Annotated in this window: 40 protein-coding genes and 1 pseudogene (2 of these 41 cut by a window edge); 1 reads left to right on the top strand and 40 read right to left on the bottom strand. The window is 45.4% G+C overall.

Annotated features, from left to right (window positions below; genetic code table 11):
* The 16 genes from AC58VC_RS19470 to AC58VC_RS19395 form a co-directional block, all read right to left on the bottom strand.
* A protein-coding gene (locus AC58VC_RS19470) for a S66 peptidase family protein (RefSeq protein ID WP_497370479.1) crosses the window boundary here: on the bottom strand, nt 1–821 show its 5' portion. It extends 112 nt beyond the left edge of the window; the window shows 821 of its 933 coding nt (coding positions 1–821); the start codon lies at nt 819–821; its stop codon lies off the left edge, out of view.
* 74 nt (nt 822–895) lie between these two features.
* A complete protein-coding gene (locus AC58VC_RS19465; RefSeq protein ID WP_497370478.1) occupies nt 896–2,539 on the bottom strand; it encodes a peptide ABC transporter substrate-binding protein in 1,644 nt (547 codons plus the stop codon).
* A gap of 31 nt (nt 2,540–2,570) precedes the next feature.
* Nucleotides 2,571–3,617 carry an ABC transporter ATP-binding protein gene (locus AC58VC_RS19460; protein WP_497370477.1) on the bottom strand — a complete coding sequence of 349 codons (1,047 nt, stop codon included), beginning with the start codon at nt 3,615–3,617 and terminating at the stop codon, nt 2,571–2,573.
* 5 nt (nt 3,618–3,622) lie between these two features.
* Entirely contained in the window at nt 3,623–4,540 is a 918-nt protein-coding gene (locus AC58VC_RS19455) for an ABC transporter permease (protein ID WP_497370476.1), read from the bottom strand.
* Between the two features lie 3 nt (nt 4,541–4,543).
* Complete coding sequence (locus AC58VC_RS19450) at nt 4,544–5,476, bottom strand: ABC transporter permease (protein ID WP_497370475.1); 933 nt, start codon at nt 5,474–5,476, stop codon at nt 4,544–4,546.
* 21 nt (nt 5,477–5,497) lie between these two features.
* On the bottom strand, nt 5,498–6,322 hold the full coding sequence (gene dppA, locus AC58VC_RS19445) for a D-aminopeptidase DppA (protein WP_497370474.1): 825 nt from the start codon (nt 6,320–6,322) through the stop codon (nt 5,498–5,500).
* Nucleotides 6,323–6,446: 124 nt separating this feature from the next.
* Nucleotides 6,447–6,803, bottom strand: a complete 357-nt coding sequence (locus AC58VC_RS19440) for a DUF3870 domain-containing protein (protein ID WP_145660233.1) — start codon at nt 6,801–6,803, stop codon at nt 6,447–6,449.
* A 164-nt stretch (nt 6,804–6,967) separates the two neighbouring features.
* The gene (locus tag AC58VC_RS19435; RefSeq protein WP_497370473.1) at nt 6,968–8,125 is read right to left on the bottom strand and encodes a serine hydrolase domain-containing protein; all 1,158 of its coding nucleotides are present in this window, start codon (nt 8,123–8,125) and stop codon (nt 6,968–6,970) included.
* Between the two features lie 51 nt (nt 8,126–8,176).
* Complete coding sequence (locus tag AC58VC_RS19430) at nt 8,177–9,409, bottom strand: MFS transporter (RefSeq protein ID WP_497370472.1); 1,233 nt, start codon at nt 9,407–9,409, stop codon at nt 8,177–8,179.
* 27 nt (nt 9,410–9,436) lie between these two features.
* A complete protein-coding gene (locus AC58VC_RS19425; protein ID WP_497370471.1) occupies nt 9,437–11,011 on the bottom strand; it encodes a response regulator transcription factor in 1,575 nt (524 codons plus the stop codon).
* Nucleotides 11,008–12,801, bottom strand: a complete 1,794-nt coding sequence (locus AC58VC_RS19420) for a sensor histidine kinase (protein ID WP_497370470.1) — start codon at nt 12,799–12,801, stop codon at nt 11,008–11,010. The genes AC58VC_RS19425 and AC58VC_RS19420 overlap by 4 nt, the downstream gene beginning before the upstream one ends.
* Nucleotides 12,802–12,926: 125 nt before the next feature.
* Nucleotides 12,927–13,754, bottom strand: coding sequence for a carbohydrate ABC transporter permease (locus tag AC58VC_RS19415; RefSeq protein WP_497370469.1), 828 nt, complete (start codon nt 13,752–13,754; stop codon nt 12,927–12,929).
* A gap of 27 nt (nt 13,755–13,781) precedes the next feature.
* On the bottom strand, nt 13,782–14,654 hold the full coding sequence (locus tag AC58VC_RS19410) for a carbohydrate ABC transporter permease (protein WP_497370468.1): 873 nt from the start codon (nt 14,652–14,654) through the stop codon (nt 13,782–13,784).
* Nucleotides 14,655–14,760: 106 nt separating this feature from the next.
* On the bottom strand, nt 14,761–15,894 hold the full coding sequence (locus tag AC58VC_RS19405) for a Gfo/Idh/MocA family protein (RefSeq protein ID WP_497370467.1): 1,134 nt from the start codon (nt 15,892–15,894) through the stop codon (nt 14,761–14,763).
* A gap of 20 nt (nt 15,895–15,914) precedes the next feature.
* The gene (locus AC58VC_RS19400; protein WP_497370466.1) at nt 15,915–16,712 is read right to left on the bottom strand and encodes a sugar phosphate isomerase/epimerase family protein; all 798 of its coding nucleotides are present in this window, start codon (nt 16,710–16,712) and stop codon (nt 15,915–15,917) included.
* A gap of 51 nt (nt 16,713–16,763) precedes the next feature.
* Nucleotides 16,764–18,095 carry an extracellular solute-binding protein gene (locus AC58VC_RS19395; protein WP_497370465.1) on the bottom strand — a complete coding sequence of 444 codons (1,332 nt, stop codon included), beginning with the start codon at nt 18,093–18,095 and terminating at the stop codon, nt 16,764–16,766.
* Nucleotides 18,096–18,364: 269 nt separating this feature from the next.
* Here AC58VC_RS19395 and AC58VC_RS19390 point away from each other — a divergent pair, with 269 nt between their 5' ends.
* On the top strand, nt 18,365–19,084 hold the full coding sequence (locus AC58VC_RS19390) for a 3-ketoacyl-ACP reductase (RefSeq protein WP_497370464.1): 720 nt from the start codon (nt 18,365–18,367) through the stop codon (nt 19,082–19,084).
* Nucleotides 19,085–19,424: 340 nt separating this feature from the next.
* Here the strand turns inward: AC58VC_RS19390 and AC58VC_RS19385 are convergent, their stop codons facing one another.
* From AC58VC_RS19385 to AC58VC_RS19270, 24 genes and pseudogenes are all read right to left on the bottom strand, one after another.
* Nucleotides 19,425–22,562 (bottom strand): glycosyl hydrolase family 95 catalytic domain-containing protein, encoded by a 3,138-nt coding sequence (locus AC58VC_RS19385; RefSeq protein WP_497370463.1) that lies wholly within the window; start codon nt 22,560–22,562, stop codon nt 19,425–19,427.
* 46 nt (nt 22,563–22,608) lie between these two features.
* Nucleotides 22,609–23,481, bottom strand: coding sequence for a carbohydrate ABC transporter permease (locus tag AC58VC_RS19380; RefSeq protein WP_497370462.1), 873 nt, complete (start codon nt 23,479–23,481; stop codon nt 22,609–22,611).
* A 12-nt stretch (nt 23,482–23,493) separates the two neighbouring features.
* Nucleotides 23,494–24,471, bottom strand: coding sequence for an ABC transporter permease (locus AC58VC_RS19375; protein WP_497370461.1), 978 nt, complete (start codon nt 24,469–24,471; stop codon nt 23,494–23,496).
* A gap of 82 nt (nt 24,472–24,553) precedes the next feature.
* A complete protein-coding gene (locus AC58VC_RS19370) occupies nt 24,554–26,194 on the bottom strand; it encodes a type 2 periplasmic-binding domain-containing protein (RefSeq protein ID WP_497370460.1) in 1,641 nt (546 codons plus the stop codon).
* Between the two features lie 237 nt (nt 26,195–26,431).
* The gene (locus tag AC58VC_RS19365; protein ID WP_497370459.1) at nt 26,432–28,804 is read right to left on the bottom strand and encodes a helix-turn-helix domain-containing protein; all 2,373 of its coding nucleotides are present in this window, start codon (nt 28,802–28,804) and stop codon (nt 26,432–26,434) included.
* 370 nt (nt 28,805–29,174) lie between these two features.
* Nucleotides 29,175–29,663 (bottom strand): DUF2798 domain-containing protein, encoded by a 489-nt coding sequence (locus AC58VC_RS19360; RefSeq protein ID WP_497370458.1) that lies wholly within the window; start codon nt 29,661–29,663, stop codon nt 29,175–29,177.
* A 131-nt stretch (nt 29,664–29,794) separates the two neighbouring features.
* Nucleotides 29,795–30,652, bottom strand: coding sequence for a tryptophan 2,3-dioxygenase (gene kynA, locus AC58VC_RS19355; RefSeq protein WP_497370457.1), 858 nt, complete (start codon nt 30,650–30,652; stop codon nt 29,795–29,797).
* Between the two features lie 34 nt (nt 30,653–30,686).
* Nucleotides 30,687–31,316 (bottom strand): arylformamidase, encoded by a 630-nt coding sequence (kynB, locus tag AC58VC_RS19350; RefSeq protein ID WP_497370456.1) that lies wholly within the window; start codon nt 31,314–31,316, stop codon nt 30,687–30,689.
* Between the two features lie 27 nt (nt 31,317–31,343).
* Nucleotides 31,344–32,630 carry a kynureninase gene (kynU, locus tag AC58VC_RS19345; RefSeq protein ID WP_497370455.1) on the bottom strand — a complete coding sequence of 429 codons (1,287 nt, stop codon included), beginning with the start codon at nt 32,628–32,630 and terminating at the stop codon, nt 31,344–31,346.
* A gap of 741 nt (nt 32,631–33,371) precedes the next feature.
* A complete protein-coding gene (locus AC58VC_RS19340) occupies nt 33,372–34,199 on the bottom strand; it encodes a carbohydrate ABC transporter permease (protein WP_497370600.1) in 828 nt (275 codons plus the stop codon).
* A gap of 74 nt (nt 34,200–34,273) precedes the next feature.
* Nucleotides 34,274–35,230: an ABC transporter permease gene (locus AC58VC_RS19335; protein WP_497370454.1), complete on the bottom strand. Its 957-nt coding sequence runs from the start codon at nt 35,228–35,230 to the stop codon at nt 34,274–34,276.
* A gap of 187 nt (nt 35,231–35,417) precedes the next feature.
* Complete coding sequence (locus AC58VC_RS19330) at nt 35,418–37,226, bottom strand: cache domain-containing sensor histidine kinase (RefSeq protein ID WP_497370453.1); 1,809 nt, start codon at nt 37,224–37,226, stop codon at nt 35,418–35,420.
* The gene (locus AC58VC_RS19325; protein WP_497370599.1) at nt 37,223–37,423 is read right to left on the bottom strand and encodes a helix-turn-helix transcriptional regulator; all 201 of its coding nucleotides are present in this window, start codon (nt 37,421–37,423) and stop codon (nt 37,223–37,225) included. The genes AC58VC_RS19330 and AC58VC_RS19325 overlap by 4 nt, the downstream gene beginning before the upstream one ends.
* A 534-nt stretch (nt 37,424–37,957) precedes the next feature.
* Nucleotides 37,958–38,184 (bottom strand): annotated as a pseudogene (locus AC58VC_RS19320) (response regulator); the annotation flags it as partial.
* Between the two features lie 161 nt (nt 38,185–38,345).
* The gene (locus AC58VC_RS19315; protein ID WP_497370452.1) at nt 38,346–39,908 is read right to left on the bottom strand and encodes an extracellular solute-binding protein; all 1,563 of its coding nucleotides are present in this window, start codon (nt 39,906–39,908) and stop codon (nt 38,346–38,348) included.
* 120 nt (nt 39,909–40,028) lie between these two features.
* A complete protein-coding gene (locus AC58VC_RS19310) occupies nt 40,029–42,338 on the bottom strand; it encodes a glycoside hydrolase family 95 protein (RefSeq protein WP_497370451.1) in 2,310 nt (769 codons plus the stop codon).
* Nucleotides 42,339–42,765: 427 nt separating this feature from the next.
* Nucleotides 42,766–44,391 (bottom strand): S-layer homology domain-containing protein, encoded by a 1,626-nt coding sequence (locus AC58VC_RS19305; RefSeq protein WP_497370450.1) that lies wholly within the window; start codon nt 44,389–44,391, stop codon nt 42,766–42,768.
* 95 nt (nt 44,392–44,486) lie between these two features.
* Nucleotides 44,487–49,256: a pectinesterase family protein gene (locus tag AC58VC_RS19300; RefSeq protein ID WP_497370449.1), complete on the bottom strand. Its 4,770-nt coding sequence runs from the start codon at nt 49,254–49,256 to the stop codon at nt 44,487–44,489.
* A gap of 22 nt (nt 49,257–49,278) precedes the next feature.
* The gene (locus AC58VC_RS19295; protein ID WP_497370448.1) at nt 49,279–51,756 is read right to left on the bottom strand and encodes a hypothetical protein; all 2,478 of its coding nucleotides are present in this window, start codon (nt 51,754–51,756) and stop codon (nt 49,279–49,281) included.
* A gap of 835 nt (nt 51,757–52,591) precedes the next feature.
* The gene (locus tag AC58VC_RS19290) at nt 52,592–53,374 is read right to left on the bottom strand and encodes a carbohydrate ABC transporter permease (RefSeq protein WP_497370598.1); all 783 of its coding nucleotides are present in this window, start codon (nt 53,372–53,374) and stop codon (nt 52,592–52,594) included.
* 129 nt (nt 53,375–53,503) lie between these two features.
* Nucleotides 53,504–54,376 (bottom strand): carbohydrate ABC transporter permease, encoded by an 873-nt coding sequence (locus tag AC58VC_RS19285; RefSeq protein ID WP_497370447.1) that lies wholly within the window; start codon nt 54,374–54,376, stop codon nt 53,504–53,506.
* A 1-nt stretch (nt 54,377) separates the two neighbouring features.
* Entirely contained in the window at nt 54,378–55,457 is a 1,080-nt protein-coding gene (locus AC58VC_RS19280) for an ABC transporter ATP-binding protein (protein ID WP_497370446.1), read from the bottom strand.
* 20 nt (nt 55,458–55,477) lie between these two features.
* The gene (locus tag AC58VC_RS19275) at nt 55,478–56,404 is read right to left on the bottom strand and encodes an HAD family hydrolase (RefSeq protein WP_497370445.1); all 927 of its coding nucleotides are present in this window, start codon (nt 56,402–56,404) and stop codon (nt 55,478–55,480) included.
* Nucleotides 56,405–56,462: 58 nt separating this feature from the next.
* A protein-coding gene (locus tag AC58VC_RS19270; protein WP_497370444.1) for an ABC transporter substrate-binding protein crosses the window boundary here: on the bottom strand, nt 56,463–57,671 show its 3' portion. The gene runs 105 nt beyond the window's last position; the window shows 1,209 of its 1,314 coding nt (coding positions 106–1,314); its start codon lies off the right edge, out of view; it ends in the stop codon at nt 56,463–56,465.

Genomic DNA, 57,671 nt, shown 5'->3' with positions numbered 1-57,671 from the left:
CCGGATAGTGTCGGCTTCCCAGCAGGAACGATGTGATGGTCAAAAATCTCCTCTAAAGTAAACGACACTTTCCGTTTATTTGGTTCACAATTATGAAAATCACAAATCAGAATACCAGCCGCATCGGCAAACTTCCCAGCATGCTTGAGCTGATTTAACATACGATCCACCCTGTAAGGCTCTTCGTCAATATCTTCGATAAAGAGAAGTTTCCCCTTTGTATCCAGCTCATATGGCGTCCCTAGCGTACTCACAATTAAAGAGAGGTTGCCTCCAACAATTGGTCCAGCAGCTTCTCCTTCCACTAACGTTTGTAGCGGGGAAATCTCCTCCGTGTAACGAAGAACCGAAGGACGAAGGAGCGTTTCATAATTCTGAACCGTAAGCGGGTGCACATCATCTTTCCCAAAATCAATCAACATGGGGCCGTGAAAAGTAACCAAACCTGCAAACCTGCTAATAGCCGCATGCAAAAAGGTAATATCGCTATACCCCCAGAATATCTTCGGATTAGCGCGAATAAGGTCATAGTTCAGCAAGTCCGCGATCCTTCCGGTACCGTACCCACCACGCGCACAAATGATAGCTTTGATGGCCGGATCAGCAAACATAGCATTCAGCTCCCCAGCCCGCTCTTCATCCGTTCCCGCCAAGTAGCCATGCTTCTTGAACAGGGTATCCCCCAACCGAACTCGCAGCCCCATTTGTTCTAAAATGGTTGATGCCGCCTTCACCTGCTCCGTGTCTACCCAACATGCCGGCGCCATAATGCCTACTGTATCACCAGGGCTTAGCCGCCTTGGTTTTATAAGCTCAGCCATGACTACAAGCCTCCTTTCTCGCATGAAAAAAGGGAGAAGCACCCCTTAAAGGTGCATCCCTCCATCTTCCAAATTTATTTCAAATCTGCCCATTTAAAGTCTAAGAACCCGAAAGCATGTCTAACGACACCTTCCAATTTATCGCTTTGCAGATAAGTAGAGTTATAGAAGTAAAGCGGTAGAACTGGAGCTTCGTCCATCAAAATCTTCTCCGCATCATGCATCATTTTGTATCGTTTAGTCTCATCTGTTTCTACATAGGCATCTTTGATCAATTTATCATACGCAGGATTTACCCACCCTGTACGGCTGAACGGATTCGTCGATTGGAAGCCATCCAGGAAGTTGATCGGATCTGCAAAATCCGGAAGGAAAGAAGAACGAGACAATTGCAGCTGTAGATCCTTTTGCTCCGTAGTCAGCACTTTACCTTCTTTGTTTGCCAGTTTCACATCAATACCTAGGTTATCTTTGAGCATGGCTTGCAGCGTTTGAGCAATTCGTTGACTAACATCATTGGTGTTATACGTCAAAGTTACGTCAGGCAGCTTCGAGTATCCCTTTTCCTGCATCCCTTTTTCCAAAAGCTTCTTCGCTTCACCCGCATCAAACTTGATCAGGCTGCCGCCAACTTTACGGAAATCTCCGCCCGCAGGATCGTTAAGTCCTGGAGACACATAACCGTCAGCCGGTTTCTGCTTTTGCTTCAAAACCAAATCCACAAGTTTCTGTCTGTCTACTGCCGCAACAAATGCCTTACGAATGTTGGCGTTATCGAATGGTGCCATCTTCACATTAAAACGGTAGAAAGCCGTACCTGCGGCATCTTCAACCTTCACTTTGTTGTCTGCGAACAATTTATCGCTCATGTCAGCCGGAATGGAACCCGTTGTATGAAGCTCCCCGGTAGTGAAGAGTTGATAAGCCGTGTTCGTGTCATTGATCATTTTGAAAGTAACGCCTGACAATTTTACGTTGGCAGCATCCCAGTATTGATCGTTTTTTACCATTTTAAGCTCGCTATCGTGTTTCCATTCCGTAATTTTGAAGGGTCCGTTACTTACAATCGTAGCCGCCTCACCTGCCCATTTGGCATTGCCTTCCACAGTAGCCTTATGTACCGGGAAAAACGCAGGACTGGATACCATACCCACTAACCATGAAGCAGGCTGCGACAAAGTAACCTCCAACGTCTTGTCATCCAGCGCCTTGATTTTCACATCATCCGCCGACCCCTTGCCGGAGTTAAATGCTTCAGCACCTTCAATTGGGTAGGCAAGGAATGCCGCATCAGAAGCTGTTTTCGGATCCAGCAGACGTTTCCAGGCGTACTCAAAATCAGCAGCTTTCACCGGATCTCCGTTGGACCATTTGATACCGTCGCGCAGCGTAAAGGTAACCTTCTTCCCGTCCGGCGTGATTTTCCATTCTTTCGCCATTGCTGGCTCAGGCGTCTGGTTTTTGCCAAGACGCGTCAACCCCTCGAACGCGTTATTAACAACGTCGTAGGAGACTTGGTCAAATCCTTTCGGCGGATCGAGAGATGTTGGTTCTTTTAAATTGTTGTAGAGGAGGACCTTGGACTTCGCTTCTGTGGCCGCTTCCGTCTGTTTGGCTCCAGACTCTTGCGTTCCGGAACCAGGATCTTTGCTGCACCCAGCTAGTAGCGTACTAATTACCAATACGGAGCTGATTAGCAATGCTGACACTTTTTTCATGTGCACTTCTCCCCTTCATTCATCGTCTTATTTATCCTAGAGCCGTCAGGCTATTTCTCTTGATCGACGGCTGGAATACAACTTGAGAGCGCGGATCCTGAAGCCAACAGGCGACGGAATGGCCGCTCGAAACATCAGTCTGCTCCGGCTGGTAGACACCGCATACTTCCATTGCATAACTGCAGCGCGCCGCAAAAGCGCAGCCTTGGGGCGGAGCAAACAGATCCGGCGGCGTTCCCGCAATTGGCGTAAGCGGAAGCGACTTATCTGTGTCCAGACGCGGCATGGAAGCCAGCAGCCCTTTGGTATAAGGATGTTGGGGGTTGCGGAACAGCTCATCCACGGTCCCTGATTCAACAACCTTGCCGGCATACATCACATTGACCCGGTCAGCCATATTCGCAACAACACCTAGGTCATGTGTAATGATAATGATAGACACCCCTGTTTTCTTCTGAAGCATCTTGAAAAGCTCAATGATTTGCGCTTGAATGGTGACATCAAGCGCGGTAGTTGGCTCATCCGCAATAAGCACCGAAGGTTTGCAAACCGCTGCGATTGCAATCATAATCCGCTGTCTCATACCACCGCTAAATTCATGCAAATATTGCTTCAAACGCATCTCAGGATTGGAAATGCCAACGAGCCCCAGCATTTCTGTTGCTTGCTTCCGCGCTTCCGAACGTGATATTTTCTGATGGCGAATAATCCCTTCCATGATCTGTTCACCAATGGAAATCGTAGGATTTAGCGCCGTCATAGCATCTTGGAAAATCATCGAAATTTCAGAGCCTCTCAGCTCTCGCAGCTGCTTTTCGCTCAGCTCGGTCAACTCTCTTCCTTTATACCGAACACTGCCTTGGCTGATCTTCGAGCTTTGCTCAGGAAGAAGGCGCGTCACGCTGCGTGCTGTTACACTTTTGCCGCAGCCGGATTCGCCTACGATAGCCAAAGTTTCTCCCTTTTCTAACGAAAAGCTGACTCCGCGAACCGCCTTCACTTCTCCACCATGCGTGGTGAACGAGACATGAAGATTGTCCACTTCCAATATAACGTCGGGCGAGTTCGTTGTTTTCACCTCGGCTACCTCCTCCTTCTCGGATTAAAAGCGTCCTGCAAACCATCACCAACCAAGTTAAAAGCAAGCATCGTGATCGATATGAAAAATGCCGGATAAAATAACCGCCACCATTGCCCTGACAAAATGGTCGAAAGACCATCATTAGCCATTACGCCCCAGCTTGCAAGCGGAGGCTGAATGCCTAAGCCCAGAAAGCTCAGGAACGCTTCCGCGAATATGGCGGAAGGCACCGAGAACGTCACCTGCACGATAATGACGCCTATGGCATTAGGCAGCAAATGCTTGCGGATAATGTAACCCGCGCCACCACCCAATGTTCTTGCCGCCAGCACGTATTCCGATGACTTCAGGCTAAGCACCTGCCCGCGTACAATTCGCGCCATGCCAATCCAGCCCGTTGCACTCAAAGCCACTATGATCGTTAGCAGCCCCGGTCCCATGACAACCATCAACAAGATGACTACGAGTAGATAAGGAATCCCGTATAGAAGATCAACGAATCGCATCATGATGTTATCGATTCGTCCTCCCAAGTAACCGGCGATGCCGCCATAAATAATGCCGATAACGAAATCGATTAAGGCCGCCATGAGTCCGATAAACAGCGAGATGCGCGCTCCATACAGGATACGGGCGTATACATCGCGTCCAAGCTCATCCGTCCCGAACCAGTGAGCGGCCGAAGGCTTCTGGTTGGCATCCAGCAGCACCTGCTTTGAATAACTCTGGTCGGTAAGGATGGGTCCAAGTATCGCGAGCAGCGCCATCAAAATAATAATGATCAGCCCCGCCATGGCGAGTTTATTGGCACGCAGTCTAATCCAAGCTTCCTGCCAAAACGACAGCCGCATACGAACTATAGCTTCTGATGTCCCTTTATTCTTGGCCATAGGGACAAACAAGGAATCTGGAACGTTCATCGCTTACCCCTCCTTCCTGTGCAGCTTGATGCGGGGGTCAACTAGCCCGTAGGCGATATCCACCAGAAACATCATAATCACGAGCAGCGCGCTATAAAATACAGTCGTTCCCATAATGAGCGAGTAATCGCGATTATTAATGCCATCGACGAAATATTTGCCCATTCCTGGAATAGCAAAAATCTTTTCAATAACAAAACTCCCTGTCAGAACATTGGCTACCAAAGCCCCCAGCAGAGTAATGACCGGAAGCACCGCATTTCGAAGTGCGTGCTTGATGACGATCGTAGCTGGCGATAGACCTTTGGCCCTTGCCGTTTCGATGTAGTCGGCAGTAAGCACTTCCAACATGCTCGCTCTCGTCAACCTAGCTATAATCGCAAGCGGGCCCGTTGATAAGGCAAGCGCTGGAAGAATGACATGCTTCCACGTCCCCCAAGTGGCTACCGGAAGGAGCTTCCACTCGACCGCTACATATTTAATCAACAAGGTAGCTACGATGAAGTTAGGTACTGCTATGCCGATAACCGCGAAGATCATGGCGAGGTAGTCGATTATACGGTTTTGCCGGAGTGCAGCGACCGTGCCAAGCGCGATTCCTGTGACGATCGAAATCAGGATCGATACGATGCCCAGCTTAAACGAAACTGGAAATCCCCTGCTGATCATGGAATTGACAGTATCGGGAAAGTGGCCGATGGACGGTCCAAGATCCAATGAAAGCAATGATTTTAAATAAAGTACGTACTGCGTCGTTATCGGCTCATCTAAGTGGTAGAATTCCATCAAATTCTGAACCGCCGTCGGATTCGAACTCTTGCCCTCTTTCTCAAACGGCGACCCTGGAACAGCGTGCATCAGTGCAAATGTAACCGTAATAATTAGCCACAGTGTGACAATCATGGAGATAAATCTACGAAGAATATATTGTGTCACGCTATCACCCACTCTCGCTTTTTAACAAAATGCCGTTCTCATCGCTAGTTCCGTCATAACCAACATGGCTCGGTAAGCCTCAAGAATGTCTATCGCCTGAAAGGTCACTGTAGGACCGTTATCATCTAGGGTCGTACCCGGCATCAGGTGAGCCCATTCCGCTTGACCATAGTTGGCGAATTCAATCTTCAGCACGGGATGGTCCGGCGGCACCAGCGGCTTCACTCTACCCGCGTTAGCCAGCGCTTCCTTTGTTTTTTCCTGAAGCAGCAGTCCACTTTTCTCGGGGGTTAAGCACATTGCCGAAGTTCGCGATATCCGCTTTTTCACAATCGCTGTCGTAATCCCTGGAATTAGCTCCTCCGCTTCAATCGCGGTTTCATCATCCCCAGCAACTAGTAGAACCGGCACACCATAATGACCAGCAACATAAGCATTGAAACCCAACTCGCCAATGACCCTATCATTGATATACATATTACGAACGCCGAAAATCATCGTATGGCTTAGAACACCTTTGGTCGCCGCTCTCGTGTGATAGCCTAGAAATGCCGCACCCGAGAAGGAAGCATCTAATCCCTGTACCATGGAAAAAGGCTTCACATCGCCCGAAATTAACTGCGTTTCGGGATGCAGCTTCTCGATTAACAGATTATTCATTTTAGAGTGACTATCATTCACAATGACTTCCTTGCAGCCTTCATCAAAAGCAGATCGTATAACATGGTTCGCTTCATCCGTCATGATGTGCTGCCCGCGAGTGTAGTTGTACTGCCTGGAATCCACAAATGTGTTATCAACTAGTCCAGTTATACCTTCCATATCTATGGAAATATAAAGCTTCATGGGTACGCCTCCAGTATTGTAAAGTAACAAAAACCCAGCAAACAGCCTCGGGAAGATACCTCCCAAGAAACCATTTGCTGGGTTTTATTTACGGGTATGTTGCCATACGGATAAATAAAGCAGCTTACACTGTACCGGAAGATTGGAATCCCAGCTCTTCCCGGCCGTTAAGTGCTAATTTGTATTTTTTTTGCGCGTCTTTATACGCTACGATCAAAGCTTTTTGGGATGATCCATGGTATCTCTGGCGGATTTCCTCCGCCACCACATCAAGGAGAAGCATGTTGTGCCCGATGAAGATCGAGCGGACAAATTCCGATGTGAGCGGTATGGTGGATGAACACCCTGCATCAACAATTTTGTGGCTTGACGTATCTACGACAAGGCCAATAAAAAAGGCATTATACTGCTGGGTAATCGGATTGTTCACAGAAGCTTGCGCGTCGCCGATGATGTAAATCGTGTCTTTGTCGTATACCAAACGACCACTCTCCTTATTAGCATTCCGGTCCATTTCTGAGTGGGATGTGGGAAGAGATTGAGTCTCCCTACGACCACTAGAAGCTAGAATACTAACGATGTAATATATACTAACATCGAAATAACATGTTGTAAATATGTAAATATCGAATCTCTATCGCTCTCTCAAGATTTGAGGAAAGCAGCCTGCAATACTCGTGCAAGTTCTTCTTCTGCCTCAAAATAAACGCCTTGTTCTTTCCTTTGAATAAGACCATTGATGAGCAGAATGAACCCCCATTTTTCTTGTTTATGAAAATACATGTCACTTAGCAGACCGTACGCATCACCGGAATGCCCAATAAGTCTGTGCCCCGGGATCAGATCGTCTGTCATCTGAAACTGGAGCCCGCAATTGCGGAAGAAACCATCTTGTCGATGACCTGACCAATGCGGCGCGTGCATGAGATCCACAGATGCTGACGTCAGGATTTGAACATTGTTCAATTTACCGGCGTTAGAATGCGCTTCCATAAAACGAGTCAAGTTATCAACCGTTGTGCGAAGACCACCCTGCGGGCTAAACAATGCCCCGTTGGTACCTGGTACATAGCCGCTGTAATCTATGGCTTCCGGTTTCTTCCCACGAAAATCGTCCGTACTTGCCATAAATCGATCATCGGCCGCTGAGTATTCATACAACACAGCAACGGAATCCATGTCCTTCAAGTCACCGATATTAAAACTCGTATCGTACATGTGAAGTGGTTCAAACAGATGTTTCTTGCAGTATTCGTCAAATCGTTCATTCGAAAGCTGCTCCACCACAGTCGCTAGAATAACAGCACCTAGATTCGAATATTCGAAGTAATCCGGATCCCCCGGCCGTCCATCGCCCCAGAGATTGTCTGTGTAATAAGTTCCGCCTGGCAGCAGGATATCTGCAAGACGTATCTTAGGTGGATTCTCGCTACGCGAATCAACGACAAAACGAACATATTCATCTTGCAATCCCGAAGTATGGGTCATCATCATCTTGAGCGTTATCGGTGTATCTGGATACTTGGGACTGCGTACGGGAAATCCGAGTATGTCGCTTACATCCTGATCAATTCCGCATAAACCTTGCTCAACTAGCTGCATAATCGCTGTCGCGACGACCGTCTTCGAAATAGAAGCGATGCGAAATATCGTTTGAGATGTAACGGGGATGCGTCTCTCTACATTCGCCAAGCCATATCCCGCGCTCCAAATCTGTCTTCCTTCACGCATCACGGAGGCCGCTAATCCAACGATCCGATGCTTGTCCATCACCCGCCGAATCTGTTCATCCAAAGAATTCAAGCTGATCCTCCTTCGCCCTGATTTGTAAAAGAATTGATCCTTATAGATTCATTATAGTAAAGTCTTTTCGTACTGTGTAGTATTTTTTTGACGCACTTCCTTTTTAGCGGCAATTACGAACATAATCGCGAACCCCGCTACACCCATAAGCGCCATGAACGCACTGATCGTATACATGGCATGCGCGCCCAATTCCTGAAATATCAAGCCCCCGGCGATCCCGGCAACCATGCCAGACAAACCTCCCCAACTCAAGGCATAAACAGCTTGCCCTGATGCCCTGTATGCCGGTGGAATTAAATATGCCGTCAGCTGTGTTCCCACATAATAATAGCCAGCGAACGTTATGGAATTTAAGGCTTGGATGAAAAGAATGTGATAAGGCGATGTCGCCGCTGCCATTAGGAACCAGCGCAGCGCGTACAATAAACTAACAGCCGCCAGACAAAAAAACATGCTCCTTCGATCTTTTTTCAAAAAACGGTCGAACAGTAAGTAAACAGGTATTTCAAAAATGGAGGCAAAAAATGCGGACCATCCGATTAAGGAACTTTTCCCTCCTAGTTCGGACATATAAATGGAGACAAATGTGTTATTCATCGCGTTAGGAATCGAAATAAGAATCCCCAATAGAATGAAGACCATAAACCATTTATCACTCATAATTTGCAGATAATCGCCCTTCTTGCCACTCTTGATTGGGCCTCCCAGCTCTCGGCTTCTCCCACCCTTAGGCAGCATCCACGCGAATACAATGGATAATCCCATCATGACACCGCACACTTTCCACAAATCTCGAATACCTAGCCATTCCATGACAGGACCTGTCGCCAGTGCCATTAACGCCCAACCAAGCGCACCCCACAGCCGGAAAGAACCAAACTTGTGATTCGTATGCTCAATCGCCTCCAGAATAAGGCTATTGGATTGAGCAAACAAAGGGCTCTGAAAGCAGAAAAATACAAGTAAGAAAGTCACAAGAAATGGGTAAGAATCCGTAAAAAAGACCGTTTGCAGGCTAAGTAAGCTGCCGATCAGAAGAATGATCAGAATGCGCCTTACATTAGACAAACGGTCGCTCCAATAGCCCCAGAACGGATTGGCGATTAACGAAAGAACAGGCCCGCCGGCCAGCAGCAAGCCTATCGCAACGCTAGAAATGCCTAATTCTTTCAAGTACAGCGGGAAGAATGCACTATAAATAGCGAAGGCGCCATATAAAATAAAGCTAAATGCTTTGATGACGCCGAACGGGTGATCTTTGAGTCTTGCGATTACGGACATAGGTGTCACGCTATCCTTTCTAAGCTCTTAAGTCGTATGGACAAGCTTCCGATACTGCGTAGGGGTAACTCCTGTGTATGTTTTGAAAATGGAACAGAAGTATTTATATTCTTTGTAACCAACGCTTTCAGCGATTTCAAAGACGCGATCATCGGTCCCAGACAGCTTGGCTTTCGCCTGTTCGATGCGTACTTCGTTCAGATACTCAGCGAACCCTTTGCCGAACTTTTGCTTAAAGAGAATGCTGAAGTAATTAGGTGTTATTTTCAGCCACGCAGCAACCTCAGATGCCTTAATATCCTTGTTGTACCTGGCTTCAATGTACGATTGAACCCTGTCTGCAAGCCAATGATTTTTCCCAGTTAGTGAATTATGGATCAATGAGAACATGGACGCAAGCTCCGCGCGCAGCAGGGACTCCATCGCCCTGTAGGAGTTGTGCACCAAGAGATCGATCTCCTGAGAATGAAAGATGTTGAGATACCCCGTCAAATCTATGCCAGCCGCTCGCAGCCGCCTTTGAAGAATAATGACCAGTTCCTGGAACGCATGCCATATTTCCTTAATTAAGCTGCCACTCTCGCGAAACTCCTGCATAATTTCATCAATTTGCTGGCGCAGCTCCCCATCATTTTCTTGAAACAGAGCATGAATCAGATTTTTCTCCAATACGATCAATTCAGGCAGACGATGACTTCTCTTGAAAATAAGTTCTTCATCATGAAATACAATTGGCGCTAGGGAAGATAACACGGCATAGTGCAACAAAGAAATAGCCTCCATGCAGCTAGCGTGAATCTGCTCTGAACCTTGGAACGGACGGGAAATACTGGCATGCAGATCAAGATCGTCTGACAACCTCAGTACTCCGCTCAAAATGTTATGAAGATCCTTCGCACTCATAGATAATGGGCCCACAACTAGCGACAGCAGCAAATTCTGATGTTGGAAAAATGAAACGGTCTCCAGCCCAGATGATCTTAGGGCGGAGTCAACGCTTATTTCCCAGAGCCCCCGCTTCTCTCTGCGTTTCTCTTCGGACGAACGCTGGCTCCACTCTGCATAATCGGAGAGCTGCGTTGCGATCATCCAACAGTTACATGAGCCGATCGTCATCATCAGAGGCACATAATCATCATTTTGATCGACTACCCTTTGTTGCAGCTGCCCCATCAACCATTTACGCGTCCGTTCTACTTCTTGCTCACCCATAAGCTTCCGCTCTTGCTTGATCTCTTCGCCAATTCGCTGTACCATGCTCATCAATTCATCGATATTCACCGGTTTAAGCAAATAATCTTCGATACCGAGCCGCAGTGCCTGCCGAGCATATTCAAAATGATCATATCCGCTAAGAATGATGACGCGTGACTGAGGGAAGCGTTTCTTCAATTCCTTCGCAAGCTCAAGTCCGTCCATTCCTTCCATGTTCACATCTGTCAACACGACATCCACTGGACAATGTTCCAAGAATGCAAGCGCTTCTATGCCATCATAGGCTTCTCCGACAACCTCAACACCAATCGATTCCCAGGAAATGGTATGACGCAAACCTTGGCAAATAATGGGCTCATCATCTACAATTAGCATTTTGATGGTCATCGCTTCTCCTCCTGAGCACTCATTTGAAATGGCAGTCTTATCCTTACGCAAGCTCCAGCCTGTGATGTTTCCGAAGGAAGCTCGATCCCATAACCTTCGCCGTATTCAAGCTGTATACGCTCATGAATGTTGCAGATCGCATGGTTCATGATGCCCTCATCGCCGGCTCGATCTTGAAGAACCTGACGGATGACCTCAAGTTTGTCTTTGGCAAAACCAACGCCAGAATCCATAACATCAATCAGCACATCCTGCTCCGTCATATAGCAGCGGACATCAATGCGGCCACCTCCGCGTTTAAAACCATGTTTGATGCTGTTCTCTACCAACGGCTGAATGATCTTCTTCAAAAGAACAGCATGGCTTAACTCCTCCTCCATGTGCACGGTGAATTGGAGTTTACTTCCCATTCGCTTCTGCTGTAAGTTCAGGTAAGCAAGAACAAATTCCAATTCCTCAGGCATTGTCGTGTATCGCTTGCCGCTATTCTGCCCCATTCGAAAAAACTTCGACAGGGTTTCAATTAACTGACTCGTCTCCGCTGCTTTCTCCAATCTTGCCGTCCAACGGATCATATCCAGTGTATTATATAAAAAATGAGGGTCCATTTGACTTTGCAGAATTCGGAGCTCTGATTCCTTCTGTCGAATCTCCAATTTATACTTTTTATCGATCAACTCCTTGATCGTCATAACCATGTTGTTAAACTGTCGACCAAGTTCCCCTACCTCGTCACGAGATCGAACTTTAACCTGCACCGAGAAATCACCTTTTTTAAGCTTAGAAGTTTGTTTGCTTAGCTCCAGCATCGGGCGGATCATGGCGAACTCGAACCCGATTAAGGCTATTAATCCAAAAATAAGAATAATGAGAATCAAAAATTTGAGCGAGGCTTTGATCGCTTCTGTTTTCTGAACGATAGTTTGATCCTTAATCATCGCTACGATATACCAGCCCGTTGACTTCATTGGCTGACTGAAAACAACATAGGAAGCCCCATCTTCCTTCAAGGAAGAGACCTTTTTGGACAACCCCCCACTAAATTGACTTAGCAAAGTATCACTTGGGTAAGGATGTCCAATCAGATTTTCATTTTGATGCAAAACAACACTGCCCCCTGGCCGAACAATAAAGATAGATCCCTGATCCTGAGGAACAGCCGACATCAATAAGTCCGTGATTTCCGACTCATCCAAGCGTACAATAACTTTACCTACCGGACGTGAAGGATTATCAAAGGAGTTGATGACACGAAACATGGAAACAACCCGTTTATTTCCCGTCCAACCACTCTCCAGTTGATAGGAATCCGTCCATATGACCCCGCCTCTTCTCGCCTCGGCAAAGTTTGTCCACGATTGTTCCAACCCTTTGACAGGTTCGCCCATTTGGAGCTGATTGCCTCCTACACCTTCGAGGGAAATCGACTTAATGTATCTCTTCGACATGATTTGAAAGGCAATAAAGCCTTCGATCGTCGTCTGATCTTTGTTCATTTGCACCATATTGCCCGGTGTGGTCGGTGTCTCCATGAACCTTCGAAAGTTCTCTTGATAAATCATATAGTCCGATAAATCTTCAATAGCCTTTATTTTCTCGGACAAATTCAGTTCAATTGTATTCAAATTCTTCTCCATAGCATCAATAAACTGCTGCCGCAAAATAGCATCATAACGGCTCAGAATGACACTTCCGATCAAAAGGGAGGGGAGTGTCACCAACAAAATGAAGATTGCGATCGACTTTGTTCTTAAACTGAAGTGCAAGAAAGGATATCTGTTAAGTCTCATCTAGTTCCATCCCCTTCATCGGTATCATTCCTCATTTTACTATAAAACGGGGTCAACCTACCTAAAAGGATGTAGCATTACTCGGGAAAACTTTCGAGTGCTCAAAAATCAAAGAGTCGCTATCATCACCCTTTAACAGCGCCGGCTGTCATGCCTTGCACCAACTGTTTCTCCATAGCCAAGTAAAAGCCAACAAGCGGAATAAGCGCCATAGATAAGGCAGCCATCTGAAGCGTCTGGAACCGTGTTTCTGTGCCGGCGAAGTTAGCCAAGCCTAGCGGGAGCGTTTTGAGAGCGGCTTTATTGATCAACACAAGCGCGAATAAAAACTCATTCCAGTTATAAATAAAGTTGATAATAATAACTGTTGCCAGCGCAGGACGAGTCATCGGAAGAATAATGGACCAGAAAATGCGATAGAGTCCAGCCCCGTCCATAATCGCTGATTCCTCAATATCTTTAGGGAACGCCTGCATGAAGCCAACCAGAATGAAGATGGTAATCGAGAGATGGAAGGCTGTGTAAGGAAGCACCAGAGAAAGGTGAGAATTCAGCAGCCCCACATTTTTCATGATAATAAAAATCGGCACTAACGTAGCGTGAATCGGAATCGTCATGCCGATAATAAACAAACCGTAAAGCCATCCGCGTAAACGAAAGTGAAATCTGGAAAGAAAGTAGGAGGTGAGTGCACCAAGCAGTACCGTTAATACGATTGCGCCAACGGTCACAATGACACTGTTCCAGAAGTACGTACCTAAATGGGCAACTTTCCAAGCGCTCGTATAATTGCTGAGTTGCCAAAATTTTGGCAATCCTAGCGGATTTATCGCAAAGTCTTCCTCTGACTTAAATGAACTTACAACCATCCAGACAATCGGAATGACATTAATGATGCTTAGAACGGCTAAGATAATATGAATGATCGTTTTTTTCCCTAAAGATGTTTGCATAGCTCCTCCTTTCTCTACATGCATCAATTAGCCATTTCTTCGAGTGACTAATTTGGCTGCATATATGGCTAATAGGCTAAAAAGCAGAATAAGAATAGAAACTGCGCTCCCAAGTCCGAAGGCACTGTTGTTGAACGCCTGGGTATACATATAGATGGTCATCACTTCTGTATTATGAGCGGGTCCTCCAGCTGTCATCACATAGATTAAATCGAAAACCCGGAAGCTGTTGCTAATGGAGAAGATCAGCGTTACCCAGATCGTTTCTTTCAGCATCGGAAGCGTGATGAACCAGAATCGTCTCCAACCTGTAGCGCCGTCCATGACAGCCGCTTCTCTTACTTCTTCCGATATATTTTGCAAACCAGCTAAGAAAATGACCATATAGAAACCGTAATTTTGCCATAAATATGTGATGCTTACCGACAGCATGCCCCAACGCGGGGAACCTAGCCAGTTCTGTTTCAAACTCTCCAAGCCGAAGAATCCGAGCATGTTATTCATCAAACCTGATTCCGTACCGTAAACCATGTTCCAGATGAGAGAAACGATAACCGCTGAGATAATGACGGGCAGGAAAAGCACGGAGCGGTAAACTTTGAGCCCACGAATCGATCGGTTCAATAGCAAGGCAAAGAACAAACCTACTGGGAGCTGTCCTACAATGCCGCTAACCATCATAAACAGGTTGTTCTGTACACCCTTCCAGAAGATCCCGTCTTTCAAGACGGAGATATAATTGTCCAAACCTACAAAAGACATGTGAGATAAACCGTTCCAGTCGAAAAATGAGTAATAAAATGACATTAGGATCGGAATCATTGCGATCCCGATATAAATAATCAAGGCTGGCAGCATGCCGATAAAAATTGCCAATCCCATCCGCCTCGTTACATGCATAAATGGCCCTCCTTATGCGCTAGATGATAAGTTGATAGATGCCAAGAAGACGGAGACTGGGCAGGCTCCGCCTCTTTGGCAGCCGAAGAACGGCTTGTTGCCCCTCTTACAATGGAATCGACAGCGAGCGCGAGGCAGCTACAATCTCGGCAGCCGTCGTTTCCCGCCCGAGCGAATCGGATAAATATAAACCTTCGCTAATCAGCATTGTCGCAAGCGCTATATCCGCAGTTGGCAAAAGTTCTACGCGTCCCTGCAGAGCAGCAATCCAGTGCTTCTGCGATGAATCATAAGCATCTTCGTTATCTCTCATTCTGTGCCAGCGAACATCCATGCGGTTAAGATCAATCTTGCTGTCCAGATCAATGTCGGCTACCGTCGTGTGAAAGCTGATATCCGAAGTCATCTCTCCGGAATGGTAGGACGGGAGCCGAATACCGCCTTTGGACCCCATGATGCTGCTCCCCTCAACGCCTCCAAGGTTAACAGCCCACGCTTCAAAGATGTCTAACGAGAGTCCATTACGAAGGGTGACGAACCCAAGCGCCAACTCTTCTACGTCGAATCCACTCTGAGCCCGCCGCCCCTCGTCCATCTCCATTTCTTGAATGAGCTTCCCAGTTACGCGTTCCACTTCGGTTTCACCAAGCAAGTAGAGCATTTGTGCGATATGATAGACGCCCATATCCAGTAAAGCTCCGCCGCCTGCACTTGCTTTTTTCGTGAAATAAGCGGTACCGAATCCATCTACAAAGGGTCTACCGCGCCGCCTGAAGCCATTCGACCGAGCGTGGAACAATTTGCCCAACTGACCGTCATCAATCAGCGCTTTGGCAGCCTTTGTTTCTTTTTTATAAAGCGTGCCAAGTTGAATGTGAAGTTTCTTGCCATATTCCTTGGCTGCGTCAACCATGGCTTTGCCGTCATAATAGGAGCCTGCGATCGGTTTCTCGCAGTAGACATGTTTACCCGCCTGCAGAGCAGCAATCGTTAATGGCGCATGAAAGTTGTTATGAAGACATACATCAACCGCATCGATATCTTCTCGCGCCAATAGCTCCTTATAATCGGTATAGACATGAGCAACGCCATATTTGTCTGCAACCCGGCGGGCTTCCTGTTCATTAATATCACACAGAGCCACGACCTCGGCGCCCTCTATCTCCGCATACTGATCCAAGTGAGCTTTCCCGATAATTCCTGTTCCAATAATACCAATTCTAATCTTGGCATTTGTCATCATGCACGCCTCCAGATCACCTATCCATTGTTCGGGCTAGCAGATGCAAGTAATCGTTTCATTGCTGCTAGCGCCCACTCTATCTCGATGTAAGGATTGGACAAAGCATTATATTCGACTGCCCAATACCCTTGATAACCAAACTCACTCAGGAACTTGATCGTTGATTCCGTATTCTCGGAATTGATCGTTCGTTTATCCAAATGTACGTGGTTCACCCAGGGAGCAACCATCTCGTTGCCTTGATTACCCTCTATCCAGCGATCGATATGCAGTAAAATACCGTATCCTGGATGATTCACTGCTTCAGCCAAGCGCTTCATCCAATGGGGATCCAGCGAAATACCCGTATGGTTCTCAGGCCCCACTGTAAATCCGTAGTCCGCTGCTTGCTGCGCAAATTCCTGATAAGTACGAACCGTGTATTCGAACTGCTCCTCAGTCACTTCACCAGGGCCTCGATTGGCATCAATTCGAACCGTCTGAGCACCAAGCAATTTCGCCGCTTTCAAATGAGCTTGCGCGTTCCGGTACAACTGCTGCCTGATATCCGGATCAGCATCCCATAAGTGAGCGCGGTCCACCGCTATATTAGCAACCGTTAATTGCCTATCATCAAGGTTGCGTTTGATCTTCATCAACTCATCGTTATCCGGAAGCTCCCAGATGGGAACCTCACGGTTTACGAAAAAGCCGTTCCAGAGATCTACAGCATCCAATCGATACCGGTATTTCACCGTCTCCAGATACCCGTAAATATTCATTTCGTTTTGACTTAAAAGCTGATAGAAGGAAAATGCTCCGATGGAAGCTTTCATCTCTGTCACCCTTTCAAATCGTTAGCCTTTGAGTTTTCACCAGCTAGCCGATTATTTTTTCACTTTGTCCATGACATCTTGCATTTCTTTGGCAATTTGCTCTGGTGTTTTCTGTTTCATCGTAATGGCTTGCAGCCCATTCTCGATTGAATCTTTGACGGCTGCCGGCATTACGCTATCAAACACAAGCGCGTCGCCCGATTTCGTCAACTCCAGCATTTCTTTCAAATATTTACTAGTGTCTGCTGGCATTTCAACTTTGGCCGGCACGACGATCCCTTTACTCATCAAGTTCTGGTACAGCTCAGGGGAGTAGAAATATTTCAGGAATTTATACGCCGCCTCTTTCTTAGCTCCTGTTAATTCCTTGCTTAATCCGATACCGTATTGGATAACTCCTGCACTTTTGCCTGCTGTTCCTTTGCCACCGTCTATGGATGGGAACAATGCGATGCCAATATTAGCGCCGCCCTCTGTGTTGCTGACACGGAACTTCGTATCAATGGTCGAGCTGGTCATGGTCATAGCCGCTTTCTTCTGCAGGAAGTAGTCTTGTACTTGTACTTCATCCATGGTGTTCAAATCAGCGTTAAAGGCATCGAGCTTCGTCAATTCGTCGAAAATGCCAAGTGCTTTCACATAATCAGCATCCGTAAATTTAGCTTGTCCTTGTTTCACCTTCGTTAAGAAATCCGTACCAGCGATACGATCCTCGACGGCGGACATTACGGTGGATTGAAGCGGCCAGCGGTTCTTATTGCCAATACCCATCGGCGTAACCCCTGAAGCTTTGAGCTTTTTCACCAGATCGAGGAAATCGGCATACGTTTTAGGAAATTCATTGTAGCCTACTTTCGCTAACATATCCTTGTGGTAGTAGATAATATCGACAAAAGTCATCTTCGTTGGAACAGCATATTGCTTACCGTTTACTTGATATCCACCTAACGACTGTGGCGGCAAAATATCTTTCCAAGTATCCATAATTTCATCTAGCGGCATAAGCACGCCGGCATCGATGAACGGATCCATATCGACGCCTGGATATAGAATGAACATATCCGGCATGCTGTTGCCAGCTGCTTCCGTACGGAGCTTTGTCCGATATTGAGCCGACGGGATATCCTGCATTTCAATCTTAATATCTGGGTTCAACTGTTGAAATTTCTGAATTCTTTCTTTGTACAGCTGGTTATCTACGTTCGGGGTGGACCAGTTTTCCTCCAAAGTGAGTGTAACTTGTTGTTTTGAGGCGGGCTGCGTTGATGTTTGAGTTGTTCCTACTTCTTTTGCCGGCTCAGCTCCATTACTGCAGGCTGTCATTGTCAGTAAAGCAGCTGAAGCAGCAGCTAACACCGATTTTCTAATCACTCCATGAATCATCCATGAACCCCTCACTTTATGTTATTATTTTTAACATCCATCTTACGCCTTTATTATATGATACCGTTTACCATGTTTGTATCCCACCAATTTATCATAATGTCTGAATTTTTAATGTAATATAATCTAACATAACGGAAGACTGAACATTTAGCCATGGAAAAATATACTAGCACCTAAAATTGACTCCGTCCGACAAATGGCATAAAATGGGGCCATACTTTCCATAATACGAATACCTATTTCACCGAATAAAAAGGAGATTTCTCATGAACTTACACAATCAAACGGCCATCATTACGGGAGCTGGAAAAGGGATCGGTAAAGCCGCTGCCATCTCCTTAGCCAAAGAGGGTGTTAATCTTGGACTACTGGCGCGCACCCGTGCCGACCTCGAATCCCTTCAACAAGAATTAACAAGTACATACGGCGTCAAAGTGAGCATTGCTACAGCGGACATTTCCAAGCGGGCAGAAGCGGTACGTGCAGTGGATTTACTAATCGGGGCATTGGGTTCCCTGGATATCCTGCTCAATAATGCCGGAACGGCTCAGTTCGGAACGTTGGTCGATATGGATCCAGATCAATGGGAGCAAATTATTCAAACCAATTTGATGGGTACGTATCATGTGACTCGCGCCGCCTTGCCAACCATGCTAAGTCAAAAGAGCGGAAGCATCATTAACGTTGCTTCAACCGCAGGGGAGCGAGGCTTTGCCACTGGTTCAGCCTACTGCGCCTCGAAGTTCGCTGTCATCGGCATGACTGAAGCGCTCATGCAAGAGGTTCGCAAATCGAACATCCGAGTTACTGCGCTCACACCTTCCACTGTGAATACAGAGTTGTCTGTCAAAGCAGGCCTGCCGATAGGCGACGAGGACCGTATGATGCAGCCAGAGGATGTAGCCGAGCTCATCTTGGCTGCTCTTAAATTGCCGCAGCGCGTCTTCCTGAAAACAGCGGGGATTTGGACAACGAACCCGCAATAAGCGGTTGCCTGCCATTAATTAATGGCAGAGCAGCAAAAAAGACCGATGAAACCCCATTTATTGGGGGTTTATCGGTCTTTTGCGTTTCCGGGGAATAGATGGAAAAACTACCGTTATTCTGCGCCAAATTGTGGCAGGGGATGAAATATCGGTAGAAATTCCATCTAAATCGTTGGTTGCTAGACGAAATTAGCTAGATTCGGTGAAATTAGCAGGAGAATTTCCAGTTAATTGGGATAAAATGGATCAATCGCGGAAATTAGTAGGAGGAATCGGCGTTAATTGCAAGCGTTTCCTCAGGGGCGAGTTCCTAAGGGTGATCCGTTCCCCCTCCTCATTTCTATAAATACGTGTAATTCTTATTCATAATCAGCGCATTAATTCTCCACTGCGAGCCTCCACAGGTACGAAATCTCAGCTTCACGTAACCATCGCTTTTTTGCGTGATTGGCAAAATATCCGTTGCAAATTCGCCCGCCTTCAGCGTTTTCTCCGGCTTCCACGTGCTTTGCCCAACGATTTCTATCTCCGTGTATGAAGGCGCCTCGCTATCGCCAGATACGAAGAGCAAATCGTATCTGCCCTTTGGTAGCTCTACCACAAACGTCGCCTCGCTATCTCCACCGACAAAATCTCTTCGCAGCTCGTCTGGACCTCCGCGATCTATCGCTCTGAGATCCTCCGCATCCTCCCAGCCGATGCCCGAATAAGCCTCAAACATCGACTCCCGTGTTACTTTACGGAACGTCTGACCGAGAACACCTTCTACATGAACCTGTCTGGGAAGCACGTTATAATAATTCTTCTCCAACAATTCCACGCCAAAATCAATCCGATAAGCGGCCAACCTCGATTCACGGGAATTGCCAGAGTAATAATCAAAGGTGAAATGGTCGAGCAATCTATCATGCTGCGTGTCAGCATTTTTACCGAGGAACACTCGCCGATGTGTATGAGCTTTATGCACAAGCGGATAGACTCTATTGGCGTCCCGCGCATCATTTCCGTCTCGTCCATCGTCCTGTCCACCAGAATCAGCAGCAAATGATTCAGCTACTATAGACTCCCCATGAGGAAAAATCGCATACTCCCCGTTCTTCTCCGTATCAAACGAAATCCGTCCATCTTCTTCCTGATGATCCACCCTGCGCCAAGATCGCCCCTCTCTTCTTGAAACCATCACGTTATCGCTAACGTGAAAAGGGCTACGAATAACAACCCTCTTCCCAGCTTTACTTTGGATAGTAACCCAAGTGGTTCGGCCATTCCTCAGCTCTGCGCTAACTTCGAAGGCGCCTACTGCCAACAAGCCTCGAAAGGAGCATTGGCTCCATTTCTCATACTTCTTCCTATCTACCTGATGCTCGTAGAGTCCAATCGCTAACTCCGGCTCAGGATCACCAGAAGGCAGCGCCGGGAATACATCGATCACCCCATCATAGCTCTGCAGCAGCATTTCATTGACAGCAGCGACCATTTCGCCAGAGGCCTCCATCATGTGAGGATGGTATAAAGGTTCATTCGTAATGTTGCAGTAGTTCATCCAGCGTTCCGTTTCTTCCGCAAACAAGCCATTGCTCCTGAGCGACAAGTCGATGCCTTGCTCGTAGAGCAGCCTAAGCGCTGTATTGCCCTTCCCGAGTCGCGAAGCTGCACAGGAAAGCCATCCAAACTGAAACATGCCGTATTCCGTCCGATTTGCTGCATAACGAAGCGTATTCTCTCCTCTTTTCCGCAGATGAGGCTCACTATATTTATTTATTTCCCCAATGGGATAAATAGGCATAAGGAACGAAGGATGCCGCAAATGCATATCAGCAGGCGCCCATTCTGAATCCAAGAAGACATCCCCATACGAATTGGAAACAGCCGTTGGATACAAGGCCAAGTTGTCCACAATCTTGCTCCACTTGAGTCGGTCATCTTCCGCTTCACCAAGCAGCTCCCCCGCTTCCACAGCTATCTTGAGCAAATATTTGATAGCAGCAAGGGAACAAGTGGAGTTGCGAGTCAAAGGCCCCTGCTCCGGAGAAATGTCAGGGAATACCTCATAGCGTCCTGACTGCTCATTCATCTGTAAATAGCCTTCGAAAAATCTGGCAATCTGCTTAAACAGCGGATACGCCTTTTCCCTTAGAAAATCAATATCCATGCTGTAGCGATAATAGTCCCAAAGGAACTGCGCGCACCAAGGCCAAATACTTACATACAAGGCATGCGGATAATCACCCGCAATGCCTTCGAGCCCATGAAACTGCTGCGACATTTGCTCAGCGAGCTGAACATACGAGAGCAGCCCCTCATTGAACGCTTCGGCGACTTCAAGGCGATTAGCCGTGTAGAGCGGCCAAAATGCAGCTTGAATATTAACATCCCAGTACCACATGCTTCCCCACTTGGTTGGCTGCTTAATATCCCACAGGCCGTTCAATCCGCACGCTTGCTCGCGCATCCTTCCGCCTTTTCCGCTGCTGCAGGCGATTGCGTATAGATTGATATACCAGAGATCTTCAATCATTTTATCTGGCAAGGTGATAGAGGTGCGAGACCAGAAGCTTTCCCAATAAGCTTGATGATGCGCCACCATGTTTTCCACTTCCACATGCGAAGTTGCCTTCGTCAGCCTCATCAGAGCGGTCGAAAGCAGTTCCTCAGTCTCCTCCTCTGTTACCACCGTTGTTAGCAGTGTCAGGGTTGCCTCCGCATCACAAAGGGCTATTCGCAGACTATCATCGGGACCAGCAACAACGTTACCTTTCGCTCCGATGATCCTCATCATCACGATGAACGAGAACGGATCGTAGTGCTCCTTCTCCTCACCGTCTGGGTAGAAAGCGCCCATGTAGTAAAACGTCGTATCGTCCAATTGATGATACGTCACTTTCATATCCACGTATCTTCTACGGGGGACAGATAACGCTACTGAGGGTAGCAACGCCCTATTCGTCTGGCGAATTGTGGTAATGACATAATCGCCATCCTGAGCAATCATCGTGTTCACGCCAAGCGTATCCTGATCTTTTGCCACATTTAACTGAACAACTGCCTTTTCAATATCAAGCGATAGCGAATAATGATCAGGGTCTGACAGCTCTTTGGATGGAAAAAAATGAATTTCACCCGTCGGATAATGGGATGACCCACCCGAAGGTTTGCCATATTTCCTGTACATGCTGTTCGGGTTTAACGCATCGCCATATAGAAATAATGGGCCTTGTTCGGGATCACGATACATCTCTGAAGCCAGCTTTTTCAATTCATCAAATGAACGTCCATATTGAAGCGTGAAGTCTGGACCTTCACTATTTCGGTACTTCTTACTGTAACGATGAAGCTTTTGATAATAAACTTCATAATGATTGAGCGCAAGCGTCAGCTTGTTATTTTCGAAATACGTCATACCACCAAAGTGTCCATTGCCGATCGGCAATGCCTCATTCCAACTGCTCGGAGCATTATCGAATGTCACGCCTCTCACAGGATCCCCTCCTTCTGCATCTATCTCGTGGTGAAATCGTCACCATCTACTCCTTAATGGCACCAATCAGTACACCTTGGACAAAATACTTTTGAAGGAACGGATATAGGCAAATGATTGGCAGTGTAGATACCATAATGGCCGCATATTTAATGGTTTCGCCAATGGCATATTTGTCGTCGCCTCCACCTGCCATCATCGAATCCGTATTGTTGGAGATCAAAATTTCACGGAGCACAAGCTGAAGAGGATAAGCTTCACGGTTCCGCAAATACACAAGCGCATTAAAGTAGGAATTCCAATGCCCCACCGCATACCACAAAATCATAACCGCAATAACCGGCATGGAGAGCGGGATGACGATTCGGAATAAAATCACCCAATCATTCGCGCCATCCATCCTAGCCGACTCCTCCAGACTGACCGGGATGCCTTGAAAAGAAGTACGCATAATAATCATATTAAACGTATTGATCGCACCTGGAATAAGGATGGCCCACATCGTATTCATCATGCCAAGAGAGTTCACGAGCAGGTAACTTGGAATGAGTCCCCCATGGAAAACCATCGTCACGACGATAAAGAACATGATTATATTTTTAAAATAGAGATTCTGCCTGGACAATACATAGGCGCCAATCGCCGTCATAAGCAAGTTAATCATCGTTCCTAGCAAGACATATATTAGCGTATTCTGATACCCTTTCATAATCATTGGATTCTCAAAAACAGCCTTGTAGGCACCCAGATCAAAACCTGCCGGTTTGAGCATAATACCTCGATGTTGCAACAGTGATGTCGCATCACTTAGCGAAGCAAATGCCACGTATAGGAACGGATACAAAGTCACCGCGCAAAGCACGAGCATCAACAGCATATTGAAGTAGCCAAATGTTCGCTCTCCACTGGTTAGTTTCATGTGCAAATCTCCTTACCACAGTTTGTTCTCGCTGATCCGTTTGACAAAGCTATTGGCCGCAACGATTAGAATAAAGCTGATCACGGAGTTAAATAACCCGACAGCTGCCGTGAAACTATAGCTTGCCTCCAATACCCCTTTGCGATAGACATAGGTCGATATAACGTCTGCTGTTCCATAGGTAAGCGGATTGTAAAGTAAAAGCACCTTTTCACTGCCGACCGTCAGCATATTGCCCATTTGTAAGATAAACAGGATTACAATTGTCGGCATGATACCTGGAATCGTAATGTGCAGCGTTTGCTTCCAGCGGTTAGCGCCATCAATCCTGGCCGCCTCATACAGCGTCGGGTCGATCGTAGCCATTGCCGCCAAATAAACGATAGAGCCCCAACCAATCCCTTGCCAGATGCCAGACGAAACGAACAAAAAGCGGAACCAGTTCTCATCCTGCAAGAAATCAATTGGCTCGAAGCCAAAGATGCCAGTCAATTGATTAATAAGACCAGTGCGGCCTAAGAAATCGATCATCATTCCGGCCACAACCACGATGGAAATGAAATGCGGCAAATAAGAGATGGATTGGACAACCCGCTTAAATACACTGTGGCGGATTTCATTGAGCAGCAGTGCCAGAAGGATAGCAGCCGGGAAACCGAACAACAGATCATATAAGTTGATCAAGATCGTATTTTTAATTAAGCGCCAGAAGTAGATGCCGTTAAAAAAGCTTTCAAAATGTTTGAATCCGACCCACGGACTTCCCAGAATCCCTTTCGCTGGCGAAAAGTCTTTAAAAGCGATTTGCAATCCGTACATCGGTCCATAATGAAATATGAGGTAATAAGCAATGACAGGAAGTGCCATGACGTAAATGGACCAGTGCCGTTTCACATCAGCGCGTATGGTTTGCAGGACAGTCGGATTGCGATATGTTTTCGTTGTCGTTACGGCATGTTCAGCCGCACCATTTGCAGGACTTTGCCTCATCGTCTCCCTATCCTTTCTTTCAGGTTTCCATAAGAAAACGAGGGGATAAACAATCCCGGTTCATCCCCCATTCCGTTCTCTCTTAACGTTTATTGAAACGCTCAAGCGCCCCTTGCTGGATTTTAACCGCCTCATCAATTCCCATACTCTGAATCTTTTTGACATATTGATCGAAGTTATTGATCGGTTCGACGCCCATAATGAATTTCAACAACATCTCATCTTGATACGTTTGGATATCCGTTACAATGGAAGCGAATTTGCTGCTTTCATCCTGAGTCGGAGATACAAGAGGGATCTTCCGCTCAGCCGTTGGCTTCGACCAGATTTCCAAAGCTTTCTTCTGCTGTGGCAGAGCGAGATATTGCATTTGGAAATTATCGCTGAGCACAAAAGGAGCACTCCACGTTGCCCGATTATATTTGGCAATCGCTTGCTGGATACTGGTCCCTGCCGGAGGATTCAAAATCTCAGGAAGGAAGGTTGCTTTGTTACTCTCCATCTTGTAGCTAGTGCCCTCAATCCCGTAGTTGAAGAGGAGATCACCTTTATCTCCGTAAGCATAATCAAGCCATTTGACGGTTTCTATAGGGTTTTTATTGGCTGTCGAAATTGCCGCTCCCACTCCGTTATAAGCGAAATCCTTCTGTCCCCAAATCGCTTTATCGCCTGCTTGTAATACCGGATAAGGAGCCGCTTCCAGATCAAATTTGGGATCCTTGTCCTTCATGAGTCCTGCATATTTACCAATACCTCCCCCATTAAATGAAGCGGTTGCTCCTATGAGATTGGTCGTCATTTTGTTATCGAATAGTTTATCGTTAGGTGCTGCGAAATCCTTATCCAGCAGGCCTTCTTTGTACCATTTGTTCATCGTGGTCAGGAATTCTTTGTATTCAGGCTGGATCGGTCCGTATTTCACTTTTCCCCCGTCCTGATAGAAGCTATAGTTGATGCCCCAAGCTCCTAGGAAAGGTGCATCGGTAGCAAACAGATTTTTGTCCAAATAAATCGGGATCTCATCTGCTTTGCCGTTGCCATTCGGGTCCTTTTCTTTAAATGCTTTGAGGACGGTGTACCATTCGTCAATTGTCGTCGGCATCTTGAGGCCTAGCTTATCGAGCCAGTCCTGACGGACCGATGGCCCGAAGAACACTCTGACTTTGTCATCGCCACGCAAGAATGGGAAGGCATAAATGCTTCCTTCATCTGTTGAGATTTGCTTTTTCCAATCCGGATGTTCATTCAGCAGCTTCTTAAGATTCGGTGCATATTTGTCGATCAAATCGTTCAATTTAATGATTTTTTTATCTAAAATGGCTTTTTCAGGTCCGCCGGGGTATCTGACGACTGCACCGCTAGTTGCTCCCCAACTAGCTTCAATGACATCTGGCAGCTCGTTGGTGGCAACCATTAAGTTGAATTGCTCTTGCGCCTGTGGAACCTCGAGTGGCGGATGTTGAAAGTCAACCTTGACGCCAGTTACCTTTTCAAGCTCCTTGTACATCCCCATTTCAGCGTAAGTTTTCATCTGACCTGAAGCTGCAGGATGATTCGGTACCCAGTACGATAATTTAGTCAACTTTGGCGGCTCAGCACTATTACCTGTCTGGGGTGCAGCTGATGAACTCTCGGTTCCTGAGTTACTGCTGCAGGCAGCTGCCGAAGCCACCAGAGCTGAAAGCAATACAATAGATCCAACTTGTTTCAAACGTTTCTTCATTCTTCATGCCTCCCTTTATATGAGTGACCCTAAGCTTGGTTGGCACTGCAATGGTCAGCCAGCACCTGTTCCCAAGTATGCTTCTACAGCCCTGACCTGACTACTGCCTAGTTCTCATCCCCGTAGTATTTAAGTAAGAAATAAAGGCTATATGAGAATTCATCAGTCCATATTAGAAATCGTCAGTAGCCAATATGAAAGAAATAAGCAGCCCCATGAGGCTGCCTTTTATGCGATCTAGCTAATGATTTCCGTTAATTTCGTCTCACGATATTTACCCGGCGTTACGCCCTCGAGCTTCTTGAACGCTCGGATGAAAACGACATCATTGTTGTAACCGATCTTTTGAGCGATCTGTACAATGGTCAGTTCTTTGTTCGCCATTAACTGCTTCGCTTGTTGAATCCGTTTATGCGTAATGTAATCCAGCAGATTTTGTCCCTGATGTTTTTTGAAGAAGGTAGAAAGATATTGCGGTGTCATTTGAATACGTTCTGCAATTTGTGCCACGCCAAGGTTCGAGTCATCGAGGTGCTCGTGTACAATGCCGATGATTTCCTCCAGGCGCTGCGTACTATGATCAGATCGATCCACATTAAACGAACGAGTAAGCGTCTCGTAAAGCTCTTTCGTTTTCGTGTACATCCCCTGCGCAGTTGGATAGCTGAACACTTCTTTGATCGGATCGAAGTCAGCGCCCAGCACTTCCTCCTGACTCGTATTCGAGGAGTTAACAATTTTCAAAAGCGTACTCGTCACATTGAAAAACAAACATTTACCTAACTCTGGTGTCATATGACCGGAGTCAAAATTCATCGCATATATTTTATTAAGCAGCTTTTCCACATTCTCGGCATCCCCGCTTCGGACAAAATTAATCAACTGGATCTCACTTTCAAGCGGATAGTAGTAATGCTGTTTGACTTCGAGGATGTCCTGAAAATGGATCGTTGTATGTCTCCCCAGGATCAGCCTATATTCAAGCGCTGCGAGTGCTTCGGGATAAGAATCGCGAATAGCTTTGGGTCCAGCATGAATCCCGCCAACAGCTATCGTGATGCCAATTTGGAATCTTTGCGAGGTGATGCTGAAGAGCGAGTCACCGATATCCCGAATATCGGATTCGGCGAACTTTTCCCGATTGGATGCTAAATTAATGAGAAGCGCAATGCGATCCCGGTCAAGTTCGACCGAAAATCCTCTATGATTTGCCGCAATCAGATCCGTACCGATATTTGAAATAATAAACCTTGCATGCGCCCACTGCTGCTCATCTTCTTCCGATAAAAAAGGAATATCCTCGATCTTAACGAGAAGCACGGCAAAACAGTCACTTGTAAATTTCAAATCCATAAATTGAAGCGAATCGCCATTTGCTGCTGACACATCCACATCCATATGGCCATTCAGAAGACGGGACAAATAATTGGCCCGGATGAACGGAATTTGCTGCGTTAGCGTCATGCGCAGGTTCTTCTCTTCATGGATGGAGCCCTCGACAGTTTGCCGAATAAACTCGTATTCATTCGCGGACGGGCGCCTGATCATTTCTTTTCCGCGCATAATCGCGTTTACCGTCTTTTGCAGAGGTTTGTACGTCCGGTAAGCGCCAATGCTGACAGCCACTAAACCGCAAATTAAGCATAGGACGAACAAACCGATTGACCAACTCTGAATTTGATTCACCTGCTGCATAAAAACGTCATTCGGCATGATCGATACGTATTTCCAACCAACTTTCTGCGAGGAGGTAACCGAAACCACTTGGTCAACACCTGCGAGTCGGTAATCAAAAGGGCCCGAACTTTCTTCAACACGCCCCAACAAGTCGGATGGGAAAGGGGAATCACTGTTGCTCATAATGGTTTTCCCTGCATGATCGATGATATAAACGGAACTATGGCTGGCTGACTCCATTTGTGCGAACAATTCCTTGACTTGATCACCATCAATCAGCACGATGAAGCTTCCGAGATTCTGAGATTGCGATTGAACGGGAAGTGATTGCATATACGTAATAACATTCTTCGGGACCTGTTCTTGGTCGTTCGATAAGGGAGCAACTGGTAAGTAAGACATTTTATGCTCCGTGTCCAGAAGCTGGTGCCACCCTTCGTATGACATGTCCCTATACGCGTAGTAGATGGAATAGAAGGTCCGCGAATCTGCTACCAAGTCCGGTTTGACAATGTTATCGCTGTTTGCGAAGTAAACATAATAATCGAGGATAAAATTGCTGGTCATGCTGTGATATTTACTCATTTTGTCGCGCATAAATTGGATAAATTCATATTTGTCCACATCATTGGAGTTGGCAGGAATTCTAAGCATATAATCCAGTTTCGGATCAAACACAACTTGGCGCATTAAAGTATCCACTTCTGCCAATTTGTTATCTAGTGACAGCTTCAGCTGCTCAAGCATGGCGCTATTCGATCTTGTCGTGCTACGCTCCAGGCTTTGTTCCACCTTCGTGTACAGAAAAAGCCCCATTGCAAGCGGTATCAAAAGTATAAATAAGTTGGAGGCGATGATCGTTGAAAGCGCACTTTTGCGGCTATCGACAAGGCGTAAAATGAAGGGCAATTTCACAACAAACCCACCGTCCATTCCGTAATCGAATTTACTAGAAATTGTATCTTCTCTTCACCAAAGTTGCAATACAACATTTTCATTGTTGGTTTTGGGAACAAAAACATACACTTCTATCGACACCACCGCTAACCGAATCCGGCTAAAATTTTACTCAAAGGAACTGTGATCGTCTATTTGGAGCAACACGAGCTGTTTCCTCTCCAAGCGGAACTACAGGGCGTTATTTGTCCTCACTGGCACGTGTATCGTGTGAAATAGGCGAAATAGCGGATCGTGGTTCCCCTTCTCGTGGAAATAGTGCCTTTTCCAAGAAATAGCGAACTGTAGTTCCCTCCCCCCAAAAAAATAACCTTCCCCTTATTCATGAGGAAGGTTTATGGCGGAGTTAACTGAAGGATTCATTAACTTGTTTATTTTTAATGAACGTAATAAATAAATACCGAACACTCGGTCCTACAATGAAAAGTTGAAGAGGGAAAGCAAAAATGAAATTTTTGAATGCTATCATCAAGTAACTTCCAAGTAGTGAATCTCCATTCAGCCTGTTAGCAAAATAGGCATTTCCTAACCCATAAAGAGACATGCAAAGAACCATGCCACTCACCATAAAAAATGCAAGGGATACAATCACCAGTATCTTCTTAGATTTGTCATAGGGTAATGAAAAAGCCGCCTTCTTAGCCACTGGACCAACAATGAATACCTCCAATAAGGAAGCAGTAATAAAGACAAGAATAAGTTGAAGAAGTATTTCTTTTAACGATATCGCGCCTATCAAACCATTGGTAAATAAATTATAAAAAGTCATGCATACAACCATTCCACAGCACATCATCAGTCCAAAATAAAATTCTTCTTTCTTCGTTGTTGGCAATTGGCATCATCCTCTCTGTTTACTTTTGTAAGTATAGAGAAAATGAAAACCTCCGTGTAAGTGAACAATTCGTGAACTTTGTGATGAACGTACAAAGGATCCGTCCCATACCGCGGATCGGATCCTTTCGCCTACAGATCTGTACGAAGACTCCATAATTCAGGGAAATAACGTTGCGCAACGACATGTTTTAAATATTCAACACCAGCTGAGCCGCCAGTCCCTGACTTGAATCCGATAATCCTTTCAACCGTTACCATGTGATTGAATCGCCATTGTTGTTGGCGGCTGTCGATATCAACCAGCTTTTCTGCAAGTTCATATAAATCCCAGTAGCGTTCTACGTCTTGATACACGGTCAACCACGCAGCTTTGACACTGGCATTTCCCTTGTATTCCTGCGACCAATCTCGCTGCAAATGATCTTGATCAATGGCTAAGCCTCGCATAGAAAGGGCCTTAACCGAAGCATCGTAAAGACTAGGTTCGTGAAGCGCCTGGTTCAATTGTTGGTGGAGCTCCGGTTCGTGCTCATAAACAGACAAAACTTTGGTTTGCTTGCCTCCCAACATGAATTCGATAAGCCGATTCTGGAAGGACTGGAACCCCGATGACCGGCCAAGGCTGTTCCGGAATTGCATGTACTCAGCCGGAGTCAACGTTGATAGAACATCCCAGGATTGGATCAACTGCTGCTGGATTCTAGAGACGCGAGCTAACATTTTGAAGGCCGGCTCCAAATTGTTTTGTTGAATATGAAGGCGCGCGGCTTCCAATTCATGCAAAATCAGCTTCATCCAAAGCTCACTAGCTTGATGGATAATGATAAACAACATTTCATCGTGATGCCCAGATAACCGTTGTTGACTGGACAACACTTTATCAAGTTGGAGATAATCTCCATAGGACATCTCTTTGGAAAAGTCGCCATGAATGGTGGCATCCGCTGCTTTTGACTGCGTTTGTTCGTGGTTCTCTGAATTGGACACGTTATTCACTCCTACTATGGATTGTATAAGTCGATTATTTCAAACTGCGCAGAACCGCCCTGACAGGACTTCCATCCGCCTCAACAAGCGGTAAAGGAAGTGCTATTAATTCAAAATCGCCTGGCTCGATATGTTCCAGATTGATTCCTTCCAAAATATGAATATCATTAACATGGAGAGCATGATGGGCAGACAGTTCTTTGCTATCAAGCGGATCAACAGAGGGGACATCCACTCCGATAAGCCGTATTCCTTTTTCCGCTAAATATGGCCCTACATCACTTCTCAGATAGGTAATCTCTGTAGGAAATTCCTTCGGATTTGACCAAGAATTGGTACGAATTAACAAACGGGCGATGCCGTCCATATCATACGCCTCCAAATCCTCTCTCCCTATGCTCGATTTGCCCGAAATATCAATAACCCGAGCAAGTCCGATGTACAGCTCCAGATCTAGGTCCATGACCTTACGACCTTCATTGTCAAAATGGAATGGCGCATCGATATGGGTGCCCGTATGGATACTCATCGTCAGTTTCCCCACATTCACCGAACCGCTTTGCTCCTTCGTCCAACTGACCTCGTAAGAGAAGGGCGTATCCCCTGGCCAAGTCGGCACTCCTGTTTGCAAGGGGCGAGAAATATCAATCATGGTCGTCATCATTTCCTTTCTACAAATGGCAGATGCTTGTTATGCGACTACGTCGCGTGTATTCTCGAATTTCTCGTATTGCTTTTCAACCATGATGGCTTTTAATCGCTGCACAGTCTCCCACACCTCATCGTAAGTTGTATAGAGCGCAACAGGTGCTAGACGAATAATGTTTGGAGCTCTGAAATCAGGAATAATCTTATTTTCTTTTAATGATTTGCAAATCCGCGCTGCTTCCTCGTGCTCTAAACAGATATGGCCGCCTCTGCGCAGATCATCCCTTGGGTTCCCAATTGTGAAGCCCATTCCGTCCAGCTCCTGTTCAATTAAATCGATCATATAAGAGGTTATATGCAAGGATTTTTTGCGGAGATTCTCGATCCCGGCATCTGCAAACATTTCCAAAGACCCAATGAGTGGAGCCATACTTAAGATATGCGGCGTCCCAATTTGAAAAGCACCTGCATTCTCCGCCGGAACAAAATGATGTTCCATGTCAAATTGTTTGTCTTTTCGTGAACCGAACCAACCGGCCAAACCTGGCAAGCGACCGAAATGTTTGCGATTGACATATAAACTTGCTGCACCGCCTGGCCCATTATTCAAATATTTGTAGTTGCACCAAAATGCAAAATCAACGTCCCATTGACGCAAGTGATGGGGAACTGCTCCTACAGAATGGCATCCGTCAAAGCCAATGAGAATGCCACGAGCATGAGCTTCTGCCGTTAAACGCTCGATATCGAGCAATTGACCGCTGCGATAAAGTACCGTCGGCAAAATAATCAATGCGATTTCGCCCGTCATTGCCGCAATGATATCATCTTCCTCAATTGTACGCCCATCGCGGGTTTCCACTTGAACCAAGTGTTCTGACGGATCGTATCCATGCAGCAGCAATTGACTTTGAAGTGCATAAATATCCGATGGAAACGTCAATTCATCCGCCAAAATCTTCGTTCTGCTGCCCTCAGGCTTATAAAAAGTCGCCACAAGCTGATGTAAATTCGTTGTTGTGGAACCCGTCACAATGATCTCGTCTTCGGATCCGCCAACCAACGGGGCGCTTAAGGCAGCCAATTTTTCTGATAAATAAAACCAAGGATATTGGCCTTGCAGCCAGCCATCAATTCCTTGCGTTTTCCAAGCATCAACGACCTCCAACAACGTTCGCTCGGCGCGTCTGGATAATAGTCCGAGTGAGTTGCCGTCCATATAGATTGATTCCGAATTCAGATAAAACTCATCTCGAAAACGGGCTAGCTCATCTTCTTTATCAAGTTGCCGGGCAAATTCTTGGGAGTAATAAAAAGGTTCTCTGGACATAAAGCCCTCCTTGTGGATTATAGAACTAGATCGAATCGTGCTTATCTTACTTAAAATCATACATGTCGTCAATTATTATACTATGGTTAATTAGATTTCGGACATAGGAGCCTCTGAAAATTGGACGGAACTAGAGTCCCTTATTTGAAGAAAAACGCGCTCTTTTCTCACAGAACGGAACTACAGGGCCTTATTTCGCCTCTGCGTTTTCACCTGAACTCAGTAAATTAGCGTACCGTAGTTCCCCTTGCACGTGGAAAGTGTGCCTTTTCAGAGAAATAGAGGATCCTAGTTCCCTCAACACCTGTTAAGAACAACCTAACCTGCGGCTAGATCCTCGTCTAATCCCACATGTTCGATCTCTACTCACCTTACCTCTCTACTGCCTCCCACCTTTTCTGAGTACTTAAACACACTAGAAGTTAGCGTACTTCCAGCTCTCATTGGACGAAATCCAATGAGAGCGCCTTACAGACGTGTTCATCTTTCTTTTCGTTGGATGAAATCCAACAAGAGCGGCTAAAAAGACGCTGAACCCCCACAAAATTCATCTCTACGTTGGATTTTGTCCAATGAGAATGGCATTTAAACGTCAAAAATCGCCTGTGCGTTGGAATTCATCCAATGAGCTTGACTCTCCTCAGGCGCCGCCCCCACATCGATCTCACTATCATGTCAAAAAAAGCCCCTTCAAGGGGGGCTTTTCTACAAGATTAATAGGTGTTTTTTCTTTTATAAGTATTAAGATTTAATTGAACCAACCATCATCCCTTTAATGAAGTGCTTTTGAAGGAATGGGTACACCAGCATAATCGGGATCGTTGCGATAACGATCACCGCCATTTTCAGTCCTTCCGGTGAAATGGACAGCAGCAATTCAGAGGATACATCGGCCGAGCCCAAGTTATCCGTAATCACAATTTCACGCAGCCGTACCTGCAGGGGAATTAGCGACCTGCTGCTGATGTAGTAAATGGCTTGCGAATACATATTCCAGTTCCCGACTGCGTACATGATCCCCATCGTAGCCATTACTGGCTTCGATAACGGGAGTACGACGCTCCAGATCATGCGGAACTCGCCGCATCCGTCCATTTTAGCAGAATCAAACATCTCTGTAGGCAGCGTCATAAAGAAAGAGCGCATGACGAACAAGTTGTAGGCACTAATTGCGCCAGGTATGATCAAGACCCACAGAGTGTCCAGCATGTGCAGATTTTTTAGAAGCAGGTAGTTGGGAATCAGCGGTGCATGGAAAATCATGGTGAATAGCACCAGCAACAGTGCCGGTTTTCTATAAATATATTCCGCTCGGGACAAAGGATACGCTAAGCTTGCCGTTGCCATTAAGTTAATTAATGTACCGAACACCGTAATAATGACACTGTTTCGAAACGAGATCCAGATCGAAGGGTCCTTCAGAATCATGTGATAATTTTCGAGCGTAAATCCAACAGGCCAGAGCCCTACGGCTCCGCTGTTAATTGAAACCGCATCGCTAAATGACTGCGATATGACATTCAAGAGTGGAAGAAACATCGTGAGGCCGATTACAAGCAACAAAATCATATTAAATAACTGGAATGCGCGCTGTCCTTTTGTTAAAATCACGTTCCCTATTCCTCCTTTTGACTGAACTCATGTTAGTACAAGCCGTTACCCGTCGTTCTTTTACTCAGTGTGTTTCCAAGCATAATAAGTAGCAAGCCAATAACCGATTTGAAGAGCCCGATAGCTGTTGTATAGCTGTATTGACGGTCTATAAGACCTGCGCGATAAACGTAGGTATCCAGGATTTGACCGTTCTCACTGTTAAGCGAGTTCAGGAAAACATAAACCCTTTCAAACCCGAAATCCAGAAAGCTTCCGATATGCAATAAGAACAAAATTGTAATGGTAGGCACAATCGAAGGAAGGGTAATCGACATCACCTGGCGAAACTTGCCCGCTCCATCGATTTCAGCTGCCTCATAGAGGTCTGGGTTAATGCCCGCAATAGCGGCCAAATAAATGATCGTTCCCCACCCGCTATCCTTCCAAATCCCTGAGGTGATCAGAATCGATCGGATGTAGCTGTTTTCACCCAGAAAATAAATAGGTTCAATATGGAACAAGCCAAGGATGTGATTGAAAATGCCTGTAGTGGGTGAAAGAATTCCGATCACAATCCCCCCAACAATAACCCAGGACAGAAAATGCGGCATGTAGATGACCGTTTGCAGCACTCTTTTATACCCATTAAACCGAATTTCATTTAGCAGCAGCGCGAGAATAATCGGTATGGGAAAGGCAAAAAGCAAATCATACATGCCGATTAATAGGGTATTTTTTAAAATAGTAAGGAATTCATTATAAGCGAACATCCGTTTAAAATGCTCCAAACCTACCCACGGACTGCCCGTAATTCCTTTAAAAATGTTGTAGTTTTGAAAAGCAATCGACGAGCCGAGCAAGGGGATATATTTAAAAATGACGAAATAAACAAGTCCCGGAATAGAAATCACATATAAGGGCCATTGTTTCATTACAAAAGCTCTTTTCGCTTTTTTCGATGCAAATGTATATACCGTCTGTCCTGCAGAATCTGTCTTTGAAGCCATGGTCGTCTTCCCTTTCTTTCCATCTGAATGTTTGATGGTCTCATCATACTATGGGCCTCCTAGTGAAACCATGGAGAAACTTCATTTCTAGGTGTGTTTTTCAACAATCTGAACATAAAAAAACCTTGCCAACGGCAAGGTTCATACAAGATATTCCAGTACCTCTTCGAACGTTATCTCAACCATCCTAACCCAGAGCTGAAGTTGGCATGACCATGATGAGTTTGGTTCCCTTCTCCACTTCACTCTCGATTTGCAAGCCATACTGCTCGCCAAACACCATCTGAATTCGCCGATGAACGTTGACGATTCCGATGCCCCCAATCCCTTTCGAAGCATCGTTCTCTTTGTCCGCTAGCTGGTTTGCGTGCAGTTTCTCCCGCAGTTCCCCCAGCCTAGCCTCGTTAATGCCAATACCATTATCTTCAACGCTAACCCAGAACTTATCCTCATCCTCACCAGCATCAATGCGGATATAATGATAGTCCTCCACACCATCCGCAAAAGCATGCTGAAACGCATTTTCAATCAGTGGCTGCAGCGTTAGACGAACCATATTGTTCAGCAAATAATCCGGATGAATGCTTACATCTACTTCAAACTCCCGTCCGATGCGGTGCTTAAGAACCACTAGATAGAACATGACATGTTTTAGTTCATTAGATACCGTTATCTCTTCAAGATTGGTCTGCACGGAATAACGCAGCATATAGGCAAGTGCTTTGACAATTTCATATATTTCCTTGGAATCCCTAATGACCGCATAGCAAACAATCGTTTCTAGCGTGTTATATAAAAAATGAGGATTAATCTGTAGTTGCAAAGATTGCAGCTCTGCTTTCTGCCGTTCCATTTGGCTCTTCTGATCACTCAGCTCGGCCTGGTATACCTTATCTACCAGCTCTGAGAGACGGGTCACCATCAGGTTGTACCGGCTCATCAGCTCTGTGATCTCGTCCCTATGCTCCGGAAGCGGAATTTGGACCCAATTCCCCTGTTCCGTTTGAGACATCGCACTTCGCAAGATGCGGATCGGCCCTGTGATCGATTTACCGAATCGGAAAGCTATCCATAACGCGATACCAAGTGTAAAACACCCAACAACGATCGTTGTTGTGCGAATCGTATCGCTCGGTTTGCGCAGCTCCTCTACCGACATAGCTACAACCAGCCGCCAATTGCCATAGGTGGATCGGCGGCTCATGAACATCTGCGGCTTATCATCAATCGTCGCCATAAATGCGTGAGGACCTGCCTCGATCACCTGACTTCGTATAGCTTCGGGCAATTCGGTGGCTGTACTTTCTGTATCTGGCTGATACACATACTTGCCATTGTCATCAGCAATAAAAAAGTAGCCATCTTCCCCCAAATCTATGCCTTTCCACAGCTCTGACAGCTCGGCTGCCCGTAACTCCACCACAAGAATCCCTTTGGGTTCCGTAGAGGATAGTCCACGAATCTGCCTGACTAGCGTTATATTTTGTTGACCAGACAGAATACTGTGGTTCAGTACACTCAAGCTGCCATCTGGTTTCGTATTCGCTTTGAAAAATTCCAACTGCTGTTTCGCTTCTTCCTTATTGAACGATCCACCAACAGAATCATTATAAAAATACATCGTATTCTGATTAAAACTAATCATATAAATATTAGAAATTTCTGGATTACGCGCAAACGAAGGCTCAATGATAAGCTCCTTAATGAGCTTCCTCACCTCATAATAGGGGTAGCCGGTTTCCCCCTCAGGTAGATCAATGAACCGTTTGACATAGTTGCTGCTTAGCAAGGAGACCATAGATCGCTCATAGCTTCGGATATACAGATCTGTATGGTGTGCTGCATTGCCTACTACCTGTGTTAGCTGCTTCTCCACAATCTGATCAAGTTCATTCGAAGAACTCCAGTATGAGAACACACCGACACTAGTCAAAGAAATCATAATCACTACGAAATAGGATAGAAATAGCTTAGGATATAGATTGATTTTCTTCATTTCATCCCCAGCGATTCCCGATAATCCGAGGGTGAAATACCAAAGACTTTCTTAAATGTTTTGGTAAAATGAGGGTAATCATCGTATCCTACTTCTGCTGCTATATCCACGGTTCGTTTATGAGGAATCGCCAGCAGCTCACGAGCTTTGTCCATTCTTTTATTAATCCTGTAGCTGATGAAGGTTTCATTGCTCATTTTTTTGAACAGGGTACTGAAATAATTCGGGGTAATCCCTACCCTATCCGCTACTTCCTTTAATGAAATATCCACCGACAAATGATTGTCTATATAGGCTTTGGCTTCCTCCATAGGGTCCTTGAAGTTGCCACGGCGCACAACCAAAATATCCATCATAACGGTTTGCAAGCGCTCCTCAAATTCCTTAAAAAGCTCCGCTTTAGAAGATGAGCGGAAATCTTCGGTTAAATCAGCGCTGATCACGCGATTTTTCTCTTGAAACTGCTTGTGCAGCAGGACGGCTGCATCAAGGAGTTGCCCCTTCAGCTGAGGTGCAGACAAGTGGGAGCAATGTTCTTTCCACTCCTCCATAATCTTCGGCAATTCCTCCTCCTGCAGCAGCCAAATGCTATTTTCTATCCGTTCAACCCATTCTACATAGCGGGATACTGGGATATAACCTTGTGATTGCGATTTCATAATGATATCAAAGACATCGTGCAGATCCGGCGGAGTAACCGGCTTTAGCAAGTAGTGCTTGACCCCGTACGACAGACACTTTTGCGCATAATCAAAATCACTATAGCCCGAAACAACGACCATCATAATATGGGGATATTTCTCGTATACATTTCGGCAAAGCTCCAAGCCGTCCATTTTGGCATTCGAATATCCGTTAGAAGCAGGTCTGGCTCGAACCGACTCATTTGCTCCAGAGCATCAAGTCCATTTACTGCGGTTTCAATTTGTTGAAACTTATGCGTATAGCTTTGTGCCATCATCATCAAACCGCTGCGAATCACCGGTTCATCATCTACAATTAACAGTCTCACGAAAGTCCAAGCCCCCACCTCTAACGTTTATCGAAAATAATACGCCTAAGAAAAAAGAGACTTGTCCGCCGATTGCGGGGACAAATCCTTTTTTCTTTCCATTGAAATTAGTTGATGTTTTTGGAAACGATAGCCCCATTGCCTTTCTTGTAACGCTCAGTCGCTTCTTTCAGGATATCGTTGCCGCCCTTTGTTTTGTACTCCTCAATCACTTTCGGCCAATCCGAGATTGGTTCCTTGCCGTAAATCATTTTAATCATATGATCAATAATTAATTTAGGTCCTACATCATCGCCTGCAGGAGCTGCATCCGGATATTTCGAGAACGATTCAAGCTGTGGTACAAACCGAATAGAACCTAAGCCTTCTTTGGAAACAATCGTATCTAAATACTTGATCATATCGCGCCCATCCGCAGACATCTCTTCTTTGGCTTTATTGTAGACTAGATCATGTACAAACCAGAACATACCGCGGAATTGATCTTCTTCAATAGCTGAAGTTTCCGTTGGAGGCGTGAATTTGATATTGCCATTTTCGGTTGTATAAGTCTCGCCTTCGACACCAAATGAGAAATATTTCTCAGCTTCCGGAGTTAGCATCCATTCAAAGAATTGAATAATCTGGATCGCTTTCTCCTTCGAAGTCTTGTTATTAATGTAATAGGAAGTACCTACACTGGAATAGAGCAAATGTCCGCCGAAGTTTTCCGGTCCGCGAGGAGATGAAATGATCTCAATTTTCCCATCTGGCACGAGGTTCTTCAATTTATTCCGGTAACCGGACAAGCTTTGAGCATTAGCTGACCACATACCTACCTTACCAGCTTCAATATTCTTATTATAATCGGTGGAACTGATAGATGCGAAATCTTTCGGAATTAAACCTTCGTCAAACATAGTCTTAAAGGTTTGAAGCGCTTTGGTCATGTTCTCCACATCGAAGAATTTCGGTACAACTTGATCTCCCTTGACTTCAAATTGAGCAGGAAGCACATCGTAGGCTCCTAGAATCGTATCTGCGTACTTGAAGTTTTCGCGCATTTGATACGGATTCTCAACTCCCTTGGCCTTCAGCGCTCTCATCAGTGTCACAAATTCATCAACCGTTTTCGGTGCAGGCAGCCCTGTTTTTGCAAGTAGATCCGCTCTAATGAAGGTCGCACGGCGGGAAGGATTGGAAAGCCACGATGGAATCCCGTAGATTTTGCCGTTAAAGCTGGTTTCTTGCCACGCTTCCTTTGGCACCGCTTTCATTATGTTTGGAGCATACTGCTTGAGCAAATCGTCCAAAGGCATGAAGACCCCGGCTTCTACCGAACCCGACATCCCTTTGGTCGTAGCTCCTCCAACGTTTTGGACGACATCTGGAATATCATTGGAAGCAAACATTAGCGACATTTTTTGATCAAAATCTTTGAGCGGAATCATGCGGAGGTCAAGGTCTACATGCGTAAGCTCCTCCAGCTTTTTCACCCATTTTTCCTTATTCACATCCGCTGTTTGCTCCGCATATTTGAAACCGCTTGTCGTCATGGACATGGAAAACTTCGGTACTTCGTCTTTTTTGGCTGTATCGCCAGACTTTGGATTTGTTGCTCCGCCACCACAGCCCGAAAGTGCGCCAACTGTCAAAACCAGGGTTAATGCGATAACCATCCCTTTTTTCATTCGTTTCTGCCCCATTCTCTCTCGTAATTATCCAACGGTACTGGATATCTACATCTTACCCTTCCTTGGAATGATGAGGAATGTGTTTTTTAACAATAGTGTTGTGTTTGTGTTAACACTTTATTGGGCAATCACGCGATATACGCTGCCCTGCTGCACTTTAAAGCTCGTTGTCTGTTCCCCATTGGAACGGGCAATTTCTTGATCATCCAAGATAACAACAATCGGCACTGAGGTGCGAATCGTGCAACTATCATCACCTGATGCCTGAATCGTCGCATGGTTCAACTGCCCTTGATCCCAAACCAAATCAACAACATAACCGCCTTGCGCTCTCAAACCTTGGATAGAGCCCGATTCCCAATCGCCTGGAAGAGCCGGCAGCAGATTAAGCTCACCCATATGACTCTGCAGCAGCATCTCGGCAATACCTGCTGTTGCTCCGAAGTTCCCATCAATCTGAAACGGCGGATGTGCGTCAAATAAATTCGGGTACGTTGATTTCTCAAAAAGGTTCAACACATAAGTCAGCGCAGCGTCGCCATCTCCAAGCCGTGCGAACATGTTAATGATCCAAGCGCAGCTCCAGCCCGTATGGCCTCCCCCATTAGCCAACCTGCTTTGCAAAGTCATCTTTGCGGCTTCGGCAAGCTCTGGCGTTGTATGAATGTCAATTTGTCTGCCAGGATGAAGCGCGAACAGATGGGAAATGTGCCGATGACCAGGCTCAGCCTCCACGTATTCCTCCATCCATTCCATTAACTGGCCGTTTGCGCCGATCTGTGGCTGTGGAAGTTTGCCCATCCGTTCCGTCAGTTGATCACGAAAGATTTCATCGACATGCAAGAGCTGACTGCTTGTTATGCAAGCTTCGAATAAGGCATGAACGATCTGCGAATCCATCGAGGGTCCCATGCACAAAGTGCCTCGGAGTCCATTTGGCAATAGGAAACTATTTTCCGGAGAAATAGAAGGTCCTGTCACCCACGTTCCATCTGGGGCCTCCGTTAAATAATCCATGAAAAATTCCGCAGCCTCTTTCAAAACAGGATAAGCTCGCTCACGCAAGAATGCTGTGCTCCCTGTATAAGCATAATGCTCCCACAGATGAAGACTTAACCATGCTGCTCCCATCGGCCAGAGAACACTTGTTGCGAGAATGCCTTCAGGACGGGTTTCAGCCCATATATTCGTATTGTGATGAGCGACGAATCCACCGCAGCCGTAAAGCGTCTTCGCCGTTATTCTTCCTTTGACTCTCATTCTTTCAACGAGATCAAACAACGGTTCATGGCATTCCGATAACCCGCAGACCTCAACCGGCCAATAATTCATTTGTGTATTAATATTAATCGTATATTTAGACTCCCACGGAGGAGTGAAGCTATCGTTCCAGATCCCTTGCAAGTTGGATGGAAGACTTCCAGGGCGGGAACTGGCAATGGTCAAATAACGGCCATACTGAAAGTATAACTCCGCCAGCGTCTTTCGATGATTCGGACTCCCTTCCACTACCGCTTTCATTAATTCGTCCGTTGCTAGTGGCTGCTCCTCGTTCAAAGTAGATAAGCTAAATCGAACCCGGTTAAATAACGTTTGGTAATCATCGATGTGCCTTTGTTTTAGCTCCGAATACGTGTAGGCCTCTGCTTTCTCAAGCTGCCGCAAGCACGCCGCCTCTGGATCAGCTTCTCGGAAGGTACTGCCCGCTGCGAACAATAGCGTCACTTCAGAAGCGCCTTCCACTGAAATGAAATCGCCAATCGTCTGAATAACGCCGTCAGAAGCCTTGGCTTTAAGTACGCCGCTAAAAGCAACACCGTCTTTGCCGCATTCTCCTTTCATCACAATGCTTTCCGAGGTCCGTGCATAACTAGCTCCCTCAAATGGACGCCGATTCAAATTCACACAGAAGGTAAGACCGCCAGGTTTGCTGCTGGTCATATGAATCGCCATCACTTGATCCGGATAGCTCGTGAATATTTCCCTGCTATAGGTCGCATCGCCAACATTAAAGGCAACCCGAGCTATACCTGTCTGCAAGTCCAATTCGCGAAGATAGGCCTGTATGTCACCTTGCATATCAGTGAAAAACAGCTTCATTTCCCCAAGAGGCTGATAAGGATTATGATATTTGGGCGAAGAAAACATAGACATCCTCGCTAGATATGTCGCCTTCTCCACGTCCCCGTCAAAAAGCAGCTTGCGAATATGAGGGAGTTGCTGAAGCGCATCTGGGTTTTCCCCCTCTTTCGGCCCGCCGTACCAAATGGAGTCTTCGTTAAGCTGAATCTTCTCTTCCTTGACCTGGCCAAAAATCATTCCGCCTAAGCGGCCATTTCCTACCGGCAACGCTTCCGTCCACTGCTTAGCAGGCTCCCGGTACCATAATTTGAGCTCCTTATTTTCCTCATCTTTGTGAGTTCTCATAATAACTCCTTGTCACAATAGTTTTTTGGGTACGACAACACACGTTGCCTTGCATCCACTCGAAGCGTCCAAAACGCTCCTTCCTTAAGTTTAGCTTAACAAAACCCAAACGCGATATGTTTTGCCAGATTACGATAAAATGTTGCTGTATTATGATTTGGAACTGCGGTGAAACTTTGGAATCGCTATGACCGGGAACTGGTGTCCTCTATTTTGAGAAAAACGAGTTGTTTCCTCTCTGAGCGGATCTACAGGCTCTTATTTGTCCTCAATGATGCGCTTTTTGGATGAAATTGACAAAATAGCGAACTGTAGTTCCTCTTTTACATCGAAGTTGTGCCTTTTCAAGATAATAGCAGACTGTAGTTCCCTTCAATTTAAAAAGTGCCGAGCATTTTCTGCTCGGCACTCTCATCCATGCTAGATCTCATCTCTCGAATAAGATATCGGGAACGTCTGGGACAACGATTTGATTTTGTTGTTTGTCATAAATCCTATAGAGCAATACGGCCGCTTCCGCCCTTGTGGCGTAGCCGATCGGATTCAACATGCTTCCGCTGCCTTCAACAAAACCGCTCTTCATCAATGCAGCAACATCATTTACCGCGTATGAAGCTACACGCGACTTGTCGCCAAACGCATCAAGATCACTTGCAGTTCCCTTAGCAAGTTGCCTACCAGCTATGTTCATTGCTCTTGAAAGAAGTACCATCATGTCCTGTCTGGTAATTTGTTCATTAGGATTGAACAGGCCTTCCCCTTGACCATCCGCCAAGCCGAGCTGTTTGGCGATTCCAACCGCTTCATAATAGTAGTCAGTTGGCTGGACATCCCGGAAGTTAGTATGAACAAGGGCGTTAAATTCGAAAGATTTCGTTAACAGAATCATGAAATCGGCGCGACTTATATTCGCTATGGGTTGAAATGACGTATCCGAGGTGCCGGATATAATCCCCTTGGATGCCAGCACTTCGATCGGCTTTCTAGCCCACTCGACAGGAGCCAAGTCAGCAAAACTCATCTGCTTATAGCCTATAGCAAATGTACTGAAATGCGTGATTCTAAAAGTCACTGTTCCTGTTTCAGCATCGTATTTCCCGTTTGCAACAGCATGAGCTTTACTTGCTTGATCTATGTACCATACGATAATGTGCTCGGGATCCTTTAATTCTTCTTCCGTAGGTTGATAAGGGATAGCAATTGTTACTGCCGCATTAGGATTATTATAACGAATTGGCTTTCCATCGACCGTGATACTTAGTTCAACAGCTGGTCTATGACCGATTTCACCTTTGATATCATCGGGAAGACGGCTGCTGTCAGCAACGGCGATGCCAAAACCGATTTCTTTGGCCGAATCGAGGTCGACATTGCTTAACAGTTGGTTAGGCATGGTGATCGATCCAAACTCCGTTACAATTGTCATTTTTTGCTCAGAGGTTGCTCTAAACAGGCTTGCTGGTGCATACAATTGATACTGTTTGGCACCTTCAATACTTTGAATTTCAACGACCAGATGACTATCACCGGCTGAGTAAGCTTTGTCCACCGTTTCTTTATCAAGCTTAGCCGAAACAATGCCATTGGATTGATCCACCACCACGTGCTGAGCAGACTTCACTTCAGGTACTCCTACGCTTGGCTGCGGTGCAGAAGTTGGAGGATCCTCGGTGCTAGGAGAGTCTGTGTCTGGTGTTGGTGTTGCTTTCACCTCAAAGGTTGTTCCCATTACTTGCTCTGCACCTTGTACGTTGACATTGACGAAATAGGTGCCGTCTATTTTCTGTTTCAACACATAGCTGAATTGGTATAAGCCGTCTGCTCCAATTGTGGATTGGTCTAATAAGTCCAACTGATTTAGTGGGTTAATGACGTGCAAGGTAACGAGCTTACCTTGCTCCGATTCTAATTGGCCAGATATCGTAACTCGGCCATTTTGTTCATCATATGATGCACGAACATCAACTGGAGAAGCCACTGCGGACAAAATCATCGCTCCCACAAACACCAAAACAGCAAATAACAAAATCGTCCATCTTCGCAAACTTTTCAAGCCTATTCCTCCTCGGAATAAGATGACGTGGAAAGGTGTGCCTAGGCCTAGAACAACCTCCCCACATCTCCCATCACATGATTAAAATAACAACTCTAAGGAATGATTACTTCGTTCGAGATCCTTATTCGATTTGATGTGTTATTCCAGACAAAGGCTTTCAGCTTGTAGCCGATACCAATATCAGGCAACCTTATAATCGCCTTCATTTGTTTATCTTCACTAGCGGAGAACGAGCTTGAAACAAAGGAGTAGCGGACCATCCGGTTTTGCTGGTCAAACAACCCCAGGACAAGAACACCATTCTGACTTATGGCCGAATTGTTTTGAACAGACATGCTCGCTACAAGATCGGTAGAACGAATTAGGCCGGATACCGCTTTCCCATTACGATCTGTCAGAGATAAGTCTTTCACGTTAAACAGCTGGTCACCCCAGTTTTTAACATAATTCACCTGAAAAGTTTGCAAACCAACGTTGTGATAGTCATCAAGACTTGCTACTTCAATTACGTTCATTCCTTCCTTTAAAGTCATCGGAACTGTAAATGTCACATTATTTAATGTTCTAGCATTCTCGAGAACGACTGTTCCGTTCACTTTGACAGTTACGTTGGCATCCCTATTTATACTGCCTAATAAGGAATAGGATGGTGAATCCACAACCACAGGGATATCGACAGAGGGTGTAAATATGACTGCTGCCTTATGGTAAGTGACCACAATCGTCCTGGAACTCGCAACATTGCCAAATAGCTCTTCATTAGATGCCGAAACTACAATTGTATTAACACCTTCATTTAGTGTAATTTTTTTCGAGAAACTCTCACCCGCCTCCGTATATACGGCATCGACGACCGAGACTCCATGATTAATGACAGCTATTCTCGCGCGATCAGTGACAGAACCCGAGACGGTATAGTCAGGAATCTCCGTACGATCAGTTGCAGGATTATCAAGAGTAAACTGTGGTGAAGTAGACAGATGAAGGTCCGTAAAGCTGGCAGACATTAGGTAATCTATATTTGTAGTCGTCTTTGCTGCGTCTACGGCCATGCCGACATAAACGGTCTCATCATAGTCGACAGGATTGGAAGCAACCAAAGACCAATCGATGCCATCCTTCGAAACATACCCAGATACGGTATTTTCTTGACGCTGAAGTTTTATCCAAAATGGTGCTTTTAAGCTCGTGCTTCTTCGCAACTGCTCTTTATACCCGCTTCCTGCTTGACTGCGATTTATGACAGAAATCTTGCTGCCGCTTGTATCGACGGTCAAATCATCGGTTGGATCCGTTGACAGGAATATCCCCGTTGCCTTCGATGATGGATCGAGGCTTTCACGCATCATGAATCCAGCCTTAACATCCTCGTCAAACTCGGACTCAAATGCTACATTCGCATAAATTTCAAAGTTACCCTTAACCGGTTTATTGACATAATGGAATGAGTCTGATGATCCTTTGATATTGATTTCACCAGAACCTTTCACTTTGTATACATGACCGGTTATGCCCGCAGTACCAGGAATTTTGACAGAACCAATATCTTGAGACGCCCATGACTCTATGTTTTCAGGTCCGTTCACGTAAGTAATGACAGGTTCAGACAAGTTCATTACCCCGTTATTGTCAATTGCTTTTGCATACAGGTAATGCTGACCTTCTGAGGCGTTCTCCCAAGTAAACTCGAAAGGTTCACTCACATCCTCATTAATCTTCTGATCTCCATCGTAGAAAGTGACCTTAGAGATGGATTTCCCGCTGGCAGCCGCTGCTACTGCACGAATATTGATCGGATCGTTAATGAGATATGCTTGGTGCATCACTGGCGACTCAATAGAAATAGTAGGGCTAAGTGGCACAGGTACATCGGCTAATGCGTTGATATAATCCTCAATATTCGTATAACCGTTCCCGTTAATATCCCCGAAACTGCCATTGGAGTTGCCTAGCATTTTATTTCCTGCAGCATCCAAGCCGTTATCGTTTGGATCTAATCCATTTGCCAGTTCCCATGCATCTGGCATTCCGTCGCCGTCGGTGTCAATCGGCGCAGGAACCGAGAATAATTCCGGTAAACCACCATCGTTCATAATCTTGTTTACCGTTCTCCCCGTTCCGTTCTTCACCTCACCCACGATACGAGCATCAAGCGAATCCCGTTTCGGAAGTGAAGCTCCGCCATGGAGCAGCACTTTCTCGTAGGCTGCTTCAGCGGTATCCGTGGTTGTCGGTCCACCAACGGGATTGTTCGCATCCGGGTAGATGAATGGCGTCGTTTTGAGTGTAAAAGTTGAATCCGGGTTTATCGCTTTGTAAGTACCGTTCGCATTTTTTACCAAGTTATTAGCTGTTACTTCAGGATCACCTACCACATAATTGCCATTGATATAAAAAGCTCCTCCACCTGCATCTCCAGCCGAAGGCGCAATAATTCGGTTAAAAGCGCTATACGTATTGGGTCCGGGCTTATAGTAATTGTTGATCATGTTAATTCCTGTTGCCATTTCCCCGCCATAAGCCGTATTGCCTCCCCAGTTATAAATAACGTTGTTCCGATAGTCAATCTTCTGAGGGTAATTCACAATATCCGTTGCACGTGCAAACCGCACATTGCGGTTAATATGATTAGTAATCAAATTGTGAGCAAATGTGATATTTGATCCGCCCCATATACCTCCGTAGCCGTGAGGGCCTTTCGTATGAATGGAGTGGTTTAAGCTGTTCGTGATGAAGCTCCATTGAAGCGTAAAGTTCTTATTATTCTCCGAAGAGAATAACTCATCCGTACTCCAACTGCCTGAAACGTGATCGACAATTACATTGTCTCCGGTAATGTTGAACGTATCGTCGAGCTCGACTTCACCACCAAAGAATCGCATATATCTGACAATAATATTTCCGCCTGCAGTACTCGTACCACTGCCTACTTTCACCGCATATCCGCTAAGGGCAATGCCGTCGCCTGGCGCTGTTTGACCAGCAATTGTAAGGTTGGGCTGACCAATCGTCAGAGGTCTGGCCAACTTAATGATGCCGGATACACTGAAGATGATGATCCGATTCGGCTGACTTACCGCATCGCGAAACGAGCCCGGGATAGCAGGCGCGCCATCTGCGTAATCCATAAGATTATTAACCACATACACGGAACCACCGCGTCCGCCTGTTACATACATACCGCCGCCTTCAGCGCCTGGGAATGCCGGGGTTCTTGTCTTTTCAGTTGGATCAATTTTAATAGATGTTAGTTTACTTGTGCTAGGAGTTCCTATCGCATCAACATAACGATATTCAAGGTTGTGCGTTCCTGCTTCGCTTATAGCGAATTCTTTCCTGTAAAATGTCCATTGTCCATCATTGATGCGGTACTGTACGCGATTCGGCGCAGGAGCCTCGTTATTTACTTCCACGTAAACGAGTACGGGTTTGGTATAAGAGCCCAAAGTTCCGTCCGGCAGCGCAGGATCCACAATTGGCACCACAGCTTCAAAGAGTTTGGGATAAACGACTCTCAGACTTGGGTCCCATCCTCCGAACATCCACGGTATCGTGAATTGACTCGCTTGCTCAGCTGTCATGGCAAAGTGGCTGGGATCCGTGTCATCCAGCAGCTTGCGCGTAGATGGACTTGCGCCAGGTCCCGAGCTATTGAACTCGGAATAATGGTAAGTAAGATTATCCGTCATCACCGTCCAACCGTCTTGATGAATATGGTCGTCCATCCACGTATTAATGAACCGTACCGTTGGCTGATCCTGCCAAGGACGCCCCAAATAATGTTTCCCTTGCGTGCTATTGTCTTTCAATAGACGGGAATTCATGAATACAATTCCGGGAAGATCGCCCGTTGGATTCTGTGTAGCTCCAGCCGTGATATATCCCCCAGAACGCGAAGGACCATTGATACTGATGATGTCTGAGTGATCAAATACTGCCGCCGTTGCCGGTCCATAAATAAAGTCAACGGAACCTTTGATTTCGCAATTGCGATAATACTGCCTACTGGTTTTATCGTAGTAGGTGACTCCTGTGTAAAGAGTGTCTTGGTAGCCGACAAATCGGACATTTTCAAAGACAACTTGATCTGCAATCACACGTGCCGCTAAGGCTCGGCCTTTCGTAACATCTGAGGAGTTCTCGATGGTCAAGTTAGCTGCATAGAATTTATTCGCAACCGTTCTTGTGCCATCCGATCTATCCTTCGTTCCTCCAACTGTAAGCGTAGCCGTATCTAAAGCAGCTAATGTTGAGGTTGCGCCGCTTGAGGTTGGGGTGAATTCATTGTCATTATAAAAAATTTTGGTTTTATCCTTGCCAGCACCTATTAAAGATACATAAGGTACTGTTACAGAAATTTTCTCGTTGTAGGACCCCTCTTTAATGTAAATAATCTTTCGAGATTCGTTATTGCTAGGAATCGATTCAAGAGCAGATTTGATACTGGAGAAATCGCCGGTTCCGTTTTGAGCCACAGTCAAAACCATAGCAGGATTTGCAATGATTTCCTCGCTAGGGCTGCTCTCTTCACTTGCGCTGAGCGCAGTTACCCTATAGTAGTATAGGGTGCCATTCGTGACGCTTGTATCTGCATACGAAGACGCTGTTAAAGAGGAGGTTAACGTCGTATAAGCGCCGCCACTTTCCGTACTTCTTTTTACAGCATACGTAGTTGCTCCCGATACTGGAGACCATGACAGTTCAACACTACCATCATTCGCAATCGCAGCTACATCAATCGGTGCTGTGATTTGGGCTCTGTTACTCGATACCGCTGCAGCATCCACAACAGTCACTTCAGGAACTAGTAGAACATTCAACATCAGTAAAAAGCTGATCCCTAGAATTAGGGCTTTCTTCATGGTGCAACCTCCTAATCAATAATTACTGCACTACGAGCTCTTCAGCGAGTGGGCTTTGTCCTACAATGTTGTTTAGGCTGTCCCAGATCAATACTTTCACTTTATCATTCGTTACATCAGCTGGAAGTGTAAGTCCAGCACCTAACGTCCTGGTTTCTCCCGGCGTAAGCTCTGCAACGGCAGATGCAAAATCAATCATCGTATTGTTGGCGTCATACAGAACAAGCCATAAAGTAAGCCGCTTCGTTGCTGCCGTCGTGTTGACGACTTTCTTTTCAGCAAAGATATCCTTTGAAGCCTCTAGTTTCGTTACACGATTTCCATCCAAATCATGAACCACACCTTGCCCAGCCCAGAATATGTACGTCATCATGTAGCTTGTTCGGTTGGTATTCCCAGCTAAGTCGACAGTAGAAACTTCAATTGCGTTATTTCCCTCTTGTAAAGTCAACGGATATGAGAATAACTCGTCTGCTTGTTGATAAACGGAATTGACTACACTCTCACCATTTAATTTTATGGTTAGACTTGCTGTTTTGCTTAAGGATCCTGTGAGCGTATAGACAGCATCTCTAACCGATGCAGGAGGTGCCCCAATGCGAATATCAGGAATCATACTGTCCTGATTAATCGTTGCATCGACACGATCGAAGAAGGTTGACTTATCGCGTTTGGCGTAAACTTCCAATAAATTTGCACCCGGCATTAAGTTTACATTCAGTTCAAAATTTCCACCGCCGCTTATAAATCCATCCACTGGGAGTGTAACAGGAATTTTATTTTGATAAACCGATAAATAGACACTTTCACTAACTGAACCTGTTAATTTATACGCTGATGTGTTGACCCATTCCGTTACAGGATCTAGCCTCAATCCCGTAGTGGCTCTCTCTGCCATTGCAAAGTAGCCGGCGTTTTTGGACAAATCAAAATTAGCGTAATCGTTATATCCCAGCAGCACGGATGAACCTGCGGTAAAGCTTTTTTTATAAATGTTAAATGTGTATCCCGACGCCACACCCGAAAGCTTAATCACATCACCGGTATTCGTCCAATCTGCCAACCATGTTGGGAGCGCTGCATTTTTATCCATAGCGACATAGACCGTGGTTTGATCCTTCACATTGAAACCAATGAGCTGATTCTGCACGAGACCGTCAGCACCATTCGGGTACCTCATCACGTCCTTGTGCGTGGTAACGATTCGTTCCATATTTGCATATTTACTCGGGATTTCAGAGAACTGGATTAAAGTATTATCAGAAAATGGATAATCGCCTATCATCGAACCCGATTGTAGTTTCCACATATATCCATAATAATTCGCATAGGATGTGAGTTCCCCAATCACACTTGTTTCTGGTGTCGGAAGCGGTGTTGTTGCATATGGCGTGCCGTCAAATTCCGTTATTTTACTTTCAAAATCTCGGGGAACCCCATTGTTGTATACACCTGATTCATCTCGCGTAACAACGGATAAGCCTAATGTATACGTCTGCCCGTTTACGAGCGGTGTAGATGCTAATTTCGTAATGTCGTAATAGGCATTAATATCCGAACCTGGGATTAGATTGGTTCCCGTATAATCTTTGAATAAGGTAGTTGCATTCCCAATTGGTCTCCACGTGGATTCGCCCTTCTGCTTAATGCGCAGCCGATACTTGGATGCATAGGCATAATGCTCCGATGTCCACATGACCCGTGAGTTGCGTGATCCGGACGAAACGATTTTCGGAGCTGGAGGCTCTGGCATGAATGGAGAATGCGTCACTCTAACACCGCGAATCCATAGATCGCCTGAAGTACCAGGTGCTGCAATAACTAATCTCTTGAGATTATAGATAGGGAGACTTTTGTTCATATTGTTCCGAGCTTGGACAATGTTACCATCGTAGAACAAGCTGTATTTCTGGGAAACCGTATTAAAATCCAATCGAATGGTATGCCATTCCCCTAATTCATACGGACCTAACGAACCTGAGGGCGCTGTCGATAAAAGGTAACCTAAACCCTTGCTCGCCGTCACACCTGCTCCAACCATGAAAGTCGTGCCGGATGATGGAAAAAACTGAATGATACGGTCATCTCTTTTCGTACCGGTTTGCATGAAAGTAATTTCCGTTGAGATCGTTCCTGTATAAGGCTCTCCAAATGTCTTACTTATTTGAAACTCATTTCTCAAAGTTCCATCCGTGACAATGTTAGTTGCTTTAAGATGAAGCGCGCGAGTCCCTGTATAGGGATCCGCTTCGATTACTGCTGATGCTGTCCCTGAACGAAAGGGAGAATAATCAAACCCAAGATCAGAACCTGTTAAACCGAGAGGCGTGTTAGTGAAATCTTTATCGAAGACCGAAACGGGTTCATAGGTATTATCCATGACTGAAATACTGCCGCTTTCCGCTGATACCGTTGGAACGTTATCAGGGTTAACCATAAAGACGTTGAGAAGCAGCATCAAGACTAACACTAGCGCAATCTGATTACCCTTTTTACGCAAGGCAATATACACCTCCATTGAATTTTTCGTCTGACCATTCTAAGAAAATCTTTCCTTACGAGTTGGACGATAAACGGACGCTATCATCACCTCCTTCACAGAAGATAAGAACATAACCTATGTTCAGTAAAAGTAAATACCTAGTGAGTTTGGTAACGTTTTCATGAAATTGTGAAGCATATTTACGAGGTGATGACAGAGGTGGGGAGTGAATCTTTCATTAAAGATACTCTAATTATTAAAATTAATAATGGGGGATTCCTTCCATAATCATAGACAATACGATCAAAAAGACACCTGGCTAAATAATTCCTCCTGATGTCCTTCATCACACTTCGGACTCAGCAGTCGTTATTTTCGCGAAATTGTCGTGCCTTTCTGTTAACGGACACCAGAGACCTTAATTGCTGATTTCGTGGAGAAATCAGTCCTTCAGTGAGCAAGTAACAGCTCTGTGTCCGTTGGTCGGAATTCGGCTTCCAATGTGCCTCGAAGGGAACTGGAGTACGCTATTTAGCGAAAAACGAGCTGTTTCCTCTCCTAGTGGAACTACAGTCGCTTATTTATCCTACATGGCGCGTTTTTCAGATGAAATCTGCGAAATAACGCCCTGTAGTTCCCCTCCAGGCGCCTAGCCCCGCTATTCGCTGAAATAGCGGACCGTAGTTCCGCCAAGTTGGCTAGCCAGCCAACTTAGCTCAGGTGTGAGGTCGAACCTCTCCACCAAACACTGCAGTAGCGCTGAGTTCTCAGCGTGCTGCGCTTTCTCACCTCATATAGAAAGAGGCATGATCCCAAAGGATCACGCCTCTTTCTATATCTGATTTACTACAGATTATTTTACCCCCGTGTACACAAAAGCGCGAATGATATGCCTTTGTGCAAAACAGAAGGCAATCAAAATAGGAGTTACCAGAATCATATTCCCAGCCATAAGCACGTTCCAATTAGCGACTCCTTCTTCTTCCCGAATCCTCGCAATTCCCAAAGGTAACGTTCTCGCAACGTCATCTGTCGTCATAACAAGCGGCCAGAAGTAGTCGTTCCAATGGGCAATAAAGCTGAACAAAGCGAAGGTCGCGAGTACCGGTTTAGCCATAGGTACCATTAATTTGATAATAATTTGCCATTCTTTGGCGCTATCGAGCCGTGCCGCCTCAACCAGTTCTTCCTGAACTTGTTTGAATGACTGCCTCAAGAGGAAGATGCCAAAAGCGCTGGACGCAAAAGGAAGAATAAGGGCAAGATGCGTATTAAGCAGCTTCCATGTACTCAACTGTAAATATACGGGCAAGAAAATTAATTGTGACGGGATCATTAAGGTCACCATCACCATGCCGAACAAAATGCCCGACCCCTTAAACTTATAGCGAGCAAAGGCATATGCCGCAGGAATAATCGTAAGCATCTGCAAAGCTAGAATACTTATCGAGATGATAATACTGTTCGAAATATAGTGTAGAAACGGACCAGAGCCCCAAGCTTTTGCATAATTGCTCCAAATGAAGTGTTTTGGAATCCAATTAGGCGGAAAAATCATGGTTTCAGGCAGCGTTTTAAGAGAAGTAGAGAGCATCCATATGAATGGCATTGCAAATACAAGGACTAATGCAATCATGCCAATCACGCTTATGGCACGGATGACATACTGTAACGTTTTTGATGCAATTTCTTCTTTGCTATTAACGTATAACAACGTACGATCAGCATCAATGATCTGTTCAGCTTTCAATGGAATCACTTCCTTCTATTGATAATGCACGCGTTTGGACATCATTTTAAAGTAGATGATAGTTAGTACTCCGACAATGAACAGTAGGATGACTCCTGCCGCAGAAGCGTAACCGATTTTGAAGAACCGGAAACCATATTCATAGATATAATAAACTAGTGTATTCGTTGTGTTGACTGGTCCCCCTTGCGTCATGATCGCGATCGTTTCGAAAACCTGAAAAGATCCGATCATATTGATGATCACCAGGAAGAAGATCGTAGGTGAGAGCATGGGAAGTATCAATCTGTAGAAAGTGGTCCAAGGTTTGGAGCGATCAAGAGCTGCCGCTTCGTAGATGTCCTTTGGTATGCTTTGCAAACCAGCAATAAATACCAAGGTATTGTAGCCAAGCCCTTTCCAGACAGCAACGATAACTAATGAAATCAGTGATGTCTTTTGAGAGGAAAGCCAGGCGAGCTTAGCAAAACCAAACAAACCGATAAACCAGTTTAACAAGCCATATTGCGGGTCCATCACCCATGCCCATATCATCGAAATGGACACCCATGAAACGATATGCGGACTGAAGATCGCACCTTGTACAAAACTTGAAAACACACTCGTTTTATTCAGCCACAGGGCTAACAATAAGGAGAGTCCAATGATGAACGTGACCGTTAAAACGGTGTAGATGGACGTATTTGTTATTACTTGTATAAATTCTTTTTCCGTTAAGAGATCCGTAAAGTTCTGCAACCCAACAAAGTTCTTATTAGGGCTAATAAAATTCCAATCAAACATACTTAAGTACATCATATAGATGATTGGATATATAAAAAATATCGAAAACACAGTAATTGCTGGAGCAACCATCGTATACGGACGCAGCTTTTCCCATAATGTCATATTAAACACCGCCGCCAGCAACAAGGATTCTCTCTCGTTGTACATGTCTGGATATATCCCGAATTCTTTGACCATTTAAGTCAAAATAGTAAAGCTGATCATAAGGAATCAATGCTTTAATATGATCATCCGTTTCCAAGGAGGTAAGGAAGGTTTTTACGAAAAACGTTCCCATATTGGAATCGATTTGATAAATATTTTCTGCCCCTAGGCTTTCTCTCGTAATAATTTCTCCTTCAATTACAAATCCGTCTGTATAGTCCTTCGGAGACATCAGCACTTGCTCAGCCCGGAAGCCGATAGAGCCGATTTCCGAAGTTGTCTCCACCTTTAACCCTTGTACATGACCATAATCGAATATATTCATAGCCGGGGTACCGATAAACTGTGCTGTGAACACATTAACCGGATCGTTATAAAGCTTCAAAGGTGAGTCCGTTTGTTGAATAACACCTTTGTTCATGACAACGATCTCATCGCCCATCGACATGGCTTCCACTTGATCATGGGTTACATAAACAAAAGTACTGCCCAGTCTCTTATGAAGTTGAATCAGTTCCGTTCTCATTTGGTTGCGCAGCTTAGCATCCAGATTGGAGAGCGGTTCATCCAAAATAAATACCTTCGGTTTCTTAACCATAGCCCGCGCTAATGCAACCCTCTGCCGCTGTCCTCCGGATAAGTTTTGCGGTTTTTTGTCCAGATGAGGAGTTAGCGCGACGATTTCGCAAATATCGCGGATTAAGGTTTCCCGTTCCATTTTGGGTACTTTTCTGTTCTTGAGTCCGAATTCTATATTTTCACGCACAGTCATCGTTGGATATAACGCATAGTTTTGGAAAACCATGGCCACATCCCTAAGCCCTGGTTGTGTATCATTTACACATTTGTCACCAATCCATATTTGTCCTTCGGTCTGTTTTTCAAGTCCCGCAATCATGCGCAAGGTTGTTGATTTACCACAACCGGATGGGCCAACAAGAACCGTAAACGATCCATCTTTGATCGTAAGATTTAGGCCGCTGATAATCGTTTCTTCTTTAAACTTTTTCCCAATGTTAACTAGTTGGATCTTTGCCATACGTTCATCTCCTTTACATTTTAACTTGTATACGAAGTCATAACTTGTCTATGTTCCTGAATAGCCTGCATCAGCTGCATTAATTCATCTAAGGTATGCAAGTGTAAATCCCATTGCTTTTCGTCACCAGTCTGGTAAGGAGTAATGAAGCATGTTCGGCCGCCAATTTGTTTGACAGGATATAAATCGTTCCACGGATTATCTCCGATCGATAGGATTTCATGAGGAAGATATCCCTGCTCAAGTAATGACTCGATGAATTTTTTTATACCAAACGGTTTATCAGCACCACAATAGATTTCATCGAACATATGGTGTATTTGCATATAGTGCAAAAATTCGATACCGGATTTTTCATACGTATTGGTCATCAATATCTTTTTATCTACAGCTGTCAGGTTCTGAATGGTTAGAAACAAATCTTTATGAAGCTCAAATTGATACGGCTCAAGGACCATTTCTTCACGTACTCGTTCAAAAGCAGTTTTCATTTTTTCTTCAGAAATCTTGTATGTATGACGAATTGTCCCAACAACTCCCCATGGATCCCCCATATAGATGAGATTGGAATCATAGAGAGATAAGGATCTATACTTCTCTGCAAACTCTTGCCCTTCAAGCGGGGTACCCTCTGAAGTAAACCCTTGGACAAAGCTGCCAGCCTGTTGGACAAGCACTACGCCATCTAATTTATGATAAAAATGGCCTAGTTTAATCGGATGATTACCGGATAATAGGTTTCTCGATGCTGTTATTGAGGCGTCAACCTTCTCTTCATACTCCGTACCTTCTAATAAATAGCGGATGTAACGGTCCATGAAGGTATCTTCTTGGTAGAGAGTTCCATCCATATCAAAAATAACGACTTTAATGTTAGATAACCATTCCACAGGTAAGCTCAACCTTTCTTCTTGGTGATTTGAGAGCAAGCCAGCTTCCAGCTTCAATAGAAAGAGGCTGGCCTGCTCTCATGGAATGAACTGGGAGTCCTTCCCAGTCTGGTGATTACTTGCTCAACAATTTATTCGCTTTTTCCGCAGCTTCGTTCATGGCATCTTGCGGTTTTACATCCTTTTCAAGGATGGCTTTCGTCATAGCGTCAATGATCGTTTTCGAAACTTCTGCATAGGCATTCGCGTTCGGACGAAGTACTGCGTACTGTAATTGATCGGAAGCTACTTTGTATTGTGGAAACTCTTTATAGTAGTTTTGCAACTCTTCGCTTTGCAAAGCAGATAGACGGTTAGGCAGGTATCCAACATATTTATGTTGGTAGATCGTGTTTTCCTTCGATGTCATGAACTTCACGAATTCCCATGTTGCTTCTTTTTCAGCATCTTTCAGCTTGGAAGTGATCGCCAATTGACATCCGCCTGTTGGAACTCCATACGATTTATTAGCAGGCATAAAGTCGGTTGCCATTACAAAGTTATTTCCTTTAGCAACCTCTAAGCTTGCAGAAACACCCGCAGTAGATCCGATCTTGAAAGCTGAAATCTGGTTGGTCCAATCCTTATCTGCGTCAGCACCAGCCGTCTTTCCTACAACAAACTTGATCAGACCGTCATCGGACATCTTCTTCCAAAACTCTACCGGCGCGACACCTTCAGCCGAGTTGAAAGTGGCTTTTTTCCCATCTTCGCTTAGTACCTTACCACCGCTTTCAGCAACGAGTGCCTCATATTCCCAAACACCTACTGCCATCGTCATCGGCGTCTTCCCTTTTGATTTCAGAACGCGGGAATACTCCTCTAATTCCTTCCAGTTTTTCGGACCGGCAGGATCCAAACCAGCATCTTTTAACATCGTCACATTTTTATAAAAAATCGGAGTACTTCTCATAAATGGAATCCCATATAGCTTGCCATCCACATAGGCATTCCCCATCAGACCCGGATTGAAATCCTTAATATTAACTTGCGCCTCATCCCTTGCTGCCAGAGGAGTCAAATCTACAAGCATGCCTGAACGTGAGAAAATCCCGGTAGATGCAATTTCAAGGTCAAAAACGGCAGGTGCGTTTCCAGCAGCAAATGCAGCTTGCACTTTCGCATGAAGATCATCGTAGTTGCCTTGGTTTGCTTGCTGAACTTCAATTTTGTTCTGTGACTCATTGAATTTCTTCACCAGGTTTTGTTTTGCTTCTTCAATTTTCCCACCGTTTGCAGTCCAATATTTAATGACGATTTTGCCTTGTGGAGAGGAAGCCGTACT

The sequence above is a fragment of the Paenibacillus sp. J22R67 genome, assembly GCF_059692175.1.
Note: the sequence above shows the minus strand (reverse complement) of the source record. Positions and strands in the feature narration are given on the sequence as shown.

Excerpts from the sequence above, each read along its gene's own strand:
- AC58VC_RS19395 (WP_497370465.1), bottom strand. The coding sequence starts at position 18,095 with ATGATTCATGGAGTGATTAGAAAATCGGTGTTAGCTGCTGCTTCAGCT.
- AC58VC_RS19330 (WP_497370453.1), bottom strand. The coding sequence starts at position 37,226 with ATGAAGAAAATCAATCTATATCCTAAGCTATTTCTATCCTATTTCGTA.
- AC58VC_RS19375 (WP_497370461.1), bottom strand. The coding sequence starts at position 24,471 with ATGAGGCAAAGTCCTGCAAATGGTGCGGCTGAACATGCCGTAACGACA.
- AC58VC_RS19280 (WP_497370446.1), bottom strand. The coding sequence starts at position 55,457 with ATGGCAAAGATCCAACTAGTTAACATTGGGAAAAAGTTTAAAGAAGAA.
- AC58VC_RS19315 (WP_497370452.1), bottom strand. The coding sequence starts at position 39,908 with ATGAAAAAAGGGATGGTTATCGCATTAACCCTGGTTTTGACAGTTGGC.
- AC58VC_RS19300 (WP_497370449.1), bottom strand. The coding sequence starts at position 49,256 with ATGAAGAAAGCCCTAATTCTAGGGATCAGCTTTTTACTGATGTTGAAT.
- AC58VC_RS19425 (WP_497370471.1), bottom strand. The coding sequence starts at position 11,011 with ATGACCATCAAAATGCTAATTGTAGATGATGAGCCCATTATTTGCCAA.
- AC58VC_RS19370 (WP_497370460.1), bottom strand. The coding sequence starts at position 26,194 with ATGAAGAAACGTTTGAAACAAGTTGGATCTATTGTATTGCTTTCAGCT.
- AC58VC_RS19290 (WP_497370598.1), bottom strand. The coding sequence starts at position 53,374 with ATGATTGCATTAGTCCTTGTATTTGCAATGCCATTCATATGGATGCTC.
- AC58VC_RS19405 (WP_497370467.1), bottom strand. The coding sequence starts at position 15,894 with ATGACAAATGCCAAGATTAGAATTGGTATTATTGGAACAGGAATTATC.
- AC58VC_RS19455 (WP_497370476.1), bottom strand. The coding sequence starts at position 4,540 with ATGAACGTTCCAGATTCCTTGTTTGTCCCTATGGCCAAGAATAAAGGG.
- AC58VC_RS19400 (WP_497370466.1), bottom strand. The coding sequence starts at position 16,712 with ATGAAAGCTTCCATCGGAGCATTTTCCTTCTATCAGCTTTTAAGTCAA.
- kynU (WP_497370455.1), bottom strand. The coding sequence starts at position 32,630 with ATGTCCAGAGAACCTTTTTATTACTCCCAAGAATTTGCCCGGCAACTT.
- AC58VC_RS19380 (WP_497370462.1), bottom strand. The coding sequence starts at position 23,481 with ATGAAACTAACCAGTGGAGAGCGAACATTTGGCTACTTCAATATGCTG.
- AC58VC_RS19420 (WP_497370470.1), bottom strand. The coding sequence starts at position 12,801 with ATGAGACTTAACAGATATCCTTTCTTGCACTTCAGTTTAAGAACAAAG.
- AC58VC_RS19365 (WP_497370459.1), bottom strand. The coding sequence starts at position 28,804 with ATGGACGGTGGGTTTGTTGTGAAATTGCCCTTCATTTTACGCCTTGTC.
- AC58VC_RS19310 (WP_497370451.1), bottom strand. The coding sequence starts at position 42,338 with ATGAGAACTCACAAAGATGAGGAAAATAAGGAGCTCAAATTATGGTAC.
- kynB (WP_497370456.1), bottom strand. The coding sequence starts at position 31,316 with ATGATGACGACCATGATTGATATTTCTCGCCCCTTGCAAACAGGAGTG.
- AC58VC_RS19410 (WP_497370468.1), bottom strand. The coding sequence starts at position 14,654 with ATGCATGTAACGAGGCGGATGGGATTGGCAATTTTTATCGGCATGCTG.
- AC58VC_RS19430 (WP_497370472.1), bottom strand. The coding sequence starts at position 9,409 with ATGTCCGTAATCGCAAGACTCAAAGATCACCCGTTCGGCGTCATCAAA.
- AC58VC_RS19415 (WP_497370469.1), bottom strand. The coding sequence starts at position 13,754 with ATGCAAACATCTTTAGGGAAAAAAACGATCATTCATATTATCTTAGCC.
- dppA (WP_497370474.1), bottom strand. The coding sequence starts at position 6,322 with ATGAAGCTTTATATTTCCATAGATATGGAAGGTATAACTGGACTAGTT.
- AC58VC_RS19335 (WP_497370454.1), bottom strand. The coding sequence starts at position 35,230 with ATGGCTTCAAAGACAGATTCTGCAGGACAGACGGTATATACATTTGCA.
- AC58VC_RS19325 (WP_497370599.1), bottom strand. The coding sequence starts at position 37,423 with ATGAGCAATGAAACCTTCATCAGCTACAGGATTAATAAAAGAATGGAC.
- AC58VC_RS19390 (WP_497370464.1), top strand. The coding sequence starts at position 18,365 with ATGAACTTACACAATCAAACGGCCATCATTACGGGAGCTGGAAAAGGG.
- AC58VC_RS19465 (WP_497370478.1), bottom strand. The coding sequence starts at position 2,539 with ATGAAAAAAGTGTCAGCATTGCTAATCAGCTCCGTATTGGTAATTAGT.
- AC58VC_RS19340 (WP_497370600.1), bottom strand. The coding sequence starts at position 34,199 with ATGATTTTGTTGCTTGTAATCGGCCTCACGATGTTTCTTCCACTCTTG.
- AC58VC_RS19285 (WP_497370447.1), bottom strand. The coding sequence starts at position 54,376 with ATGACATTATGGGAAAAGCTGCGTCCGTATACGATGGTTGCTCCAGCA.